The sequence below is a fragment of the Kitasatospora paranensis genome (assembly GCF_039544005.1).
In the GTDB taxonomy this organism is placed as follows: domain Bacteria; phylum Actinomycetota; class Actinomycetes; order Streptomycetales; family Streptomycetaceae; genus Kitasatospora; species Kitasatospora paranensis.
Genome location: NZ_BAABKV010000001.1, coordinates 4,314,751 through 4,370,075, shown reverse-complemented (window position 1 = coordinate 4,370,075; position 55,325 = coordinate 4,314,751). Strand labels below are relative to the sequence as shown.

Genomic DNA, 55,325 nt, shown 5'->3' with positions numbered 1-55,325 from the left:
CGTACAAGCACGTGCAGGAGGCGCCGCCGGCGCCGTCCACGATCAACCGGGCGGTCACGCCCGCGGTGGACGCCCTGGTGGAGCGCGCCCTGCGCAAGGACCCGGCGCACCGCTTCCCGACCGCGGCCGCGATGCGCGACGAGGCCGAGCGGGTCAACGCCGGTGCCCAGGCGGGCGGGGTGCCGCTCCAGGCGTCCACTCCGCTGATCATCGGCGAGGGCCCCCGGTCGGTGCACGCCGCGCCGTCGCTGACCAACTTCCCGCCCGTCTCCGGCGACATCCGCACGCCGGCCCCGCAGGTGCAGCAGCCGTACCAGCCGCAGGCGAGCACCCCGCCGCCGTACCCGCAGGTGCAGACGCCGCCGCCGTACGCCCAGCCGCAGACCCCGCAGCCGTTCCCGCAGGCGCCGCAGACCCCCAGCCGTTCCCGCAGACCCCGCAGCCGTTCCCGCAGCCACAGCCCTACGGGACGCCGCAGCCCTTCCCGCAGCAGGTGCACCCCACCGGCCCGATGCCGGCGCAGCCCGGGCCGTTCGCGCCCAAGCCGCCGTCCTCGAACGCCAGCGGCTGCTCCACGGCGCTGGTCGTGGTCGGCGTCATCTTCGGCGTGATCGTGCTCGCCGTCATCATCGTGCTGATCGCGGCGGCCAAGGGCCAGCAGAAGAGCAACGACCAGTACTCCGGCGCTCCGGCGCCCGCCTCGATCGCCTCGGTTCTCCCCGCTGTTCCGGGGTACCAGCTGGACTGAGCGACGGCCCGGCCCCGGGGTTCCCCGGTGACCGGGCCGAAGCGGTAGCGTTTCACCGGACGTAACCGACAGGGCGACTGCGCGCCGAGCGAGGGCCCGGGGCGAGGAGCGATGGCAGACACCGATCGGTCGGGCGAGGACGCGGACGGACAGGTGCCGGCCGGGTCGCCGGCCGGCGACGAGGACGGGCCGGAGTCCACCGCGGAGACCGAGCTGCTGCCCGGGCCGCCCGTCCTGCACACGCCCGGCCGCGGTACGGCGGCGCTCCTCGGCACGGTCGGCGAGGGCCGGTACCGGATCACCGGCCGGCTCGGCCGGGGCGGCATGGCCGAGGTCTTCGCCGCGCAGGACGTCCGGCTCGGGCGGACGGTGGCCGTCAAGCTGCTCCGCGCGGACCTGGCCGAGGACGACATCGCCCGGATGCGGTTCACCCGTGAGGCGCACGCCGTCGCGGGGCTGAACCATCACTCGATCGTGGCGGTGTACGACACCGGCGAGGAGCTGGTGGGCGGCGAGTCCACGCCGTACATCGTGATGGAGCTGGTCGAGGGCCGCACCGTCCGCGAGCTGCTGGTGGACGAGGAGGCGCCGCCGGTCGACCAGGCGCTGATCATCATCGCCGGCGTGCTGGAGGCGCTCGCCTACAGCCACCGCAACGGGATCGTGCACCGGGACATCAAGCCCGCCAACGTGATCATCACGACCGGTGGCGCGGTCAAGGTGATGGACTTCGGCATCGCCCGGGCGCTCACCGGCGCGGCCACCACGATGACCCAGACCGGCATGGTGATGGGCACCCCGCAGTACCTGTCGCCGGAGCAGGCGCTCGGCCGGACGGTCGACCACCGCTCGGACCTGTACGCCGCAGGCTGCATGCTCTACGAACTGCTGGCGCTGCGACCGCCGTTCACCGGTGAGACGCCGCTCTCGGTGGTCTACCAGCACGTCCAGGACATGCCGGTGCCGCCGTCCCGGGCCAATGCGCGGGTGCCGGTCGAGCTGGACGACCTGGTGATCCGCTCGCTCGCGAAGAACCCCGACGACCGGTACCAGACCGCGGACGAGTTCCGCGCCCATGTGCAGCACGCCCTGCGGCAGATGCACGGTGCCGCCGGTGCCGGCTACGCGGCCGGCGCCGCCGCGGCGGCCGCGGCCGCCGCCAGTCTGGCCGCCGCCGGGCAGGGCCCGGGCACCGGCGGCAGGCCCCCGTACGAAGGGCCGCCGAGCGGTGGCACGGCGCCCACCGAGCCGCTCGGGTCGGCCGCCGCGGACAGCGCCGACCCGACGACCGCGCTGCCGTACCAGGTGACGTCGCCGTACCGGACGCCCGCGCAGCCCTACCCGGCGGTGGCCGGGCAGGGGTACGGCGGCGGCCACGGACCGGACGACGGGGACGACGACGACCGGGGCCGCGGCCCGTGGGGCTGGGTGCTGGGCGTGCTCGCCGTCCTGGTGGCCGCCGGGGTCGGCATCGGGCTGGCGCTCAGTACGGCCGGGGGCGGCCATCACCCGAACCCGAACCTGACGCAGACCTCCGCCCCGACCGACACCGGGCAGCCCACCAGCCAGGCGACCACGCCGTCGGCGACCCACTCGACCGGCAGCGTCCGGCCGAGCGAGACCTCCTCCGGCGAGGCCTCGCCGAGCGGTAGCCCGTCGGGGTCGGCGTCGCCGTCGGCCTCGCCGACGACGTCGCCGACGACGTCCCCGTCGCCGACGGCGCCCTCGTCGCCGACGGCGTCGCCGCCCGACACCACGCCGGCCTCGCCGACCGCGCCGACATCGGCGGCGGCGACCGCCGCGCCGCCGACCTGACGGGCGGCGGCCGCCCGGTCAGTTGGCGAAGGCGTCCAGGACCTGCTCGTACTCCTGGCACCACCAGCCGAGCTGGCCGGCGGCGGCCGGCAGCAGCGGGTCCGCGCGGTGGTCGCCGCGCTGGTAGTGCCACTGGAGCATCCACAGATCGTTGAGCCGCTCCCACCAGACCCGGTGGACGGCGGCGGCCATCTCGGCGGCGCCGGCCGCGCCCCCGTCCCGGTAGGCCCGGGCGTAGGCGCGGACCCGGCTCAGGTCGAGGACGCCGGTGACCCGGTCGTGGAAGACCAGGGTGGCGGCGCGGACGGCCTCCTCGGCGGTCGGGTGCAGCCCGAGCTTGTCCCAGTCGAGGACGGCGGACACCCGGTCGCCCCGGTACAGCAGGTTGAGGCCGTGGAAGTCGCCGTGCGTCCAGCCGGTGGGCGGCGCGGCGGCCGGTGCGGGCCTGCGGTGGCCGTGGGCGGCGAGCAGGGCGAGCCGCTCCGTGAGGTGCTGCTCGGCGCGCCGGTCGAAGGCGCCGTACGGCCGGCGCCGGCCGGCCCGGGACAGCAGGTCGGCGACCAGGGCGGCGGTCTCCTCCGGGTCCGCGGCGAGCCGTCCGGCGGGCTGCCGGACGGGGGCGCAGACCTCGGTGAGCGCGCCGTGCAGCCGGCCGAGCAGCGCGCCGAGCTCGGCACACCGCTGCTGGTCCAGGTCGGTGCCGTGGCGGTGCCGGCCGTCCACCCAGGGGTAGAGCGCGAACAGCCGGCCCCCGTGTTCGACGACCGTGCGGCCGCCGCGGTCCGGCAGCGGCGGGGCGACCGGCAGGCCGCGGGCGTGCAGCGCGGTGGTCGCCCGGTGCTGGGCCTCGACCACCGCGGCGGCGGCGGTGGCCTGGTCGACGTAGCACTTGAGGAAGTAGCGGCCGGCCGTGGTGGTGACCCGGTAGCCGCGGTTGAGCAGGCCCTCCGCGACCGGGCGGACGGTCACCGTCGGCGCCGTGCGGTAGGAGCCCAGAACGGCGGCGAGCGTGCCCGGGGCGATCGGCGGGCTGAGGGTGCCGATCGGCGGCGCGGCCGGATCGGGGCGGGCGGGGGCCGCGGCGTGGCCCGGGACGGGTGCCCGGAGCGCGGTGCGGGGGACGGGAGGGGCGGCGTGGCCGAGGAGGGTGAGTGGGCCCTCCCCGCGCGGGACGGGCGGGGAGGCCGGTGCGTGCATCACGGGGCCGAGCGTAATGCCGGACCGAAAGCCTCCTTGACAGATCGTCAGATATATGCCTACTGCTGATGGTCGGCCTGATGCCGTGCCACGTACGCGGCGGCCTGCGTCCGGCGGGCCATGCCCATCTTCGCGAGCAGGCTGGAGACGTAGTTCTTCACCGTCTTCTCGGCGAGATGCAGCTCCGCCCCGATCTGCCGGTTGGTCATGCCCTCGCCGATCAGGTCGAGGATCCGCCGCTCCTGCTTCGTCAACTGGGCGAGCCGCTCGTCCTCCTTCTCGCCGCCCTCGCGCAGCCGCTCCAGGACCCGGCTGGTGGCGACCGGATCGAGCAGCGACCGCCCGGCCGCCACGTCGCGCACGGCGGAGACCAGATCCGTCCCCCGGATCGCCTTCAGGACGTAGCCGGAGGCCCCGGCCATGATCGAGTCGAACAGCGCCTCGTCGTCGGAGAACGAGGTCAGCATCAGGCAGCGGACCTCCGGGTTCCGGGAGCGGACCTCGCGGCAGACCTCCACGCCGTTGCCGTCCGGCAGTCGGACGTCGAGCACCGCCACGTCCGGCAGGACGGCCGGGATCCGGGCGAGCGCCTCGGCCGCGGTGCCGGCCTCGCCGACCACCTCGATGTCCGCCTCGGTGGCGAGCAGGTCGTGCACGCCGCGCCGCACGATCTCGTGGTCGTCCAGGAGAAAGACCCTGATATGTCCGTTTCCAGTCATGGTCGAATCCTTCCACGCCGCAGCGGCGAAATCCCGACATGCGGACACGCCTCCGGGGCCGGTGCCCAGGCCCGGCCGCAGAATCGATGCCGGTTACCCCCTTACGCGGAGAGCTCTGCCCGGATACCGTGCGCTGGTGTCCTGACGGCCACCGCAGGGAGACCCGCACCACACCGGCGGATCTCGCACGCAAACTAGTAGGACCTCCTAGCGCAAGGGCGCCGAGAGGCGCCGCTGGGTAACGTTCTCGTGAGGGACGCCGTCGGAAAAGGATCACCACCTGCCGTGCAGCCGGTGCGCACACCCAGCGCGCCTTGCCCGGCGGTGACCGGACCGGTCACCGGCGACCCCGGGCGGCCGGACAGACCGAGGAGTGAACGTGACCGTCAAAAGCACGGCGAGGGCGCGCAAGAAGGCCGCCCCCGGCGTCCCTGACAACCTCCGCGCGGGCTCCGGCAGCGCGCCGGAGCTCGTCCAGCTGCTCACGCCGGAAGGCGACCGGGTCGAGCACCCGGACTTCCCGCTGACAGCCACCCCGGAGGAGCTCCGCGGCCTCTACCGCGATCTGGTGCTGGTACGCCGGTTCGACGCCGAGGCAACCTCCCTGCAGCGCCAGGGCGAGCTGGGCCTGTGGGCCTCGCTGCTCGGCCAGGAGGCCGCCCAGGTCGGCTCGGGCCGCGCGATGCGCCCCGGCGACTACGCCTTCCCGACCTACCGCGAGCACGGCGTGGCCTGGTGCCGCGACGTGGACCCGCTGAACCTGCTCGGCATGTTCCGCGGCGTGAACCACGGCGGCTGGGACCCGAACGAGAAGAACTTCCACCTCTACACCATCGTGATCGGTGCGCAGGCCCTGCACGCCACCGGTTACGCGATGGGCATCACCAAGGACGGCGCGGACGACGCGGTGATCGCCTACTTCGGCGACGGCGCCTCCAGCCAGGGCGACGTCAACGAGGCCTTCACCTTCGCCTCGGTCTACAACTCGCCCGTGGTGTTCTTCTGCCAGAACAACCAGTGGGCGATCTCCGAGCCCACCACCACCCAGACCCGCATCCCGCTCTACCGGCGCGCCTCCGGCTTCGGCTTCCCCGGCGTGCGGGTGGACGGCAACGACGTGCTGGCCTGCCTCGCGGTGACCCGCTGGGCGCTGGACCACGCCCGCAGCGGCAACGGTCCCGTCCTCATCGAGGCGTTCACCTACCGGATGGGCGCCCACACCACCTCCGACGACCCGACCCGCTACCGGCTCACCGAGGAGACCGAGGCCTGGAAGGCCAAGGACCCGATCCTGCGCCTCAAGGCCCACCTGGACAAGGAGGGCCTGGCCGACGAGGCGTTCTTCGCCGAGGTCGAGGCCGCGAGCGAGGCGCTGGGCCTGCGGGTCCGCGAGGGCGTCCGCTCCATGCCGGACCCGGACCCGACCCTGATCTTCGACCACGTGTACGCCGAACCGCACGCGCAGGTCGCCGAGGACCGTGCCGAGTACATCGCGTACGCGGCCTCCTTCGAGGGTGGGGAGCACCACTGATGGCAGGTCAGCTCAGCATCGCCAAGGCGCTCAACGAAGCCCTGCGCAAGTCGCTGGAGAGCGACCCGAAGACCGTCCTGATGGGCGAGGACATCGGCAAGCTCGGCGGCGTCTTCAGAATCACCGACGGCCTGCAGAAGGACTTCGGCGAGGGCCGGGTCATCGACACCCCGCTTGCCGAGTCCGGCATCATGGGCACCGCGATCGGCCTCGCGCTGCGCGGCTACCGCCCGGTGGTGGAGATCCAGTTCGACGGCTTCGTCTACCCGGCCTTCGACCAGATCGTCTCCCAGCTCGCCAAGATGCACGCCCGCTCGCTGGGCCACGTCAAGATGCCGGTCACCGTGCGCATCCCGTACGCGGGCGGCATCGGCGCGGTCGAGCACCACAGCGAGTCGCACGAGGCGTACTTCGCGCACACGGCCGGCCTCAAGGTGGTCACCCCGTCCAACGCGCACGACGCGCACTGGATGCTCCGGCAGGCGATCGCCTCCGACGACCCGGTGATCTTCCTGGAGCCCAAGCGCCGCTACTGGGACAAGGGCGAGGTCGGCGACGCCGCCGACCTGCCGCTGCACTCCGCGCGGATCGTCCGGCCCGGCGCCGACGCCACGCTGATCGCCTACGGCCCGATGGTCAAGGTCTGCCAGGAGGCCGCCGCGGCGGCCGAGGAGGACGGCCGCAGCCTGGAGGTCGTCGACCTCCGCTCGCTGAGCCCGGTCGACTTCGCCGCCCTGGAGGAGTCGGTCAAGCGCACCGGCCGCGGCATCGTCGTCCACGAGGCCCCGGTCTTCCTCGGCATGGGTGCCGAGCTCGCCGCCCGGCTCACCGAGCGGTGCTTCTACCACCTGGAGGCGCCGATCCTGCGGGTCGGCGGCTACTACGCGCCGTACCCGCCGTCCCGCGTCGAGGAGGCCTTCCTGCCCGACCTCGACCGGGTGCTGGACGCCGTCGACCGCGCGCTCGCGTACTGAGAGGAGCAGCCATGACCACCGAAGTCCGCTCGCTCCGCGAGTTCCGCATGCCCGACGTCGGCGAGGGCCTCACCGAGGCCGAGATCCTCTCCTGGTACGTCAAGCCGGGCGACACCGTCACCGACGGCCAGATCGTCTGCGAGGTCGAGACCGCGAAGGCGGCCGTCGAGCTGCCGATCCCGTTCACCGGCGTCGTCGACCAGCTGTTCTTCCCCGCGGGTGCCACCGTCGACGTCGGTACCGCGATCATCGCGGTGGCCGTCGCCGGTGCCGCCCCCGCCGAGGCGCCCGCCCCGGCGGCGGCCCCGGCGGCAGCGCCCGCCCCGGCGGCCGAGGCCGAGGCCGTCCCGGAGCGCCGCGAGGTGCTGGTCGGGTACGGCCCGCGCACCGGCGGCACCCAGCGCCGCGCCCGCCGGACGACGGCCGCCCCGGCCGCCGCCCCGGCGCCGGTTTCACGTGAAACACCCGCTCCGGCTCCGGTGGCGCCCGTCGCCCCGGTCGTGCTGCCGGCCCAGGCGGGGAGCGGCCGCTGGCCAAGCCCCCGTCCGCAAGCTGGCCAAGGACCTCGGCGTGGACCTCCGCACGGTCGTCCCGTCCGGCCCCGACGGCGTCATCACCCGCGAGGACGTGCATGCGGCCGTCGCCCCGGCCGCCACGGTCGTCCAGGCGCCGGTGGCCGAGGTCCGGGCCCCCGCGCCGGTGGCCGTGGCCGCCGGCACCGGTGACGTCCGGATCCCGGTCAAGGGCGTGCGCAAGGCCACCGCGGCCGCCATGGTGTCCTCGGCGTTCACCGCGCCGCACGTCACCGAGTTCGTCCAGGTCGACGTGACCCGGACGATGAAGCTCGTGCGCCGCCTCAAGGAGACCGGCGAGCTCGGCCGCGACGTCCGGGTCAGCCCGCTGCTGCTGGTCGCCAAGGCGCTGCTCACCGCGGTGAAGCGGCACCCCGAGGTCAACGCCAGCTGGGACGAGGCCGCTCAGGAGATCGTCCTCAAGGGCCAGGTCAACCTCGGCATCGCGGCTGCCACGCCGCGCGGCCTGATCGTGCCCAACATCAAGGACGCCGGCGCCAAGACCCTGGCCCAGCTGGCCGTCTCGCTCGGCGAGCTGGTGGACACCGCCCGCGAGGGCCGGACCTCCCCGGCCGACATGCAGGGCGGCTCGGTCACCATCACCAACGTCGGCGTCTTCGGCGTCGACACCGGCACCCCGATCCTCAACCCCGGCGAGGCGGCGATCCTCGCCTTCGGCGCCGTCCGGGAGCTGCCCTGGGTGCACAAGGGCAAGGTCGTGCCGCGCCTGGTCACCACGCTCGCGCTCTCCTTCGACCACCGCCTGGTCGACGGCGAGCTCGGCTCCCGCGTCCTCGCCGACGTGGCCGCCGTCCTGGAGCGCCCCAAGCGGCTGATCACCTGGGGCTGACCCCCACCGCCGGACGCCGCCGGCCCCGCACTCCCGAGCGAGGGAGTGCGGGGCCGGCGGCGTCCGTGCTCAGCGGCGGTGCAGCCGCCGGACCGCGAACGCCGCTCCGCCGAGCAGCGGCAGCGCCGCCGTGGCGGCGAGCAGCGGACCGACCGGCGCGGGCCTGCCGGCCGGGGCCGGGCCCGCCTCGGGCGCACCGGCCGCAGGCCCTGCCGCCGGGGCCGCCGCTGCCGCCGCCGGGGCGTTCCCGGCGGTCGCGGCCAGTGCCGCCGTCGTCGGCTGCGCGACGGCGCCGGTGCTCCGGGCGATGGCGAGGTCCGCCGTGACCGTCCGGTCGCTCCCGGTCGAACCGGCGTAGACGTCCAGCGTCCGCAGCTCGGCCGGCGTGGTGGCGGCGAGCGTCAGCCGGAACAGGTAGCGCTGCGCGTGGCCGTCGGCCAGCGGTACGGCCAGCGACGACGTGTCGGCGACCAGGACGGGGTCGCAGGACCGGTGCAGCGCGAGCCGCTGCCACTGCCCGTGCCACATCACCTCGACACCGACGTCCGTCGGCTGCAGGTCGGCCAGGGTGCCGGGCTGCGCCGCTGGCGCGGAGGCGAACAGCGCGAACCGCGGTGCCAGCCGCTGGTACGGCGCACCGGTCAGGTTGCCCTCCTCGACGGCGATCTCCACGGCCGCGCCGCCGGCCGTGACCTGGGTGGGCACCGGTGCGACGAACTCCGTGTCCGGATCCGTGGCGTGCCGGGCCTCGGTGGGCAGCGCGGGTGCCGGGGCGTCGCCGCAGGCCGCCAGGGCGGGGGTGGCGGTGGTGAGGACGGGCAGGCCCACTCCGAGGGCGAGGGCGGCCGCCGCGGTCGCCGCGACCCTGCGCGGGGAGCGGGAGACGGTGGGTGCATGCATGGGCCGGACCCCCAGGATGTCGGTGGACGGGCAGACATCCGGCGGATCGGCCCCCGGCCGTTCCTGCCGGTTCCGTTCACGGTGCCCTCACCCGGATGGCCGCGCAACCCGGCGCGCGGAGCAGACCGCTCCGGATTTCCGCGGCCGCGCGCCGGCCGCCGCCGCGTCCCCCGGTACCCCCGCGGCCTCGGCGTTCACGGCGGGTGCGGGCTCGGACCGCCGTTGGCCCCCGGCCGTCGGGAGAGCACCGGGATACTGCTGCCATGTCCGATCATCAGACCGCGGTGCAGACCGAGACCGCCCCCGTCCCGACGGAGCACCGTCCCTCGTTGCGGCGGGACGTGTCGCTGCCCGCGCTGCTCGCGGGGCTGGTGTGCATCGCCGTCTCCTTCTCCGGCCCGCTGGTCGTGCTGCTCGCCGCGGCGGCGGCCGGGCATCTGGACGCGGCGCACACCGCCTCCTGGATCTGGGCGGTGTCGATCGGCAGCGGACTGACCTGCCTGCTGCTCAGCTGGCGGACCCGCACCCCGGTGATCACCGCCTGGTCGACGCCGGGGGCGGCCCTGCTGATCGGCAGCCTCGGCGCGTACCCCTACCGGGAGGCCGTCGGGGCCTTCCTGCTCAGCGCGGTCGCGGTCGCGGTGCTCGGGGCGACCGGCCTGTTCGGACGGCTGATCAGGGCGATCCCGGCGGGGATCGTGAACGCGATGCTGGCCGGCATCCTCTTCACCTTCGGTGCCGGGATCTTCGCCGACCTGCACAGCGCGCCCGTCCTGGTGCTCGGCAGCTTCGCGGTGTTCCTGTCGGCGAAGCGCTTCGTGCCGCGGTACGCCGTCCCGCTGGCCCTGGTGGCGGGTGCGCTGCTGGCCGCGGCCACCGTCGGGCTGCCGCTGCACATCGGCTCCGGCGGCCCGACCCGGCCGGTCCTCACCGTCCCGTCGTTCTCCTGGCAGGCCGTCGTCGGCCTGGCGCTGCCGCTCACCATCGTCGCGCTGGCCTCCCAGAACGCGCCCGGGCTCGGCATCATGCGCGCCTCCGGCTACGACCCGGACGACCGGCTGCTGGTCGGCGCGACCGGCGGCCTGTCGGTGCTGCTCGCGCCGTTCGGCTCGCCCGGGGTGAACCTGGCGGCGATCACCGCCGCGATCTGCACCAGCGAGGAGAGCCATCCCGACCCGCGCCGGCGGTACGTGGCCGGCATGTCCGCGGGCCTGCTGTACCTGGTGGTCGGCAGTTTCGGCGGGGTGCTGGTCAGTCTGTTCACCGGGCTGCCGCACGTGCTGATCGCGGTGATCGCCGGGGTGGCGCTGCTGGCATCCTTCCAGGGCAGCCTGGCCGGCGCGGTCGCCGACGAACGCGGCCGGGACGGCGCCGTGGTGACCTTCCTGGCCACCGCCTCCGGGATGACCCTGTTCGGCATCGGCGCGCCGTTCTGGGGGCTGCTCCTGGGCGTGGCCACCCACACCGTGCTGACCCGCCGCCGCCACTGACCCGCACCGCGCCGACCCGCCCCTGCACCCGATCGGGTCCCGCGCCCGACCGAGACCCCGCCGGTGCCGCCGCCCGGTCGCGGCCCGCCCGAACTGCCGGTGAACCGCCTGGTGCGCCGGGCCGGGCCGCGGCAGGATGGCGGACCGGTCCGGCCCGGACCGGGGCGCCCGGTGCGACCCGTGACGGGGACGGGGATTTCCGGGCGCCGTTCCGCGGAATCCGGGGGAGGCGTGCCGGAATGTCGCCGCCGCTCATTCCGCGGCGTGTCCGGGATTGCTCCGAACGGAGCAGCCGGGGCCGGTGCGGCCGTATTCGGGCGTCGGCCACGGCCGCGTCGGCCCCCTGCCGGCGGGGTGCCGGTCGGTAGGCTGAGGCGGCTCGCTCGGGGGCGCGGCGGGGAATGCGGAATTCCCTCCTCTGCTGCGCGGAATTCGACAGACGAGCGCGCGCGGCCTTCCGCTGCGCTCGTCCCGACCGGCTGGGGGCTGGGTGTTGGGCGACCTTGTGCGGGGGCCGGGGCCGGAATTCGGCCCGGCGGAGAGCGGCGGCCCCGACGGGCCCGGCGGTGAGAGGCCCGACAGCGAACGGGCCGACGGCGTCGGCGCGGCCGGGGAGGCCACCGGCCCGTACGGCGGGGACCAGGGGACCGCGGACGACGTGGACGGCCCGGCCGCCGCCGCACCGGCCCGCTCGCGGATGGCGCGCCGCCGCAGGGCGCTGCTGGCCGTCGCGGCCGCCTCCGCACTGGTCGCCTGCGGCGGGCTGGGGGCGGCGACGATGATCAAGTCGCCGGCCGAGCGCGCGGCCGGTACCGCGCCACCGCACGACACCCTGCTCACCGCACCGGCCGCACTCCGCGTGCTGACCCGCTCCACCGTGACCCGGGGCCTGGTCTACCCGCCGACCCGGTACGACGTGACCCCGGCCGCCGCCTCCGCGGACATCACCCGGCTCTACGTCTCCCGGCTGTCGGTGGCCGCCGGCGACCCGGTGGCCAACGGGCAGCAGCTGGCCGAGGTCTCCGGCCAGCCGCTGTTCGTGCTGGCCGGGGCCGTGCCCGCGTACCGCGACATCAGGCCCGGCACCAGCGGCCCGGACGTCACCCAGCTGCAGACCGCGCTCGCCGCGCTCGGCCACGACCGCGGCTCCGACGCCGAGGGCACCTACGGGCCGGGCACCGCGCGCGCCGTCACCGCGTTCTACCGCGCGCTCGGCTACCCCGCCCCGACCGCAGGTCCGACCGCCCAGCAGGCCGTCGACGCGGCCCAGCAGGCCGTGGACGCGGACCTGCAGGCCGTGGACGCGCTCCAAGCCCGGGCCGCCGCGCCCGCCGCGGCCTCTCCCACCGCCACCGCCACCGCCGGCGCCGACGGGGCGGGGACGACGGTGGACGGGGCCGGCACAGCCGGGCAGCTCGACGATGCCCGCCGGAAGCTCGCCGACGACCGGCAGGCCCTGGCCAGGGCCCAGGAGGCGAACGGCCCGGTGGTGCCCGTCGGGGAGCTGGTGTTCCTGCCCGTCCTGCCCGCCGCCGTCACCGCCGTGAACGCCTCCGTCGGCGCCCCCGTTCCGGGCCCGCTGCTCTCGCTCACCAGCGGCGCACTGGCCGTCACCGGGCAGCTGACGCCGGCGCAGGCGACCGGGATCACGCCGGGCATGGCGGTCGAGATCCTCTCCGAGGCCACCGGCGGGACGGCCAAGGGCGTCGTCCACGAGGTGGGCTCCCCGACGACGGTGCCGCCGGCGGGGCAGGTGATCGCGATCGGGGGCGGCGCCGGCAGCCCGGCCCCGGCGGGCGGTGCCGGGAACCCGGACGGCGGCGCGCCCGGCTCGGGCCCGGCGGCGGGCGGTGCGCAGCCGGGGCCCGCGTACCTGCCGCTGCGGATCGACCCGGCCGAGCCGCTGCCGGCCGGCTTCAGCGGGCAGAACGTGCGGATCACGGTGGAGCGGGAGGCGACCGCCGCGCCGGTGCTCAGCGTGCCGGTCGCCGCGGTCTACACCGAGGCGTCCGGCCGGACGGCGGTCACCCGGGTCGACGGCGCCGGCCGGCGGATCACCGTCCCGGTCACCACGGGGGTGGACGCCGACGGCTTCGTCGCGGTGACCCCGGTCGACGCGGCGAAGCTTCAGCCGGGCGACCAGGTGGTGGTCGGCCGGTGAGCGAACTGATCCGGCTGGAGGGCCTCGGGCGGAGCTTCGCCGGACCGCCGCCCGTCACCGCCCTGCACCCGACCGACCTGGCCGTGCGGCGCGGCGAGTACGTGGCCGTCACCGGCCCGTCCGGCTCGGGCAAGTCGACCCTGCTGCACCTGCTCGGGCTGCTCGACACCCCGACCTGCGGCAGCTACACCCTGGACGGCATCGACACCGGCCGGCTCTCCGACCGCGACCGGTCCACCCTGCGGGGGCGCCGGATCGGCTTCGTCTTCCAGTCCTTCCACCTGCTGCCGCACCGCACCGCCGAGGAGAACGTGCTGCTCGCCCAGGTCTACAACCGCACCCCGCGCGAACTCCGCGGCCCGGCCGCCCGCGAGGCGCTGCAGCGGGTCGGGCTGGGCCACCGGACGGACGCGCTCCCCACCACGCTGTCCGGCGGCGAGCAGCAGCGGGTGGCGATCGCCCGCGCCCTGGTGAACCGCCCCGGCCTGCTGCTGTGCGACGAGCCGACCGGCAACCTCGACTCCGCCAACGCGTCCGCCGTCCTGGGGCAGTTCGAGCGGCTGCACGCGGACGGCTTCACGCTGGTGGTGATCACCCACGACCCGGCGGTGGCCGCCCGGGCCGGCCGGGTGGTGCGGATCTCCGACGGCCGGATCTCCGGCGGCCGGACTTCCGACGGCCGGACTTCCGACGGCCGGCCGGACACGGGGCCGCTCTGATGGGCCGGGCGCCGATCGCCGGTCCGGCCTCCCGCCTGGGCCTGCGCGACCTGGTCGGCGAGGCACTGGGCGGGGTCCTGCAGCGGCCCGCCCGGTCGGTCCTCACCCTGCTCGGCACGGTGCTCGGCATCGGGGCCTTCGTGGCCGTCCTCGGCCTGACCGCGACCGCCTCGGGACAGATCGGCCGGCAGTTCGACCTGGCCAGGGCCACCACCGTCACGGTGACCGACAACCCGGTGACGGACGGGGTCCCCCGGGCACCGACCCGCCCTCCGGGCTGCCCGCCGACGCCGACGCCCGGGCCGGGCGGATCGACGGGGTCACCGCCGCCGGGGTCTGGTGGCGGGTCGACCCGGACGGGCTGCGAATCACCGCCACGCCGACCGGCGGGGCCGAGGCCGGGCGCGGTCTGGCGGTGTTCGCGGCGTCCCCGGGCGCGGTCGCCGCGATGCACCCCGTGCTGGCGGCCGGGGTCACCCTGGACGCGTTCGCGGAGCGCTCCCGGCTGCCGGTGGTGCTGCTCGGCGAGGCCGCGGCTAACCGGCTCGGCGTGCACCGGCTGGACGCCCAGCCGGCCGTGTTCATCGACGGGCTGCCCTACACCGTGCTCGGCGTCTACCGGGACGTCGAGCGGCTGCCCGACACGCTGCTCGGGATGATCGTCCCCGACACCACCGCGCTGGACCGCTTCGGCAACCCGGGCACCGGTGAGGACCGGTCCGCGCACCTGCTCGCCGCCACCCGGGCCGGCGCCGCGTCGGTGGTCGCCCGGCAGCTGGCGGTGGCGCTGCGCCCGGACGCCCCGGAGCGGCTGACCGTGACCGCGCCGCCGGACCCGCACAGTCTCCAGGACCACGTCACCTCCGACCTGACCGGGCTCTTCCTCGCCCTGGCCGCGATCTGCCTGGTCGTCGGCGCGGTCGGGATCGCCAACACCACCCTGGTCGCCGTCCTGGAGCGCACCGAGGAGATCGGGCTGCGCCGCTCCTCGGGGCCCGCACCCGCCACATCGCCGCGCAGTTCCTCACCGAGTCGACCGCACTGGGCGCGCTCGGCGGACTGATCGGCACGGCGCTCGGTGTGGCCGTCGTCGTCGCGGTCGCCGCCGCCCGGGACTGGACGGCCGTGCTCCAGCCGTGGGCCACCCTGCCGGCCCCGGCAGCGGGCGCCCTGGTCGGGCTGCTCGCCGGGGTGTACCCGGCCGTCCGGGCGGCCCGGACGGACCCGCTCACCGCGTTGCGGGGCGCCCGGTAGCGGCCCGGTGGTGCCCGGCGGCGGGCCGGGTGCGCGGCGGCCGTCGGCACACCGCAGGGGTCCGGCACAAGGCCGACACGCCGCCCGGCATTGGTCCGGTCCGGCGAATTTCGGCGCCACCGGGTCGGCCCTCCACCGGTCATGGGTACGTCTGTGCGACCCCCACCCGCGCCCCCGCCGGGTGACCGGAGCCCCGAGGACGCACCCGTATGCCTCCTGGCAACCCTGGCCGTTTCGTCCGGAGCCTGGCCGCCTTCGTGCTGCTGTCGGCCGCGATCCTGCCCGCCGCGCTGGAGGTGGCGGCCCCCTCACCGTCCGCGGTGATCGGTCCGCCGGCCGGTCCGCTCGCCGACCGCGCGGCGCCGGCCCCCGACCGGGTCGACCTCCGGGCCCCCGGCGCGGCCCCGAGCGTCGAGATACGCCGGGTCGGCGACCCGGCCAACCGGATCACCCTGGTGCTGCTCGGCGACGGCTACACCGCGGGCCAGCAGGCGTTGTTCCGGGAGCAGGCCGACCGGGCCTGGCGGGCGCTGATGGACATCGAACCGTTCCGGACGTACCAGAACTTCTTCAACATACGGCGGGTCGAGGTGGTCTCCCCGGTCTCCGGGATCGTCGAGGGCGAGGGCGGCCGGCCCACCGACACCCCGCTCGGCATGCACTTCTGGTGCGAGGGCACCGCCCGGCTGCTCTGCGCGGACGAGGCCGCCACCGCCCGGTACGCGGGCGAGGACGAGGGCCCGCAGTACCTGATAGCCCTCGCCAACTCCACCGAGTACGGCGGCGCCGGAGGGACGGGGGTGACCACGCTCTCCGGCGGCAGCCCGGACGCGGGCCGGATCATCCAGCACGAGATCGGCCACACCGTGGGGGACCTCGGCGACGAGTACGACAGCGCGCCGACCGACTCGGACTACCCCAACCTGTCCTCGATGGACGCCGACGACATGCTGCGCAGCCACGCCAAGTGGTGGCGCTGGATCGGCGCCACCTCGCCGGACGGCGGCGGCACGGTCGGCGCCTACCGCAGTGCCAACGGCCTCTACCGCCCCACCGCCGACTCGGTGATGCGCACCCTCGGCGGCTCCTACAACCTGCCCTCGCGGGAGGCGATCATCGAGCAGATCTACCGCCGGGTGCGCCCGGTGGACGCTGCGGTGCCCGCACCCGGCCCGGTGCCGGGGCACCCCCGGCTGCAGGTCAGCCCGCTGCCGCTGGAGGGGCCGCGGCAGCTGAAGGTCGACTGGACGGTCGACGGCCGCCCGGTGGTGTCGACCGCCCCGGACGGCAGCTGGCTGGACACCGCAGGCCTGGCACTGAGCCCCGGCAAGCGGGTCACCGTCACGGCCACCGTCCGGGACACCACGGACTGGGTGCGCGACGAGGCGTTCCGGGACCGCTACATGACCCGGGCGGTGAGCTGGACGGTGACCGGCTGACGGCCCGGGGCGGTGCGGCCCCCGGAGCGGTCGTCGGGCCCACGGCCAACCCCGCCGGATTGATCAGGTCATGGGATGACTAGGCTGGCGGGCATTATGAGCGTGGACCCAGCCGGCCCCACACGTCCTGCACCCACCACCCTCCGTCCGCCCCTCGAAGCCCCCGCAGCCGTCCTCCCACCGGGCGGCGCCGCCGCCTGGACGGCCTGGTCGGTCGGGGTCTCCGTCTACGTCCTCGCGGTCGTCCACCGCACCAGCCTCGGCGTGGCCGGCCTGGACGCCGCCGCCCGCTTCGGCATCGGCGCCTCCGCGCTGTCCACCTTCGCCATCCTCCAGGTGCTGGTCTACGCCGCCATGCAGATCCCGGTCGGGCTCCTGGTGGACCGGCACGGCCCGCGCCGCGTCCTGCTGCTCGGCGTGCTGCTGATGAGCGCCGGCCAGCTGGCCTTCGCCGTCTCCACCGCCTTCGGCCCGGCACTGGCGTCCCGCGCGGTGCTCGGCTGCGGCGACGCGATGACCTTCATCAGCGTGCTGCGCATCGCCGCGCACTGGTTCCCGGCCGCGAAGAACCCGCTGATCGCCCAGCTCACCGGCCTGGTCGGGGTCTGCGGCAACCTGGTCACCACCGTCGTCCTCACCCAGGCGCTGCACCGGGCGGGCTGGACGGCGACGTTCGCCACCACCGCGGCCGCCGGTGCCGCCGTGTTCGCCCTGGTCGCCGTCCTGCTCCGGGAGGGCCCGGGCGCGGTCCGGCCCCGCCCGGCACCGCGGCCGACCGCCCCGGCGCTCCCCGTCCGGGCGCAGATCCGGGCCGCCTGGGCCGAACCCGGCACCCGGCTCGGCATGTGGGTGCACTTCACCACGGCCTTCCCCGCCAGCGCCTTCGGGCTGCTCTGGGGCCTGCCCTACCTGGTCGAGGGCCAGGGCTTCGGCCGGGCCGCCGCCGGCGGCATGCTCACCCTGCTGGTGGTCAGCAACATGGTGTTCGCGCTGCTGTTCGGCCGGATCCTGTCGCGCGACACGCGCAGCCGGATGCCGATCGCGCTGACCGTCATCGGGACCACCGCGCTCTGCTGGGCCGTCGTGCTGGCCTGGCCGCACGGGCACCCGCCGCTCTGGCTGCTCCTGGTGCTCCTCACCGTCATGGGGAGCAACGGGCCGGCCTCCCTGGTCGGTCTCGACTACGCCCGCTCGTACAACCCGACCGAGCGGCTCGGCACCGCCTCCGGCATCGCCAACATGGGCGGCTTCGTCGGGGCCGTGGTCACCCTGTTCGGCATCGGCATCCTCCTCGACACCCTCGCCGGTTCCGACGGGACGCACTCCGCGCAGGCGTACCGCTGGGCCTTCTGCTGGCAGTACCTGCCGCTGGCCTTCGGCACGGCGATGATCCTCCGGCTGCGCCGCAGGGTCGCGGCCGCGGCGGCGCCCGCCCCCGCACGCTGACGCGCAACGGCGCCGCACCCCGGCCGCGGGGTGCGGCGCCGTCCCTCCGTCAGGCCTCGCCGATCTCCCGGAGCAGATCCGCGATGTCCAGCGGCGCGCCCGAGAAGCGGACCCGGCCGAGCTCGCAGGAGACCGTGCCGCCCGGGTGCCGCCGCTGCCCGGACCGCACCAGCAGCCGGATCAGCTCCACCAGCTTGAGCCGCGGGCAGCGCGGCAGGGCCACACTGCCCCGGATGCCCACCTGCTCCACACTCGGGCAGGCGAAGTACGGCCCGAACGGCGGGCCGCTGTCGTCCTGCCGGTCCGGCACCCGGAACGCCATCGCGCCGTGCCGGCAGTGCACCCCGCCGTCCGAGCGGACGAGGATGCCGAGGCCGTCCTCCCGCTTGAGGTCGGCCAGGATCTCCACCTGCTGCCCGACCGCCTCGGCGAGCGTCTCCGCCATCCGCTGCCGGTGGTGCCCGAGATCGAACTCCCCCGCCGGACGGAGGGCAGCAGCTCCCCGGTGACCCACTCCTGGAACGGCTGGGCCGACGCCTTCCGGGAGCGCATGATCAACCGGTACAGGCCGGTCTCGTTGACGACCCCGATGCGCGGATTCCCTCGCCCGTAGGGCTTCCCACCTGTGGAAACGTCATTTGCTTCAGGTGAACTGAATTTGATTCCGTGGTGGTGCACGGTGCGGCTGTTGCCTGCCCCGGCCACCCGGGACGCCTCGGTCACGTTGCCGCGCCCCAGAATCCCGCACACGTCGGCCGTGACGAACCACGGTTCGCCGTCGATGATCACGACCCTGATCGGCTGCCCGGTGACCGGGAAGCTCGATGCCACCAGCACCATGTCGGCCTCGTCGTCCATACCGCCCCTTCTTCACGCCCGGTGATGGGCTGCCCGGAACAACGAGGCCGAACGGGTGATGGAACGGTGGGGTGACGTCGTACGGGAGCACGAGGCGCGTCGACCCGCGCGCGGGCGGCGGCCCGCCTCCGGTCCGCTGTAACGCCGTGGCGGCGTGTCACCGGGCCGGCGTGTCGGCGGCGGCCCGGTGACGGGTCAGGGCATCAGGGGGTGAGGGCGAAGTGGGCGAGGACCCGGGCGGCGAGCTCGGTGTCGCCGTCGACCCGGATGCTGCGGGCGGCGGTCTCCGGGTGGATGCGGCCGCACGCGAGGCGGTGGTAGGTCTCCCAGTCGAGGTGGAACTGGACGTCCGGGGCGAGGCCCACCGAGCCGTCCACCGAGCCGCGGCCGGTCTCGTCCACCCGCACGGTGCGCAGGAACTCGACCGGGCCCGTGACGTCGAAGACCACGGTCGAGCCGGCCGGGGCGCCGGCCAGCTTGGCGACCACCTTGGGCAGCCCCTGCACGAGGTAGTCCCGGGTGACCAGGGCGGCGGGGAGTCCGGGTTGCCGGGCACGTGCAGGGCGCGGCGGAGGTCCTGCTCGTGCACCCAGACGTCGAAGGCCCGGTTGCGGAGCAGCTCGGCGTACGGCATGTCGTGGGAGAGCGGGCCGGCCGGCCAGCGGACGAGGTCCGCGGGCTCCTGCTTGGCGTTGCGCAGGGCGCGCGAGCGCCGGATGACGGTGTACTCCAGCTCGCTGGTGATCTCGACCGGGGTGTGGCAGCGGCGCTTGTCGACCGGGAGCTCCACGTAGCGGGCGAACTCGCTGGTGATGTGGCGCAGGTCGCGGGGGAGCGAGTGGATCGGCCGCGGGTCGCCGAGCAGCTCGGACTCGACGGCGATGATGTGCGAGACGACATCCCGCACCGACCAGCCCGGGCACTCGGTGGGCCGGTTCCAGGAGTCGGTGGGCAGCGGAGCGAGCAGCTCGCATATCGACTCGATGGACTGCGTCCACGCGTCGCTGTACGCCTGCACGGTCTGGTTGTCCGTCACGGGTATCTCCGGCCCTCCGTCAGCTCCTGACATGCGCCGCCCGCCACCGCCGGGACCTGGGGGCGCGAGTGCTACCCGCACGTTACGCTGTCGGGTCACAGCAGGGCAGCGCTTTCAGGTGATGATCGTAGGACTCTTGCCGTGGACGGTGGTACTGTGCGCGCTTCATTGATCCAACTCGCGGTCTCGGACAGCGAGCCTCCGGCCGAGCGGCGGGCCCGCGCGGCGGCGCTCGTCCGGGCGCAGGACGCCGCCGACCTGGTCGTGCTGCCCGAGCTCTGGCCGGTCGGGGGCTTCGCCTACGAGGCGTGGTCCACCGGGGCGGAGCCGTTGGACGGGCCGACCGCGGAGGCGATGTCGGCCGCCGCCCGCGCCGCCGGGGTCTGGCTGCACGCCGGATCGATCGTCGAACGCGACCCCGACGGCCCGATCTACAACACCTCGCTGCTCTTCGCACCGGACGGCGAACTGACCCACACCTACCGCAAGATCCACCGCTTTGGCTTCGACAGCGGCGAGGCGGTCGCCATGGGCGCGGGCCAGGAGATCGTCACCGCGGACACCGCGGTCGGCCGGCTCGGCCTCGCCACCTGCTACGACCTGCGTTTCCCGGAGCTGTTCCGGGCGCTGCTGGACGACGGCGCCGAGCTGCTGGTCGTCCCCGCCGCCTGGCCGGAGCGCCGCCGCGAGCACTGGACGCTGCTGGCCCGCGCCCGCGCGGTGGAGGAGCAGGCGTTCGTGCTGGCCTGCAACACGGCGGGCACCCACAGCGGTGTGCCGCAGGCCGGACACAGCCTGGTGGTCGACCCCTGGGGCCGGGTGCTGGCCGAGGCGGGACCGGACGAGGAAGTGGTCTCGGTGGACTTCGACCCGGCCGAGGTGGGCAAGGCCCGCGCCGACTTCCCGGTGCACCGCGACCGGCTGCTCGGCATCCCGGCGCCCGTCCAGCGCTGACCGTCGGCCCGCCCGCCGGTCCGCCCGTGTCTCGCCACGCCCCGGCCGCTGCTCGCCGCCGGGGCGTCCGGTATGGGTGTCGATGAGGGACTTGTGCGGCCGGGGGGCGATTTGAGAAGATGAGCCGCCATCGCCTTCCGCGGTGGGTCACGGCGACCGCACGAGGAGGGTGGGCCGGCATGCAGAGCACCGGTGGCGACCGCCCCCAGATCCGGCGCAACAGCCTGCGCGAACAGATCGCCGACGCGCTCCGCGAGGAGATGATGGCGGGCCGCTTGGCGGCCGGCCGGAACTTCACCGTCAAGGAGGTCGCCGAGCTCTACGGCGTATCGGCGACCCCGGCCCGCGAGGCGATGGTCGACCTGGCCGCGCAGGGGCTGCTGCGCGCCGAGCACCACCGCGGCTTCACGGTGCCAGCCTTCACCTGGCGGGACTTCCTGGAGATCTTCGAGGCGCGGACGCTGCTGACCGACAGCGCGCTGCGCCAGCTGACGCCCGGCTCCGGCCGCCCGGAGCGGCCGGCCGCCCGCGACTGGTCCCGGCTGCCCTCGCTGCGCCGCCGGGCCGATGCCGCCGCCCGGGCTTCCCGCTCCGGCCAGCTGGACGTGCTGGTCGGGTGCGACCTGCGCTTCTGGCAGGAGGCCGCGGCCATGCTCGGCAATGCCCGGATCGCCGAGTACCTGGGTTGGCTCCGGGTGCAGTCCTGGATGTTCGCCGCACCGTTCCTGCGCGGGGCCAGCGACCTGCGCGGTGTCTGCTGGGACCGGCACGGTGAGCTCGTGGACCGGATCGAGGCCCGCGACGTGGCGGGTGTGCACCAGGTCGTCAACGACTACAACCTGTTCACCGTCGAGCTGTTGGCCCGGCTGGCCGGTGAGGAGCTGGCTGCGGTGCCGGTGCTCGCACTGCTGCGCAGACCGGTGCCGGGCACCCCGGCTGCCGGCGCGACGCCGGTCGCGGGGGTCGTCGCGGCCGACGACCCGGGCCGCGGCCGGGTGCCGCTGCCGCGGTCCGTCCCGCCGGGCCGGTTCGGCCGGCCGGTGCGCCCGGCGGCCCCCGATGCCGGGACAACCGGCCTCTGAGCCCGGACGTCCGCCCTGGTGCGCCCGGTAGGGTGGCCGTCGTTCCCCGTCCAACCGCCGGCCGCCGTGCGGCTGCCGACCACCGGAGAGGATGAGCCGGCCCATGGCCTGCGACCTCTGGCTCGTCCCGCTCGTGGACGTCCTCACCCACAGCCCGGACAACCCGTTCCGGGACGACCTCGCCCGCTACAACGCGGTGCTGGCCGGGCACGGACTGCCCGCGGTGCCGGTGCACGGCTACGTGCCGGGCCTGACCGGGGACGTCGAGCCGATAGCGGCGTTCGACTACGACTCGCTCCACTTCCTGCGCCGGGCCTACCTGTTGGGCATCACCGGCTTCCAGATCACCCCGGTGGACGCGCTCGGAGGGGACTACGAGCAGCTGCTGGAGATGTTCGAGTCCACCGCCGAACTGTCCCACCTCGTCTGGCACTTCGACCATGCCGGTGCCTACGTGCCGGTCGACTTCCAGGCCCCGCTGGTGGACGACGGACTGCTGGCGGCCGGTGGACCGCTCGGTTCGTCCTTCGGTCTGCTGCGCGAACTCCAGGCAGTGTCACCCGTGTTGGGGATCGATCTGCTGGATCCGCCGGCCCCGACCCGGCCCCTGTCGCCGACCGGCCTGGAGCAGCCGTTCGCGCCGCCGCTGGACGACGTCCACCCGTACGCCCGGGAGCGGCACGCCTGGGCCGGGCTGTACGCCGCGGCGACCCGCAGCGTCACCCAGGGATCGATGATCGTCTTCGCCTGAGCCCGGCGGTACCCGAGCCCGGCGGTACCCGAGCCCGGCGGTACCCGAGCCCGGCAACGCCCGAGGGGCGGGCCGTCCGGCCCGCCCCTCGGCTGCTCGCTGCTGTCGTCGTGCGGTGCGCTCAGCGCAGCGGGCCCTCCGGCGGGCGCTGGCGCGGCATGGTGGGCCGGGCGCCCGGCGGGGGCAGCACCCGCACCTGGGCGCCGATGCCGCCCTCGCTGCGGCCGCCCCAGACGCCGGGCGCCTGGGTGGGCAGCTGGGTCATGGTCGCGCGGAACTCCAGCATCCACTCCGAGGTCTCGGTGCGGACCATGTCGGAGACGTCCTCGCAGAACCGCCGCAGCACCCCGAGGCAGCGCTCCGCGGCCTCCCCCGCCGTGCCCTCGGTGGGGCCGAGCACCTCGCGGACGCACTCCGAGGCCCAGTCGAACTGGAACGCCTCCAGCCGGCGCTGGAGGGCCTGGGCGGTGGAGACGTCCCGCATCCAGCCCGAGGTCAGTCCGAAGGCGCGGTCGGTGAGCAGGCAGGAGGCGGACAGGGCCAGGCCGACGTAGCCCCAGCCGGCCGCGTTCTGGACGACCCCGGTCAGCGACAGCAGCGGCGCGCCGACGCCGCCGACCGCCATGACCGCCGCCGAGAACCGCAGCAGCCGGGCCCAGCGGCGCTTCCACACGCGGTCCCTGCGGTACCAGTCGATCGCCTCGACGGCGCGCTCCTCGGACCAGCGGTACAGCTCCTCCAGCCGCTCCGCGGGCTCGCCCCAGTCGCCCAGCGGGAACTGACGGGCACTCAGATCGGCCCGCCGGCGGGTGGGGGTGCGCCCGGTGGAGGCGACGGAGGGCTGGTCCTCCTCGCCGACGTCCTTGCCCCAGGGACTCTCCTCGGGTTGCATTTCCGGCTGGCTCACCTGTGGGGCTCCCTGTGGCGGGGTGACAGTGCGGTCCTGGATGGACGCCTGGCTGACGGCTCGTCTGGCAGATCTGCCGTCGGACGTGGCTCCGTGAGGGGGTGTGAGCCGCCCATGGTGCCGTGCCCCGGCGGGATGCCGGTTTTCGTCCATCGACATTTCTTACCCCCAAATGGCTTACCGTGGGGGCGCTTCCGCAGTGATCGTTATCCGAATTCGGGTCCGGAAGCCGAGGTGGGAGAGTTTCGGCGGGCGGCGAGATTTCACCCGTCCGAGCGAGCGCCGGCGGGGCCGCGCACGTGACCGGGCCCGTGGGGAGGGCGGCGTCGGGTTCCCGGACTGGAGGATCCTCCATATCGGATGGGCCGAAAAGCGGCAGCATTGGGAGGTTCCGCCATGGCCGCGGAGTGGTCCGAACAGGCCACCGACTACCCTTGCCAACCGTGAAGGTCCTCGTAATCGGCGGCGGCGCCCGCGAACACGCCCTGTGCCGCTCCCTGTCCCTCGATCCCGCCGTCACCGCGCTGCACTGCGCCCCCGGCAACGCCGGGATCGCGCAGGTGGCCGCGGTGCACCCGGTCGACCAGCTGGACGGCACCGCCGTCACCGCGCTGGCCCGTGAGCTGGCCGCCGACCTGGTGGTGGTCGGCCCCGAGGCGCCGCTGGTGGCCGGTGTCGCCGACCCGCTGCGCGCGGCCGGCTTCGCGGTCTTCGGCCCGTCCGCCGAGGCCGCCCAGCTCGAGGGCTCCAAGGCCTTCGCCAAGGACGTGATGGCCGGCGCCGGCGTGCCGACCGCCCGGTCGTACGTCTGCACCACCGTGGAGGAGGCCGCCGCGGCGCTCGACGCCTTCGGCGCCCCCTACGTGGTCAAGGACGACGGCCTGGCCGCCGGCAAGGGCGTGGTGGTCACCTCCGACCGCGACGCCGCGCTGGCGCACGCCGCGTCCTGCGACCGCGTGGTCATCGAGGAGTTCCTCGACGGCCCCGAGGTGTCGCTGTTCGCGATCACCGACGGCACCACCGTGCTGCCGCTCGTCCCGGCGCAGGACTTCAAGCGCGCGCTGGACGGCGACGAGGGCCCCAACACCGGCGGCATGGGCGCCTACTCCCCGCTGCCCTGGGCCCCCGAGGGCCTGGTCGGCGAGGTGCTGGAGACCGTCCTGCAGCCGACCGTGGACGAGCTGCGCCGCCGCGGCACGCCCTTCTCCGGGCTGCTCTACGCGGGCCTCGCGCTCACCTCGCGCGGTACCCGCGTGATCGAGTTCAACGCCCGCTTCGGCGACCCGGAGACCCAGGTCGTGCTGGCCCGGCTGCGCACCCCGCTGGCCGGCGTGCTGAAGGCCGCCGCCGACGGCACGCTCGACGGGCTGGAGCCGCTGCGCTGGGACGACGGCGCCGCGGTCACCGTGGTGATCGCCTCGGAGGGCTACCCGGCCGCGCCGCGCACCGGCGACGTGATCGAGGGGCTGGCGGACGTCGCCGACGAGCACACCTGGGTGCTGCACGCGGGCACCCGGGCCGGCGGGGCCGGCGAGGTGCTCAGCGCCGGCGGCCGGGTGCTGTCGGTCACCGCGGCCGGCGCCGACCTGGCCGAGGCCCGTGAGCGGGCCTACCGGGGCATCGCGAAGATCGCGCTGAAGGGCTCGCACCACCGCACCGACATCGCGCTGAAGGCCGCCCGCTAGGGCGCCGGAACACCGCGGCGACGGGGGCGCTGCGCCCGGGGAACACCCCCATGGGCGCAGCGCCCTCACCCGTTTCCGGAGGCCTCCGGAAAACCCCGGGACGGTGTCCCGGGCCGGGATTCCAGCCCTTCGGGTGACTCATCGGGCATCCGGCTGACGCGACACCGGATCCGGTCGTAGGGTGCGCTGGATCGCCGCAGCCCGGGCGGTGCCGTCGCGGCCGCCGTCGGGTGGTGCGACCCTCCAGGGGGATGCTGGGGGCGTCCGGTTCGTGTGCGCTGTCACCAGGAAGGGTGGAAAGCGGCCCGTTCCGGAACACCCATCCGCACGAGGGCGTCAAAACTGTCAGAAGTGCCAAGCAGGATGCACAACCGGGGCCGGCTGCCGCCGCCTCCCGGTCGGATACTGATCATTTCGAGTCGGCTCGGACGCCCCGGCCGTTGATCCCATCGATCTCCGGTCGCGTCGACGTCCGAGCGCTCCGAAGGGGTGCCGCGCCGATGGCCGCTGTCGACGCCGCACGCGCGCATGCTCAGGCCCTGCTGCGGATCCGCGGCTGGGCGCTGGCTGCCGCGGTGCTGCCCGCCGCCCTGACCGTCGTGCTGTTCGCGGGCCGGATCACCGGCCGGATCGGCGCACCCGGCTCGCCGGACGCCGCGGGCTGGGACGCCGTCCGCTGGGCGGTGGCCGCCGTCGCCGTCCTGGTGCTGGCCCTCGGCCTGGCCGTCCGGCGCTCGCACCGCACCGCCGTGCCACCGGAGGTCCCGGCCGTCCCGGTGTCCCGCGCCGAGGCCCCCGAGCTCTACCGGCTGCTCGGCGAGCTGGCCGAGCGCCTGGAGGTGCCGGCCCCGTCCGGGCTCGCGCTGATCCCGGACTGCGACAGCTGGCTGGAGGAGTCGCACGCCCCGCGCCACCGGGGTGCGGCGCATCCCGCGCCGGTGCTGGTGGTCGGTTCGCCGTTCCTGTGGTGGATGCGCGCCGGTGAGCTGCGCGCCCTGCTGGCCCCCGTGGTGGCCGGTACGGCCGCCGCCGCCGACCCGGACATCGCCGCCGCCCGCCGCTTCGTCCGCAGCCTGGACGCGGCCCTCGGCACGCGTCGGCGCGGCCCGGCGGCCCTGGTCGACCGGGTCAACCGCACCCTGCTCGGGGCCTGCCGGGAGCACTCCGCCGAGCTGGAGCGGTCGGCCGCCGCGTGGGCCTCCGAGCAGGCCAGGGCGGTCGACTACGGGCTGCGGATCGCCGCCCAGGAGCAGGTCGGCCTGGCCTACGCCGGGTGGGACCGCCTGCTCACCCGGGTCGCCCTGCCGGCCTGGCGGCTCGGCCGGCACCCGGAGCACCTGAACGCGGGCGTGGTCGCCGCGCTCACCGAGCTGGCCCGCCGAGACCGCCTCGCCGACGGCTACGAGACCCGGTTGGGCGACCGCCCCGCCTGCGACCTGCTGGAGGAGCCCGGCCGGATCGACGCCGAGGTGTCCCTGCTCGCGGCCGGGCTGCTGCACGAGACCCCGTCCGGGGGCTGGCACCGGCTGGAGTGGACGGACTACCCGCTGGACGTCGCGGACCGCGGCTGGCGGGAGAAGGCCGCGGCCCTGGCCGCCGTCCTGGAGGGTCCGCGGTCCGCCGGGGAGCCCCCGCTGGCCCGGCTGCTGGCCCGGCTCGCCGCCGGTGACGCCGAGCCGCTGGCCGCCGCGCTCACCGCCCACCTGGTGCGGACGGCCCGGGCGGTGACCCCGCTGCCGCCCGCCCGCACCGGCCGCGACCTGCTCGCCGAGTACGTCACGGCGATGGTCTGCGCCGCCGCGGTGGACGCGGGCGCTGCCGTCCCCGGGCTCGACTGGCTGGACGGGCCGGTCCTGCTGATGGGCGGGTCGCGCAGGGCGGATCTCACCGCGGTGGTGGCCCAGGCGGTCGAGCTGGGCAAGGAGGCACCGCTGCGCGGCTGGCTGGAGACGGCGGGTGTCCGGCTCGCGCGCCCCGTGCGCAGTTGGTGACGAAACCTACCGAATCGGGCGCTGCGGGTACGAGTTGCTACCTTGGGGTGACGCAGCGCCAGCAACGTGTGGTGTGCTGGACGGCACGCACATCCGCCTGGCAATTGCCACCCGCGGACGGGCGGGCCGAGTCCGACGCCGGCGACCGTGGGAGGGGCGCGTGGGGACGGGAGTCAACCGCCGCTGGGAGTCCGGCACGCTGGCGCACAGCGTGTCCGACCCCTTCGGCCAGGGGCCGCTGCCATGGTTGCGCAGCCCCGACCAGTACGTCGCGGACGGCGGCGTGCCCTGGTACGTCAGCGTGGACGCGCCCGGCCAGCAGCCGCTGACCGCGCCGCCCCCGGCGCCCCCGGTCGGCACGCCCGCCAACTCCGACGACGTCGTCCAGCAGATCAAGGGCTTCGCCTCGGCGGGCGTGCACCGGCCCGGCGGCGCGGTCGACTTCCGGGTCACGGTCAATCCGCCGCGCGAGTTCGGCGTGGACGTCTACCGGATCGGTCACTACGGCGGCGACGGCGCCCGGCAGATGACCTCCAGCCCGCTGATCGGCGGGATCTCCCAGCCGGCGCCGCTGGTGGTCGGCCGGACGGTCTCCTGCCACCACTGGTGGCAGTCCTGGCGGCTCCAGATCCCCTCCCACTGGCGTCCCGGCGCGTACGTGGCCGTGCTCACCACGGCCGACAACCGCCACCGCAGCCACGTGCCGTTCACCGTGCGCGACGCCGCGTCGGCCCGGCCGCCGGAGCTGCTGCTGGTGCTGCCCGACGTCACCTGGCAGGCCTACAACCTCTTCCCGGAGGACGGCCGCACCGGCGCCAGCCTCTACCACGCCTGGGACGACCTGGGCGGCCTGGTCGGCGAGTCGGAGGCGGCCGTCACGGTGTCCTTCGACCGGCCGCACGCCGGTGCCGGCCTTCCGCTGCACGTCGGCCACGCCTACGACTTCGTCCGCTGGGCCGAGCGCTACGGCTACGACCTCGCCTACACCACCGCCACCGACCTGCACGCCGGGCTGGTCGACCCGACCCGGTACCGCGCGATGGTCTTCCCCGGGCACGACGAGTACTGGTCGGAGCCGATGCGGCGGGCCGTCGAGCAGGCCCGGGACGCCGGCACCTCGCTGGTTTTCCTCTCCGCCAACACCCTCTACTGGCGGGTCGAGCTGTCCGCGGGGCCGTCCGGTGAGCCGCACCGGCTGCTCAACTGCCGCAAGCGCCAGCGCGTGCAGCCTGGCGGCCCGGCCGCCGGGCTGCACGGCAGCGCGAGCGCGCTCTGGCGGGACGCGGGCGAGCCCGAGCAGCTGCTGCTCGGCGTCCAGTACGCCGGCAGCGTGCCCGTCGCGGCGCCGATGATCGCCCGCAACACCGGCCACTGGCTCTGGGCGGGGACGGGCCTGCACGAGGGCGACGAGGTGCCCGGGCTGGTCGCCGGCGAGGCCGACCACTACAACCCGCGGGTCCCGCTGCCCCGGCACGCCGAGCGGATCCTGCTCGCCCACTCGCCGTACCGGGACTCCGCCGGGCGCCGGCGCCACCAGCAGACCTCCCTCTACCGGGCACTCAGCGGTGCCTACGTCTTCGCGGCCGGGACGTTCGCCTGGTCGCCCGCGCTCGACCGGCCCGGCCACACCGATGCCCGGATCCAGCGGGCCACCGCCAATCTGCTCGACCACCTCTGCAAGGAGGCCTGACGGCGCTCGTGAAAGACTCGTGCCCACAGCCCCCTTCCTGAGGACGAGACGACGTTGAGCGGATTTGTCACCAAGCCCGAGCCCGTCCAGGTGCCCGGCCTGGTCCACCTGCACACCGGCAAGGTGCGCGACCTCTACCGCGCCGACAACGGCGATCTGGTGATGGTGGCCAGCGACCGCACCTCCGCATTCGACTGGGTGCTGCCCAATGAGATCCCCGACAAGGGCCGGATCCTCACCCAGCTGTCGCTGTGGTGGTTCGAGCGGATCGCCGACCTGGTGCCCAACCACGTCGTCTCCACCGAGCTCCCCGCCGGCGCGCCCGCCGACTGGCAGGGCCGCACGCTGGTCTGCCGCAGCCTGGACATGGTGCCGGTCGAGTGCGTGGCCCGCGGCTACCTGGCCGGCTCCGGGCTGGAGGAGTACCGGGTGAGCCGCACCGTCTGCGGCATCGCCCTGCCGGAGGGCCTGGAGGACGGCTCCGAGCTGCCCGCGCCGGTCTACACCCCGGCCCTCAAGGCCGAGGTCGGCGAGCACGACGAGAACGTGCCCTACGAGGAGACCGCCCGCCGGCTCGGTCCGGAGCTGGCCGCCACCCTGCGGCAGACCACGCTCGCGGTGTACTCCCGGGCCCGGGACATCGCCCGCGACCGGGGGATCATCCTGGCCGACACCAAGTTCGAGTTCGGCCTGCTGGACGGCGAGCTGGTGATCGGCGACGAGGTCCTCACCCCGGACTCCTCGCGCTTCTGGCCGGCCGACCAGTGGCAGCCGGGCCACGCCCAGCCGTCGTTCGACAAGCAGTTCATCCGCGACTGGCTGGCCTCGCCGGCCTCCGGCTGGGACCGCAAGGGCGAGGAGCCGCCGCCGGCGCTCCCCGCCGACATCGTCGAGCGCAGCCGGGCCAAGTACGTCGAGGCCTACGAGCGGCTGACCGGCACCGACTGGGCCTGAGCCGCCTGCGGGAGGGGCCGCCGTCAGATCCAGCCGTGCTCGCGGGCGATCCGGACGGCGGCGTGGCGGTTCTCGGCACCCAGCTTGCCGGCCGCCGAGGAGAGGTAGTTGCGGACGGTGCCGGGGGAGAGCGCGGCCCGCTGGGCGATCTCGGCGACGGACGTCCCATGCGCCGCGAGTTCCAGCACGTCCGTCTCGCGCGGGGTGAGCGGGCTGTCGCCGGCGCTGATCGCGTCGGCGGCCAGCTCCGGGTCGACGTACCGGCCCCCGGCGTGCACGGTGCGGATGATCCCGGCCAGGTCGGCGGCGGAGACCGTCTTCGGCAGGAAGCCCCGTACGCCCACCTCCAGGGCGCGCTTGAGGTAGCCGGGCCGGCCGTGGCCGGTGACGATCATCGTCCGGCAGTCCGGCAGGGCGCGGCGCAGCTCGGCGGCGACCTCCAGCCCGTCCAGGCCCGGCATCTGGAGGTCGAGCACGGCGATGTCCGGCCGGTGGGCGCGGGCCATCGCCAGCGCCTCGGGACCGGAGGCGGCCTCCGCGACGACCTGCAGGTCGTCCTCCAGCCCGAGCAGGGTGGCGAGCGCCCCGCGGATCAGGTGCTCGTCGTCGGCGAGCAGGACGCGGACGGGTGCGGTCACGGGGCGGCCACCTCCAGGGCGGGCGGGTCGAGCGGGAACGAGGCGGTGAGGCGGAACCGGCCGTCGGCGGCCTCGGGCGGCAGCAGGTGCCCGCCGTGCGCGGCGAGCCGCTCCCGCAGGCCGAGCAGCCCGGTGCCGGGGAGCGCGCCGGCCGGCCGGGGGCCCACGCCGTCGTTCTCCACCTCCAGCCGGGCGGTCCCGGCATCGAGGCACAGGCGGATGGTGCACCGCTGCGCCTCGCTGTGCCGCAGCACGTTGGTGGCGGCCTCCCGGACGACCCAGCCGAGGACGGACTGGGCGAGTGGCGGCAGCCCGGCGGCGTCCGGCCCGAGCTCGACGGTGCAGGCGACCCCGGCGGCCCGGAGCACCGACCCCGCGCCGGCCGCCTCGGCGGCCAGGTCGGCCGTCCGGTAGCCGCGCACCACGTCGCGGACCTCGCGCTGCGACTCCTGCGCGATCCGCTGCACCTCCACCATCTGGTCGGCGGCCTCGGCGCGGTCGCGCCGGGCCAGCCGGACGGCGAGTTCGCTCTTGAGCGCGATCGTGGTGAGGTTCCGGCCGAGCACGTCGTGCAGGTCGCGGGAGAAGCGCAGGCGTTCCTCGGCGACGGCCAGCCGGGACTGCGCCTCGCGGGCGGCGTCGAGCTCCCAGACCACCGCGATGATCCAGGCGGTGGACCGCCAGGTGGCGCCGATCACCGTCATGGAGGCGGCCGTCCCGACCAGGAGACCCGCGGCGGTGTCGGCGGGGATCCCGCCGGTCCGGGCGGCGGGGAAGCCGATCAGCAGTGCCAGCGCGCCGAGCGGGGCGGCGGCCCGGACGGGCAGGGCGACGGCCAGCGGGCCGAACCAGAACACCACCAGCCAGGCGGCCGCGGCGAGCGCGCCCGGCACGGGCCCGCCGCCGTCGGGCGCGCAGGCCAGCGTCGTCCAGTAGGTGCCGAGCATCACCGCCGACGAGGCGAGCAGCCAGCCGGTGGGCCGCGGGCGGCGGCCCAGGTAGGAGGCGAGGGAGACCCGGCAGGCGATCACGTACAGGACGCTCGACACCAGGGCGGCGGCGACGGTCGCTATCCGGGCGGTGGGGGACAGCGCCCGACCGGCGGCCCCGCTGAGGGACCCGATCACCAGGAGCGGCTGGAACACCCCGGCCAGGTACGCCGACCAGCGCAGGAACAGTTCGGTGCGCTGCGGCTTGCTCAGCGCCCGCAGGCGCCGCACCCGCCCGGCCGCGTCCACGTCGTCCCCTCTCGACGGAAGCATGAGCCCCGATCCTTTCACCCGTTCCCGGCCGGCCGTCAGCGCCGGGGCTCCCAGCGGAACCAGCGGCGGGCGGCCCACACCGCGGCGGCCAGCCAGAGGGCGCCCAGGGCCAGGTGCGGGAGCGCCTGCGGCCAGGTGCCGAGGAAGCCGGTAGCCGGCTGCGAGCCGTCGGTGCCGAACCAGCCGAGGCGCAGCAGCTGGAACGCCGGGGTGGTGGGCAGCGCCCGGCAGACGGTGGCCATGCCGTGCGACATGGTCTCCAGCGGGATGAGCAGGCCGGAGCCGAGCTGGGCGACGATCAGCAGCGGCATGGTGGTGAGGCCGGCGGTCTCCACCGACTTGGTGAAGGCGCTGGTGGCCGCCGCGAGGGTGCTCAGCAGGCCGATGCCCAGGGCCAGGCCGGCGAGCATCAGCAGCGGGTTGACCGGTGCGGGCAGGCCGAGCCGGACGGCGCCGGCGACGGCGATCAGCGCGCACTCCAGCACGCCGAGCACGACGGCGGGCAGCGCCGTCCCGACGAGGATCTCCAGGTCGGTGGCCTCGCCGGTGCGCAGCCGCTTGAGCACCAGCTCGCCGCGCCGGGCGACGTACGCGGCGGTGAGGTTGTAGTAGACGACGAACATCAGAACGAGGCCGACCACGCCGTTGACCAGGGCGGCGTGCAGGTCGAGGTCGGGCTTCCCCTCGGCCTGCTGGCCGAGGATCCCCTTGAGGCTCACCATCAGCACCACCGGCATGGCGAGGGCCATGAAGAGCGCGGTGCGGTTGCGCAGCAGCAGCACGGCCTCCGTCCGGCCGAGGGCGAGCAGGCGGCCCGCGGTGGTGGTGCGGGTGGCGGTGGTGGCGACGGGCGCGGGCAGGGCGGTGGCGGTCATCGGGTGCTGCCGATCGTCTCGGGAGTGGCGGCCGCGGCCTCGGCGGCGATGGCGAGGAAGGCCTCCTCCAGGGAGGCGCTGCGGGCGTCGAGCGCGTCGAGCCGGACGTCGTGGCGGGCGGCCCAGCCGAGCAGCTCGGTCAGGGTGTCCTGAAGGGCATCGGTACGGACGGTGATCCGGCGGCCGTCCGCGGTGACCTCGGCGGCGGGCAGCGGCGGCAGTGCGAGCGTCCGGTACGGGCCGCTCCGCTCGGGCAGTTCGAAGGTGATCCTGGCCGGGCGGTGGGCGATGACCTCGGCGACGGTGCCGGTGGCGACGATCCGGCCGGCGTGCATGATGGCGAGCCGGTCGGCGAGCTCCTCGGCCTCCTCCAGGTAGTGCGTGGTCAGCACCACGGTGGTGCCCTCGTCCCGCAGGGCGCACACCAGGCGCCAGACGGCGGCGCGGGCCTCGGGGTCGAGACCGGTGCTGGGCTCGTCGAGGAAGAGCACCTCCGGGCGGCCGAGCAGGGCGATCGCCAGATCGAGGCGGCGGCGTTCACCGCCGGAGAGCTGCTTGACGCGGACGGCGCGCCGCCCGCGCAGCCCGACCAGGTCGAGCGCCTCGTCGACGGAGCGGGCGCCGCTGGTGAGGCCCGCCCAGCCGCGGCCGGTCTCGGCGACGGTGAGGTCGCCGGGGAAGCCGCCCTCCTGCAGCATGATCCCGATCCGGGGCCGGACGGCGGCCCGGTCGCGGTAGGGGTCGTGGCCGAGCACCCGGACGCTGCCCCCGGTCGGGACGGCCAGGCCCTCGATCAGTTCCATGGTGGAGGTCTTGCCGGCCCCGTTGGTGCCGAGCAGGGCGAAGACCTCGCCCCGGCGGACGGCGAGGTCGAGCCCGCGGACGGCGTCGAAGCCGGTGTCGCCGGCCGGTCCGTAGCGGCGGTGGAGCCCGGCGGCCTCGACGACGGGCTCCGGGTGGCTGGTGGCGGTCATGGATTCATCGTTCCGGCGGGCGGCGGCCGCGGGCAGTGCGCGCCGTCATCGGACACCGGTGCGGATGCACGGGTCGGCGGTGACGAATGTCATGGCTGCGACCCCGGGAACGACGAAGGGCCCCCTCGTGAGAGGGGGCCCTTCGACCTGTGGAGCGGACGACGAGATTCGAACTCGCGACCCTCACCTTGGCAAGGTGATGCTCTACCAACTGAGCCACGTCCGCATGCTTCTTGAGTTGTACTGCCGTGTTGCTGGAACACTGCGAGCGGACGACGAGATTCGAACTCGCGACCCTCACCTTGGCAAGGTGATGCTCTACCAACTGAGCCACGTCCGCATGGTGCCTGGGCACCTGCCGCCTCTCCCGGTTCCGTTTCCGGCTCCGGTTGCGGCGACGAGAAATACTCTACCCCATCGATCGGAGTGGTCGCCCCACCCTTTCCCCGGAGGGGTACCGGGGCGGGGCGGAGGTGCCTCAGTTGGCCTCGGCGAACTGCTCGTAGACGTGCTTGGGGATGCGGCCGCGGGCGGGCAGCTCCATGCCGTGCGACTGCGCCCAGGCCCGTACGGCGGCCGGGTCGGGGGTGAGGGCGGTGCGGCGGAAGGACTTGCCGGTGCGGCTCTGCCGGCGGCCGGCCGCGACGAACGGGGCGAGCGCCTCGCGGAGCTTCTCCGCGTTCTCCACGGACAGGTCGATCTCGTACGACTTCCCGTCGACTCCGAAGTGGACGGTTTCCGCGGCGGCGCCGCCGTCCAGGTCGTCGGAGAGCGTGACGACTACACGCTGAGCCATGGGTGTCAATCCTCTCGGGCAATTCGGCCGCCGGGTGCTGGATGCCCGGTGGCCCGTCCGCCGGTGGCGCGAGGTTGCGCGACGGCAGGCGGACATGCCGTGCCGAAAGGCAGCGGTCGCTGCCACCGGTCGCCCTATTCTGCACCCAAAGCCGCCGGAAATCGAAGGGCCTGGCATTCCTTTTTTCCGGAAATTCACGAGACTTCACCAGGTGTGGATAGCGCCCGATGCGATGTGGTCGATCTGTCCGGTGTGCCGGTATTCGGACGTTCTCGTCGCGGGCCCCGGCGGCGGATTGATTGGGCCGGAAAGACCGCCCCGGAGGGCTTCGCGGATGCCGGAGGCCTTGCGGCGTAAGGGGCGTTTGTCTACGCGCGTCGCGGTCGGCGGCCCGCCGAGGGCTCCGAAATCCCGGGTAGTCTGAAGGTCCCCCCGCCTTCACGCAATCACCACCGGGAGTGCCAGTGGCACGCGTCGTAGTCGACGTCATGCTCAAGCCGGAGATCCTCGACCCCCAGGGACAGGCGGTGCAGCGTGCACTGCCCCGTCTGGGCTTCGCCGGGATCGCCGACGTCCGTCAGGGCAAGCGTTTCGAGCTGGAGCTGGAGGGGCCGGTCGACGACGCCGCGCTGGCCCGCATCCGCGAGGCCGCCGAGACGTTCCTCGCCAACACCGTGATCGAGGACTTCGTCGTCCGGGTCGAGGAGGAGGCGAAGTGACCACCCGCGTCGGCGTCGTCACTTTCCCCGGTTCCCTCGACGACCGCGACGCCCAGCGCGCGGTCCGTCTCGCCGGCGCCGAGCCGGTCGCCCTCTGGCACCGCGACAAGGACCTCCACCAGGTCGACGCCGTCGTGCTGCCGGGCGGATTCTCGTACGGCGACTATCTGCGCTGCGGAGCCATCTCCCGCTTCTCGCCGGTCATGGACACCATCATCGAGCAGGCCCGGCTGGGAATGCCCGTCCTCGGTATCTGCAACGGCTTCCAGGTGCTCTGCGAATCGCACCTGCTGCCCGGTGCGCTCACCCGCAACGACTCGCTGCACTTCATCTGCCGCGACCAGAAGCTGCGCATCGAGAACGCCGCTACTGCCTGGACCCGGGATTACACGGTGGGTCAGGAAATCGTCGTCCCGCTGAAGAACGGCGAAGGCCGCTTCGTCGCCGACGCGCACGTCCTGGACGCACTCGAGGCGGAGGGCCGCGTGGTCGCCCGCTACCTGGATGTGAACCCCAACGGTTCGTACCGCGACATCGCCGGCATCACCAACGCCGCCGGCAACGTCGTCGGCCTGATGCCGCACCCGGAGCACGCCGTGGAGCCGCTCACCGGTCCGACCACCGAGGGCCTGGGCTTCTTCACTTCCGTCCTGAAGCAGCTGGTGAACGCCTGATGAGCCTCGACACCGTCAAGAACGCCGAGCAGACCCCGGAAGCCGGTCAGCCCTGGGCCGAACTCGGCCTCAAGCAGGACGAGTACGCCCGGATCCGCGAGATCCTCGGCCGCCGTCCGACCGGCGCCGAGCTCGCGATGTACTCCGTCATGTGGTCCGAGCACTGCTCGTACAAGAGCTCCAAGGTCCACCTGAAGCAGTTCGGCGAGAAGGCCCCGCAGAACGACGCCATGCTCGTCGGCATCGGCGAGAACGCCGGCGTCGTCGACGTCGGCCAGGGCTACGCCGTCACCTTCAAGGTGGAGTCGCACAACCACCCGTCGTACATCGAGCCCTACCAGGGCGCGGCCACCGGCATCGGCGGCATCGTCCGCGACATCCTGGCGATGGGCGCCCGCCCGGTCGCCGTGATGGACCCGCTGCGCTTCGGTGCGGCCGACCACCCGGACACCCGGCGCGTGCTGCCCGGGATCGTCGCGGGCATCGGCGGCTACGGCAACTGCCTGGGCCTGCCGAACATCGGCGGCGAGGTCGTCTTCGACCCCTGCTACCAGGGCAACCCGCTGGTCAACGCGCTCTGCGTCGGCGTCATGAAGCACGAGGACATCCACCTCGCCAAGGCCTCCGGCCCCGGCAACAAGGTCATCCTCTACGGCGCCCGCACCGGTGGCGACGGCATCGGCGGCGTCTCCGTGCTCGCGTCGGAGACCTTCGACGCGACCGGCCCCGCCAAGCGCCCCGCCGTCCAGGTCGGCGACCCCTTCCAGGAGAAGCTGCTCATCGAGTGCACCCTGGAGATCTTCAAGGAGGACCTGGTCGCGGGCATCCAGGACCTCGGCGGCGCCGGCCTGTCCTGCGCCACCTCGGAGCTGGCCTCGGCCGGCACCGGCGGCATGCGGATCGAGCTCGACACCGTGCCGCTGCGCGACAACACGCTCTCGCCCGAGGAGATCCTCATGAGCGAGTCGCAGGAGCGCATGTGCGCGATCGTCGAGCCGGGCAAGGTCGACCGCTTCCTGGAGATCTGCGAGAAGTGGGACGTCATCGCCACCGTCATCGGTGAGGTGACCGACGGCGAGCGCCTGGAGATCTTCTGGCACGGTGAGCTGGTCGTCGACGTGCCGCCGCGCACCGTCGCCCACGAGGGCCCGACGTACAACCGTCCGTACGCCCGGCCGAGCTGGCAGGACGCGCTGCAGGCCGACGCCCCCACCGCCGAGCGGCTCGCCCGCCCGGCCACCGGTGCCGAGCTCAAGGAGACGGTGCTCAAGGTCGCCGGCTCGCCGAACCAGGCCTCCAAGGCGTGGATCACGGACCAGTACGACCGCTACGTGCTCGGCAACACCGTGCTCTCGGTGCCCGAGGACTCCGGCATGATCCGGATCGACGAGGAGACCAACCTCGGCGTCTCGGTCGCCACCGACGGCAACGGCCGCTACGCCAAGCTGGACCCGTACACCGGTGCCCAGCTGGCGCTGGCCGAGGCGTACCGCAATGTCGCGGCCGGCGGTGCCAAGCCGCTCGCCGTCTCCGACTGCCTCAACTTCGGCTCCCCCGAGGATCCGGACGTGATGTGGCAGTTCGCCGAGGCCACCCGCGGTCTTGCCGACGCCTGCCTGGTGCTCGGCACCCCGGTCACTGGCGGCAACGTCTCGCTCTACAACCAGACCGGCGACGTCGCCATCCACCCGACCCCGGTGGTCGCGGTGCTCGGCGTCATCGACGACGTCACCCGCCGCACCCCGATCGGCTTCGGCGAGCAGGGCCAGCTGCTGTACCTGCTCGGCGACACCGAGGACGAACTCGGCGGCTCCGCCTGGGCCCAGGTGGCCCACGGTCACCTCGGCGGCCTGCCGCCCAAGGTCGACCTGGAGCGCGAGCGGCTGCTCGGCGAGATCCTGATCGCCGCCTCCCGCGACGGCATGATCGACGCCGCGCACGACCTCTCCGACGGCGGTCTCGCCCAGGCCCTGGTGGAGAGCTGCCTCAAGGGCGGCAACGGCGCCCGCCTGGTCGTGCCGGAGGGCCAGGACGCCTTCGTGTTCCTGTTCTCCGAGTCGGCCGGCCGCGCGGTCGTTGCCGTGCCGCGCAGCGAGGAGGTCCGCTTCAACGACATGTGCGGTGCGCGCGGCCTCCCGGTCGCCCGGATCGGTGTCGTGGACGGCGACGAGCTCGACGTCCAGGGCCACTTCACCGTCTCGCTGGCGGAGCTGAGGGACGCCCACACCGGCGTCATCGAGGCGTTGCTCGCCTGATCCGCACGGATCTCCGTCCGAGGGGCGGCCGGTGCCTCGGCGCCGGCCGCCCCTCGGCGTACGCTGCCGGGTATGCCGCCCAAGAGCCGTTCCCGCGCCCGCACCTACGACCCGGCCAAGGTCCGCGCCGCGCTGGCCGAGCAGACCGCGGCGCTCCGGGAGGCGGTGGGCGGCCTCACCGCCGAGCAGCTCGCCCGGCCGACCCGGCTGGGCGACTGGACGGTGCGGGAGCTGGTCGCGCACCTTGCCCTGCAGGTCGGCTGGACGCCCCGGCACTTCGCCGAACCCCTCATCGGCAAGCCCGAGCTGAGCCTGAACGCCTGGGTCGCGGGGGTCGGCGGGCTCGCCCCGCTGCTGGATGCGGGCACCCGGCAGCACGCCGCGCTCGCCTTCGACGGGGCCCCCGCACAGGTGGCCACCGCCTTCGCGGCGGAGGCCGATGCCCTGCTCGCCCTGCTGGCGGCGCCGGAGGCCGCCGAGCCCGGGCGGCGGTTCGAGATCCGGCTCGGCTCGATGGCCTTCACCGACTTCCTGGTGACCCGGCTGGTGGAGACGGTGGTGCACGCCGACGACCTGGCGGCCGCGCTCGGCACGGCGGACTTCCCCCACGACCGGCAGGCGGTGGCGGCGGTGACCCGGCTCCTGGCGGACGCCTTCGCCGACCGGTTCCCGGGCGGTGCCGTCGAACTGCGGGTCCCGCCGTACGCGGTGGTGCAGGCGGTCGAGGGGCCGCGGCACACCCGGGGCACCCCGCCGAACGTGGTCGAGACCGACCCGCGAACGTGGATCTCGCTGGCCACCGGCCGGACGCCGTGGGCCGAGGCGGTGGAGGCCGCCGTGGTGGCCGCGAGCGGGGAGCGCAGCGATCTGGGCGCGCTGCTGCCGCTGCTGGGCTGATCGTGCGCGATACGCTCCGGGTATGCCGCTTCCCGAGGAAATCGCCTACCGCAACGACCCGTTGACCGTCCGCGCGGCGCTGGCCGGACAGGTCGAGGCACTGCGTTCGACCGTGCACGCCCTGACTGCCGCGGAGTTGGACCTGCCGACCCGGCTGGACGGCTGGACGGTCCGTGAGTTGGTCGCCCATCTGGGCATCGTGCTGGACTGGGTGCCGCGCTACCTGGACGCGCCCGTGCCGGAGGGCGAGCCGCTCGCCCTGGTGGCGTGGGTCGGCATCACCAGGACGGCCGCGGCGACCATCAAGGCGGGCGTCCAGGAGTACGCCGCGGACGCGTTCGCCGGTCCTCCCGCGGCGGTGGCCGAGGAGTTCGACGTGGCCGCGGACGCGCTGCTGCGGGTGCTGGCCGGGCCCGCGGCCGCGGAGCCCGGCCGCCGGATCGCGATGCGGTTCGGCCCGATGCTGCTCGACGACTACCTGGTGACCCGGCTGGTGGAGACGGTGGTGCACGCCGACGATCTGGCGGCCGCACTCGGCACTGCGGACTTCCCGCACGACGGGCGCGCGGTGGACGCCGTGGCCCGGCTGCTGCACGCCGCGGCGGCCGAGCAGCGGCCGGCGGACGCGGCAGCCGGCGCGGACGCCGCGGACGGCGCCGTCCAAGCGGACACGCTCACCTGGATCCGGCTCGCCACCGGGCGGTTGGCCTGGGCGGACGCGAGCGGCCTGCCCGGGTGGGCGGAGTCCCGGATGGGGGAGTGGCTGCCGGTGATGGGCTGACGCCCGGTCGGGGCCCGGCCGGGGGTGGTGTGTCCGGCGGGTGACGGGCGGTAAGTAAGCTCATAAGCCTGTCGTCGGCAACGAGGGGACCTGGTCATGAGGGACGACGCGCACCGTATTCCGCCGCTCCGGGCGGGCCGCCGGCCTGCCGGGCGCGCCCTGCTCGGGTGGCTGGCGGACGAGCGCGCACCGCGTCTGTGCCGGGTCGCCGGCTCGCCCGGATCGGGCAAGAGCCACCTGCTGCGCTGGCTCGCCGAGGCCGGCTCCGACCCGGCGGCGCCGGACGGCCGCCGGGTGCGCGCGGTGCTGGACGGCGAGCGGCTCACCTTCGACGCCGCCCTCTGGCTGCTCGGGCGGCAGCTCGGCCACCTCGTCCGTACCCCGGACGACCTGCTCGCGGCGCTGGCCGACGACGGCGGCCGCACCGTGGTCTGCGTGCCGGATCTCGGACGGGCCGTCCACCCCTCCCAGCTGGTCGGGCAACTCCTGCGACCCATGGTCGAGCTGGAGAACGTCCGGATGGTGGTCGAGGCGCCGGACGGCGGCGCCGCGGCGGCCGCCTTCGGCGACGCGGTGGCCGGGCCGGCCGTGCTCGACCTCGACCTGCCGCAGTGGACGGACCGCGAGCGGTACGCCGACTGGGCCGCCGGGCTGGGCGCCGACCCGTCCGGGTACCCCAGCCCGGGCGCGGCGACCGGGCCCGCCGAGAGGCCCGGGCACGCCTCCGGCCGCGAGCTGATCGGCCGGGTGCCCAGACACCCGGACGGCACCCCGGACCTGCCGGGGGCAGGCCCGGCGCTGCTGGGCGCGCTGTGGACGGCCGCAGCCCGCGAGGAGTCGGTGGACAGCCTCCTCAGCGATCCCCACCTGCTGGTGTACGCGGACCCGGTGGCCGTCACCGCCGCCCTGGACGGGCTGGAGGGCGCGCTGCCGCGGGCCTGGGCCACCGCGGGGCCGGCCCTGGTCGGCGAGGACGATCCGGGGGTGCGGGCCGCCGCGCTCCGCACCCGGCTGCTCGGCATGGACGCGGACGCGGTCGAACGCCTCGCCGCCGTGCCCGGCCCGTGGCAGCCGGTCTGGGCGATGTGGCCGGACTCGTCGTTCGGGTGGCCCGGCCCGGTCTCCGGCCTCGCCGTCGGGGCGGCCCGCTACGCGGGACAGCTGCTGCTGGCCGACCCCTCCGGTGTGATCCGCACCGTCGACGCGGCGAGCGGCCGCCCGCTCGCCCGGGTGGCCCGGGACGAGCCCGGTCCGCTGCGCGGCATGGCGGTCGGCTCGGACGGCTCGGTGCTGCTGCTGGACTCCCGCGGCGGCACCTCGGTGGTGCCGGACCACGAAGGGGCACCCGCGGCCGCCGCGCTGGGGCAGGCGCTGGATGCCCTGGCGGAGGCCTGCCAGGGCGAACTGAGCGTGCTGACGGTGTACGGCCCCGGGATTCCGGCGGTGGCCGACGACAGCGGCACCGTGTGCTGGCTGCGGGCCGACGGCGTGGTGGTGGAGAAGCTGCACGAGGGCCCGGTGACCGCCCTGGCCGGCACCTCCGAGCTGCTGGTCAGCGGGGGCTTCGACGGGACGGTCCGGCTGTGGACGGCGGCCGGCTCCGGGGCCTCGGCCGCGCCCTTCGACGCCCGCCCGGCGGCGGTCGGCGCGCTGGCGGCCGCCGACACGGTGGACGGCCCGGTGGTCGCGGTGGGCTGGGCGGACGGCCTGGTGCGGATCCGTCCGGCGTCCGGTGGGGACGTCCGGGAGGTCCGGTTCGGCTCCGCGGTCTGGGCGCTGGCGCTGACCGACGGCCTGCTGGTGGCGGGCACGGCGGAGGGTGTCGCGGCGGTCCGGTACTGAACCGGTGCGCCGCGACCGCCGCCTCGCTGCCTCAGGGGACGCTCGGACCGCTGATGTAGACGCCGTCTGCGGTGTACGGCCAGGCGTTGGGCAGGCAGCCGTTCAGGCCGTAGATTTGCTGCATCATGGCGGGGGCGAGCTTGCCCTTGCCCGGGCAGCCCTCGTGGCCGTGGCCGATCCGGTGCCCGACCTCGTGGTTGACGATCAGCGCGCGGTAGTCGTCCAGCGAGCCCGAGAACTGCGGTGAACCGGTCAGCCAGCGCTTGGAGTTGACCATCACCTGCTTGCCGACGTCGCAGTTGACCTCGCCCTTGGTGTCGAGGCCGCCGGCGCCGCATATCCGGTCCACGGTGGCGGGCGAGGCGATCCTGACGGTGAAGTCGTAGGTGCCGTCGGAGACCAGCCGGAAGCCGTCCTTGCCGTCCGTCGTCCAGCTCCGCTTGTCACCGAGGATCGCCTGCACCTGGGCGGCGGCGGCCTGCGGGTCGATCCCGATGCCGTCCTCGACCTCGACCTTGTACCGCCGGATGTCGCCGCGGCCGACCGCGGAGCCGTTCGAGCCGGCGGCGGTGAAGGTGCCCTTGCCCTTCTCCTTGACCTCGGTCGGGCTCGGACTGGGGCTCGGGGAGGGGCTGGCGGACGGACTGGGGGCCGCGGGGGCCGGATCCGGGCTGCGGGTGGTGCCCAGCGGGGGATCGGCCGGGCCTGCGTGACCGGGCCGCTGCCGCTCCCGTCGCCGCCGCCGTTCAGCAGGACGAAGGCCGTGCCGCCGAGGACGGCGAGCGTGCAGACCAGGCCGGTGCCCAGGACCAGGCGGCGACGCGCCCGCCGGCGGCGCCTGCGGGCGGCGGTGCGGCGGCTGCTCGGCGCGGTTGCTCTCCGGGTGCCGTTGGCTGCTGGCACGGACTCGCTCTCTTGTCGGCGACAGGACGTGACGGTAAGTCGGACAATCCGATCCGTCCCCACCGCCGATCCACCCTCGCACGAGGGCGGCCCGGGTGTCCACATACCGGGTATGCATGGAGGGTCGGGAACCGGTGGGCCGGTGGTGCGGCCCGGCGTCCACCTGGTAGGCATGGCGGGTGCGTTTCGACATGGTGCCCCAGCCGCCCGCGGTCGGGGCCAGGCCCCGCGACGGCCGCGGCTACCCCGTCCCGGCGATCACCCCCTGGGAGGGCGGCGAACCGCAGTTCGCCCTCACCGATCACGCCCGCAGTGCCGACTGCGCCCGGCGCCGGCTCTGCTCGGTCTGCGGGACGCCGATGCCGGCCGGGCCGGTCTGGCGGGTGATCGGACCGGCCGAGACCGCGGCCGTCGCCGAGGCCCTCGCCGCCGGCCGCCCGTACCGCAACCTGGCGCCGACCCCGGAGGGCCCGGGCCACCGCGCCTGCATGCTCTACGCGTCGATGGTCTGCCCCTACCTGGCCCGGCCGAACGCCCGGCGCGGGCTGTCCGCCGCGGCCCCGGACGAGGCGACCGCGCACGTGCTGCGGGGCGCCGTCCGGGGCGGCACGGGGGCGGTGGTGGGCTTCGCCGAGTACGAGCACGCGGTCACCGCGACCCAGGTGCTGTTCCGCTTCCTCGACCTCGTCGAATTCCGGCCGCACGAGTCGGCCGACGTGCACCTCGACGAGCTCCGGGCCGAGATCGACCGGACCGCGGGCGGTCAGCCACCCGGCCGGTAGGCGGGCAGACCGGGGTAGGTGGAGACCAGGACGGGGGCCTTCGAGCCGTCGGCCGGCAGCGTGGCGATGCCCTCGGGCGTCCGGACGGCCAGCGTCCTCCCGTCCGGGGACCAGGCCGGCTCGGTGTAGTCCGTCGCGGCCTGCGGGGTGAGGTCCTTCGGCGTGCTGCCGTCCAGCTGCGCCACGAACACGTGGTCGTGGCCGGCGACCGAGCGCACGAAGACCACCTCCTCGGAGTTCGGCGAGAGCGCGGGCTGCGAGCCCTCGGTGACCTTGCCGCCCTGCTGGCGCAGGTAGTCGTCGCGGATGTAGACCGATCCGCTCGGGGTGTGTGCGTACACGGCGGTGCCGTGGTCGCCGCCGGTGTTCGGCCAGGTGTTGCCGCTCTGCGGCACCGCCGCGACGTTGTCGCCGGCTTCGGCGTTGAGGCCCAGGACGGCGGGGGTGCCGTTCACCGCGGTGGCCGCGACGCTCTTCAGCTTTGTCTCGCCGGCCTGGGCGACCGCGAAGAACAGGTTGTTGCGCGGCTCGACGTGGTTGACGTTGTCCGTGGTGGTGACCTGCCAGGCCGGGTGCGACCAGGTCTGGCCGCCGGGGTTGTGCGCGACGGTGACCTTGCCGCTGCCGTCCGCGTTCGAGACCACCAGGCTGCCGGTGCCGTCGATGAACGCCGCCTTGCGCCCGTTCGGCGACCAGGCGAGGTCCCGGACGACCGTGCCGAAGTCCACCACCGTCCCGTTCATCACCACCTTGCTCGTCCCGGTGCTGATGGTCAGTCGGCTGCCCGCGGTGCCGTTGAGGGTGCGGGACGGCGCGGGGGCGGACGACGGCTTCCCGGTGGGTGTCGCGGTCGGCTGCGCCGAGGAGCCCGGGGCGGCCGCGTCGGCGCTGCCGTCCGGGTTGCAGGCGGTGAGCAGCAGCATCCCGCCGGTGGTCAGTGCGGCGACGAGTGCGGCGGCGGTTGCGGTCGAACGGCGATTGCGCGCAGGCATGGTGACAGTCCCCCCGGGAGCGGTGCGACGGCTGGTGCGCGGTGGCGGACGCCGTCCGGCGGTCTCCGGGCACCGTGCGCCCCTGAGGAGAGTCTGCCCGGCCCGCGTCCGCGTCCCGTGCGGCGGACGTCACTGTCGTGCAACACCCGTGCGGTCAGGGGGCAGTGCTCCCCGCGGGCGGTCGCGCCGCGGGGAGCACCGGGGGTCGGGCGAGGTCAGCCGAGCATGCCGGCCGCGGTGGGGGAGCTGTCGCGCAGGAACTGAGAGCAGCGCTCGGCCTCGTCCTTCTCGTCGATGGCCGCGGCGGCCCGGCCCAGCGCGTGCAGGGCCCGCAGGAAGCCCCGGTTCGGCTCGTGCTCCCACGGCACGGGGCCGTGGCCCTTCCAGCCGGCCCGGCGCAGCGAGTCCAGCCCGCGGTGGTAGCCGGTACGGGCGTAGGCGTAGGACTCCACGACCCGACCGGCGGCGAAGGCGTCGTCGGCGAGCTGCGCCCAGGCGAGCGAGGAGGTCGGGAACTTCGCCGCGACCTCGGAGGGCGAGGCGCCCTGGGCCAGCGCCTCCAGCGGACCGGGCTCGGCCGGCAGGTGGGTCGGCGGGGGGCCGCCGAGCAGGTTCTCGTGAATGCTCATGCCTTCCAGTCAACCACTGCCCGGCGGCGCACCCGCGGACCGCCCGGGGGAAGGCGGGGGCGGGTGCACCGCCGGGGGACCGGAGGGGCGGCTCAGGAGACGCGGGCCAGCGTGGCGTTGTGCAGCTGGCCGGCGCGGCCGCCGGTGGCGGTGGCGAAGGTGAAGTACACCTTCACCGTGTTGGTGGTGAAGTTCAGGACGTGGCTGACGGTGACGCCGTTGGGCTCCACCCAGGAGGTGAAGTACAGGTTCCAGCCGACCTGGGCGGTGGCCAGTGTGGCATCGAAGCTCTCGCCCACCCCGCTGCCCTGGACGGTCTCGGAGTGCAGCGTGGTGCCGTCCGCCGAGTAGGTGTTGCGGTACACGTTCCCGTTGTCGACGGTGATCAGGTAGGTCTTGCCCGCGAACGGGGGCAGGCTGGTGTAGCCGGACGTGGCGGTGGCGGCCGTGGTGCCGTCGTCCGCGGAGGCCTGGCCGGCGACCAGGGTGGCGCCGGTGGCGGAGATCGCGAGAGCGGCGGCGAGGGCGACGAGACGGCGCTTCATGGGGAGTTCCCTTCCGGGGCGGGGCTGTGATGGGGCGGTACCCGGCTGAAGCTAGTGAGCGGCGCTCCGGGGGTGTTGCGTCTTCGCGCACCGGCGGTCGCCGTTCCGCGCACGGTGCGGAGCGTCGCAGGCAGTCGGCGGACGGCGCCTGCCGGTGGCCGTCAGGAGGATCGGATCTGCCGATGGCTATTGATACCTTCTCGAAGGTTTGTTTCCATCGGTCGGGTGTCCCGTCATATGCCCGCGCAGCCGACGGCCCACCGTGCAGCAGAAGCCCGACCTTCCCCAGCGCCCGCCGGGCCCCGGCCCGGCGCCCCAACCGACGGATCCGAACGGGCCGACTCCAGCCCACTGGAACGGAGTTTGAGATGATCAAGCTGCAAGACGCCCTGCGGCACGCCGCCGAACGACCCGACCATGTCGCGCTCGTGGACGGCGGCCGCCGGATCACCTGGTCCGAACTGGCCGACGAGATAGCCAAGGTCGCCGGCGGGCTGGCCACCGTACTGCCGCCCGGGCGCCCGGCCAGGGCCGCCTTCCTCTGCTGCAACGGCTGGGAACTGGTCGTCACCACGGCCGCCTTCGAGACCCTGGGCGTCCCGGTCACCGGCCTCGACTTCGAGGCCTCGCCCGATGCCACCGAGACCGCCCTGGAGCAACTCCAACCCACCGTGGTGGTCAGCAGCAAGCTGCACCGGCCGCTGCTGATCGCCTCCGGGTGGGCCGACCGCGAGGGCGTCCTCCAGGTCCATCTGCACGGCGTCGGCGAGGAGCTGGCCGCACCCGAGCCGATCGTGCCGGAGCCCGCGGCCGGCGAGCCGGTGGCCTATTCCACCCTGGCCGCCGCGCAGACCGCCGCCACCTCGCCCGTGGTCCAGCCCTACGAGTCGTTCGCGGTCGGCTACGACGCGGCCGGCGCGCCGCGCCTGATCGTCCGCCGCCGTGCCACGGAGGCCCGCAGACTGGCCGAGCTCGTCGACGAGTTCGCCTTCGACGAGGACGACGTCTACCTGGTCACCGTGCCGATGTACCACGCCTCCAGCCCCGGCTGGGCACGGGTCTTCTTCGCGCTCGGCGGCACGGTGGTGCTCGGCCCGTACCACGACCTCGCCGAGATGTGCCGGCTGGTCACGGACGAGGGCGTCACCGCCACCCTGATGGTCCCGCCGGTGCTCTCCCGGCTGCTCGCCCACCCGGCCTCCGCCGACCTGCGCGCCACCTCCCGGCTGCGGTTCCTGCTCACCGGCGGCCAGCACCTCAACCGCTGGATCGTGAACGAGGCGTGGGACCGGTTCGGCCCGGTGGTGCACCACTACTACGGCTCCACCGAGACCGGGCTGGTCACCGTGCTCGGCCCGGACGAGCTCGCCGTCTCGCCCTGCCGCTCGGGCCGCGCCATGCCCGGCATCGGGATCGCCGTCCTCGACGGCGAGCACCGCCCGCTGCCACCGGGTGTGCGCGGCCGCGTCGCGGTCGCGAGCTACCAGTTGATGGACGCCTACGGCGACGCGCCCGCGCCCTCCGTCCTGGTCGACCTCGGCGACGGCCAGGGGCCCCGGCCGTTCCTGCTCACCGGGGACGACGGGGTGATCGACTACGAGGGCCGGCTCGAACTCACCGGCCGCACCGCGGGGGCCGTCCGGGCCGGTCTGGCGGACGATCGCGAGCGCGCCTTCTTCGGCCTGGAGTCCGAGCTGCTGGACCAGCCCGGCGTGCGCGACCTGGCCGTCCTGCGGGTCCGGGTGCCCGACCACGGCGACGTCCTGGCGGTGCCGTTCGTCCCCGTCGCGCGGGATCTGGAGAGCGCCGCCTACCGGGCCGTCAGCGCCGTCTGCGCCCGCCGGGTGCCGTGGATCTCCGCCCACGTCATCCCGGTCGACGCCGTCCCGTACAGCCCGACCGGAACGATCCGCGGCCGCGAACTGCTCACCGAGATCATGCCGCTGGTCAACCTGTACATCCACCTCGACAAGCAGTCAGCAACGGAGATCCCCGCATGAGCGCGTCCGTTCCCCCGTACGGCCCCGAGGACGACCTGCCCGAGCTCGACCTCGACGCCCGGCTGCACACGCTGGAGCGGGCGCTCAGCGAGCTGCCCGCCGCCCGCCAGACCGCCGTCCTGATCGCCGAGGTGCCGGACTACGGCGAGCTGCTGGTGGTCGCCTTCGTCCCCGCCGACCAGGAGCGCGAGCAGAGCACCCAACGGGCCGCCCGGGCGGCCTGCGCCCGGCTGGTGCCAGCCCTGCCCGCACTGGTCGTGCCGGTCGACGACATCCCGTACACCCTCGACGGCGAGCTGCGCGGGCAGGCGCTCTTCGACGAGATGCTGCCGCAGCTCGCCCGGGACCTCCTGCTGCCCAAGGAGATGTCCGCGTGACGGGCGCGCCGGCGTGAACGGCCGGGCCCGACCGGCCACCGCCCTGCTCGCCGCGGTCGCGGTCCTCTTCGTGCTGAGCGGTCTCGGCGGGTGGAGCGGGCTGCTCGCGACCGGCCTGCGGCAGGGTTGCCGGGCCGTGGCCGGCGCGGCCCGCTGAGGCCGCGCGGCCGCCGGGCGGGCGCCCCGGTGCGGACGGACGGCGGTCCGTCCGCACCGGGGCGCCGCCGTGTGTCCGGGCGGCGCCCCGCCCGACGGGGCGGCCGGGGGTCAGCAGGCCGGTGCGGTCGGATGCGTCCGGGCGTACTCGGCGGCGGCTGCCTCCCAGTCGAGCGCGCCGTGCGCGCCGAGGGTGTGCACGTCCCGCCAGGCCCGCTGCAGCACCGAGTCCTCCTGCTGGGCGGCCACCCCGGCCGTCCGGAACAGCCGCTCCACCGCGGCGACGGCGGACTCCACCGCCAGCGCGACGTCGCGCAGGTTGCGCGCCACGACCTGCTCGTCGACCGGCCCCTCGTCGGCCCGGGCGGCCGCCTGCTCCAGCAGCGTCCCGGCGATGTCGATCTCGGCCGAGGCCCGTGCCAGCACCTCGCCCCGCGCGGGCTGAGCGGCCGGGCCCGCCCGCCCGGCTGGCCGCCGGCCGGCGGCCCGACCCACGCCCGCAGCGCCGAACGGGCCGCGCCGACGGCCGGCGCGGCGAAGGCCAGCCCCGCGACCAGCCGGGGCGGCACCCGGTGGCAGCGCGCCCGTCCCGGCTCGGCCGACTGCCGGACGATGTCCATGAACCGCACGCACCGGTGCGCGGGCACGGCCACCGGAACGGGCAGTGCCACGTCGTGACTGCCGGTGCCCCGCAGGCCGTTGCTGCGCCAGGTCTCGTGCACGGTGAGGGCCCGCCGCTCCACGGCCACCACGGTGAAGTCGCCCGGCAGCGCGTCCGGATGGGGCACGGCCAGCAGGACCCAGTCGGCGTTTGCGACGCCGCTGACGGACCGCCAGCGGCCCTGCACGGCAACGCCGTCGGAGGTCCGGGTCAGCGACCCGGCGGGCGGCACCAGGGCGGCCGCGATCGGGACGTCGGGACAGTCACGCCAGATCTCCTCCTGGCCGCGCTCGGGCAGGAAGGCGGCGAGCCGCCCGTGGGCGGCCTGGAGGCCGGCCCACCAGGCCGCCGAGGTGCATCCCTCGGCGAGCCGTGCGGAGGCCGCCACCAGGTCGCCGAAGGTGCCCTCGGCACCGCCGAACCGGGCCGGGACGAAGTGCCGGGCGAAGCCGGCGCGGGTGGTGGCGAGCGCGGCCTCGGCGGCCAGCCCGTACTGCTGCTCGCCGATCGCCGCGAGGTCCGCGGCGGTGCCGAGCACCCGCGTGGTGGCGGCGGTCAGCCCGGCGGCGCCCGCGGCGGTGGGCCGGGGCCCTCCGTCGGGCGTGCGGGCGGCTGCGGCGGCCGGCGCGGGCGCAGTGGGCCGGTCGGGCGCAGTGGGCCGGGTGTGCTGGTCCTGCTGCTCTGGCGCACGGTGTGCGGTGGTCACGGAATCCCCCAGGATGGACGGCGGTGTCCCAGGGCCGGATCGGCCTCGGGGCTGTGCTGTTCCGGGCCGGTGGACCGGCGGGGCGACGGCCTCGTCCGGGCTGCCGGCGGCGAGGTCCGGCCGGCGGGGCGGGCCGCGGGTCCGCGTGCGCACGGCGCGCCCGGCCCGGGGCTGGTGCGATGTCGAACGACCGCACGGTTCCGGAACATACCTTCGTGACGTTATGATTTCCGGAAACCTCACGTACGACCTGGGCCCGGGGCCCCTCTGGAGGGTTGAGCGATGGCGACCACACCGACACCGGAGGGCACGAGCTTCAGGCGGACGGCGGCCGAGCGGCCCGGGCCCCCAAGCAGGCGAGGGCCGTCCGCACCCGGGCGACGGTGCTGGAGGCAGCGGCCGAGCTGTTCGCGCGCAAGGGCTTCCAGTCTGTCACCATCCAGGAGATCGCCGAACTCGCCGGGGCCACCAAGGGAGCGGTGTACTTCCACTTCCCCAACAAGGAGGCGATGGCGGTCGAGCTGGTGGAGACCTTCTACCTGGCCGCCACCCGGAACGCCTCGGCCGTGATAGACCCCCAGCTCCCGCCGCTCCAGGCGGTCAGGGAGCTCACCCGCGGAACCGCCCGGCGCCTGCGCGACGACGCCGTGGCCCGCGCCGCGGTGCGGCTGCAGGCCGAGCAGGCCGTCATCGACACCGAGCTGCCGCTGCCGTTCATCGACTACGTCGCCTACGTCACCCTGCTGCTGACCCGTGCCGCGGACGCCGGCCAGCTGCCGCCCGGCAGCGAGCCGACCACCATGGCGCGGGTCCTGGTCGCCGCCTTCTTCGGGGTCCAGCATGTCTCGTGGGTCCTTCACGACCGAATGGACGTCGTCGAGCGGGTCGACGAGCTACTGGATCTGCTGCTCCCGGCCTGATCGGCAGGCAGCGCCCCGACCACGGCGGGGCGTGGCACCCGGCCGCCGCACCCTCCGCACCGCCGCTCCGCGAGGCCTCCTGGCGAGACCTCGATCCGGGTGGCGGTGCGTGTTTTCCGTGTGCATGCCGCGTGTGGAGCGCCACAACTCCCTGACGGAGCCTCACCTTACCGACCACATAAGGCTTGGCAACATACCTTCTCGTAGGTATATTTTTTCTAGTCCGAGCCTGGACTTTGGCTAGAGCCAGATTGTTCACAGCCCTGTGGGGGAGGCTTGCCATGGACACACTCGCACCGGCCCGCCAGATTGCAGCTGACACCGTCCCGGCGCCGCGCGCAGCGGCCCAACTCGACTACCACCGGACCGTATCGCGGAAGTTGGTGCACAAGTCGGCGGTCTCCGAGGTTTTCCTCACGGACTCCGAACGCGTCTCCAGCGACCGCTTCCTGATCGCCGCCCAGTGGCCCCGCGACCACGCGGTGTTCCAGTCCGGCCCAGGTGGCCTGACCGACGCCATGGTGATCGTGGAAACCGCACGTCAGGCCTCCATTCTCGTGTTCCACGAGTACTACGGGGTGCCGCTGGACGTGCCGTTCCTGGTGCGCTCGATGGAGTTCCGCATCACCGATCTCGACCCGCTCGGCGGCTGCGCCGCCGGCCCGCAGGAGGTGACCCTCGGAACGGACATCGAACTTCCGTCGGGGGTAAGGGGGTTGCGCATGCCGGTCCTTACCAGGACGGTGGTCTACGCGGATGGAGCCCGGCCCTGTGCCACGGTCTCGATGCACGGGGAGATCCTTGACCGAAGGATTTACCAGCGGCTCGGCCGCAGCCGAGGCAGATCGGCCCCGCCGGACCACTGTCCGCCGCCGATCGCCGTCCGTCCCGCCGCCGTCGGCCGGCGCCGGGCGGCCGACATCGTTCTCGCCGCCGGCCGGCCCGAGGGCACGGCCGCTGGCGGCTTCGCATCGACCAGAGCCATCCCACCTTCTTCGACCACGGCTCCGACCACGTGCAGGCCGTGCTGATGCTGGAGGCGCTCAAGCAGTGCGGCCTGCTGGCCGTCGCCGACCGGGCACCGCTGGCCGGCGGAGTGCTCTCCGCCATGCGGGTGGGCTTCCACGCGTACGGCGAGTTCGGCTCCGACATCGAGCTCGACGCCCGGGAGGCCGAGCCGCCGCGGGCGGGCGCGGACCGTGCGGTCGCGGGCCTCGGCGCGGAGCGGCTCGTCAACGCCCAGGCCGTCCAGGACGGCCAGGTGATCACGGACGCGGACCTCGTCTTCCGCGCCGACTGGCGAAAGGCTCCCGAGGAGAGCTGATGGAACTCCAACACCTGCGGTCGTTCCTCGAGGTGTCGAGCGAGCTGAGCTTCACCCGAGCGGCGAAGAAGCTGAACTACGCGCAGTCCAGCGTGACGGCGCAGATCCAGCACCTGGAGGCATCGCTCGGCGCGGTGCTGTTCGACCGCAGGGGCCGGCGGATCTCCCTGACCGAGAGCGGGCAGCGGCTGCGGCCGGTGGCCGAGCGGATCGTCGCGCTCGCCGACCTGGCCCAGCGCGAGGTGGCGGGTGCGGCCGACCGGCTGGCCGGCCGCCGGCCCGAGCGCGGTCCGCTGGGCCGCCCCGACGCCGGGCCGGATCTCCCCGGTCGTCCGGGCGTCCGGACGGCGCTGGCACTGCCCGCCCAGCGGGGCCCGGTACGGCTCCCGCCGGCGGGCCGCCCCGCGCCGTCCGCCGCTCAGGGCTCCCAGCAGGCGCCGAGGGCGGGCAGCAGCACGTCCCAGGCGGACCGCACCCGGGTGATCAGGTCCAACTCCTCGCGCACCGAACCGAGGTAGTGCGCACCGAAGATCACCGTGGTCATCAACTGGGCCACCGGAGCCGCCGGATAGTCGGCGTCCAGCTCACCCGACTGCTGCGCCTGGACCACCAGGCGCAGCAGTGTGCGTTCCACGTCCGACACGAAGGCCGGCGTGCGCCGGACGGCCTGGGCCTCCTCCAGCAGCAGGCGCAGGGCGGCGTTGACCCGGATGTCCCGGTGCAGCCGGGCGACCAGTGCGCAGGTGACGTCCTTGAGGGTCTGGACGGGCGAGACGGGGTGGTCGCCGACCCCGTCCTCGATCAGTTTCCACGCGTCGTCGAGGTGTTGGATGAGCGCGGCGGCCAGCTCCTCCTTCGAGGAGAAGTGCCCGTAGAGCGCGCCCTTGGTCACGCCGGTGCTCGACGCGACGTGTCCCAGGTTGGTGTTGGCGTAGCCGTGCACGGCGAACTCCCGTGCAGCAGCGTCGAGTACAGCCTCGTAGGTGCGCCTTGCGCGCTCCTGTTGAGCCATCGGCTTCCTCCCGTTCAGGCCGGTCCCCGGGAATTCACGTACCGTACCGTACGGTTCGCGGGCCAACCCCTGCGGCCCGGTCCAGGTCGTGGGACGGCCCCGAGCGGACGGGCGAGCGGACACGCGAGCGGCCCCCGTCCGGTTCCTGCGTCCGGGGGCCGCTCCCCTGTCCTCGTCGCACGGGCGTGCGGGTGCGGGGTCAGGCGTGGGCGGCCGGTCCGGCGGTCCCGGCCTCGTGGCGCTTGCGGAGTTCGGCGCGTCGCAGCTTGCCGATGCCGGTCTTGGGTACGTCCGCGCGGTCCAGGGTCACCACGGCGCCGAGCCGGACGCCGTACCGGTCCGCGACCAGGTCGCGGATCCGGTGGTCGGCCTCGGCCGGCGTGACGTCGCCGCGCGGGTGGTAGAAGACCACCAGCTCCTCGCGGCCCCCGGCCGGCTCGGTGCACGGCGAGACCACGGTGAACGACGGCTCGACGAAGGGGAGTTCCTCGACCAGGGCCTCGATCTCGTGGCCGTGGTACTCGGCGCCGTTGAGCTGGATCAGGTCGTCCACCCGGCCGGTCACGGTCAGGATGCCGTCCTCGATGACGGCGAGGTCGCCGGAGCGGAACCAGCCGTCCGCGGTGAAGGACTTGGCGTTCTGCTCCGGGTTCTCGTAGTAGCCGGAGAACACCGGGTCGCCGGTGACCTGGAGCCGGCCGACGGTGCCGACGGGCAGCGGGCCGTCGTGCTCGTCGACGATCCGCAGCCGGACGCCCGGGTGCGGACGGCCGACCGGGACGAAGCGCTCGTCGCCCATGGTGTCCGGGTCGAAGACGAAGTCGACGACTCCGGCCGAGGTCTCCGACATGCCCCAGCCGGGGTGCATGGCGGCCCGGGGGAGGCCGAAGGGGGCCAGCAGGTCCAGGAAGCGGCGGATCACCCGGGCCTTGACCGACTCGCCGCCGTTCATGATGTAGCGCAGGCTGCGCAGGTCCCAGTCCCGGCCGGCGATCTCCGCGGCCCGGTCGTTGACCAGGCCGAACGCGAAGTTCGGCGCCCAGGTGGTGTCGCAGCGGTGCCGGGAGATCTGGTCGAACCAGCGGGTCGGGTCGGCGAGGATCCACGGCGTCCGGGCGTGCACCTGGGTGCACCCGAGCAGCACGTCGCGGGCGTGGAACATGACCAGGCCGCCGATGTGGTCGAGCGGCATCCAGTTGAACGAGCGGCTGGTGACGTCGAGCTTGCGGACGGCCGCGGTGGCGGCCGAGCGGGCCAGGATGTTGCGGTGGGTGAGCGCGACGGCCTTCGGCACGCCGGTGCTGCCGGAGGTCAGCAGCAGCACCGCGAGGTCGTCCGGGTCGGCCCGGTGCAGGTCCTCGGCCGGGGCGTGGCCGCGCAGGTCGCCGGTGCGGCCGAGCCAGCGGCCGCTGTCGGTCATGGCGGCGGCGGGCCCGGGGCCGTCGTCGCCGACGACCACCCACGGCTGCCGGTAGCCGGCCCAGATCCACTCCAACTGGCGGGCGGCGGCCTCCGGTTCCTCGGCGGAGCCGGGCGGCACCGGGATCGGCACCAGGCCGCCGAGCACCGCGGCCCAGAAGGCGGCCAGCAGGTCGGGTTCGTGGCGGACCTGGAGCAGCACCCGCTCGCCCGGGCGGGCCCCGCCGGCGCGCAGCCCGGCGAGGATCCGGCGGGCGCCGTCGAGGAGTTCGGGGTAGCCGAAGGCGAGGTCGGAGCCGTCCTGGCGGATGATGTGGATCTGTCCGGCGTCGCTGCGGGCGGCGGCACGCACCAGGGCCTGGCCGAGGTCGGCGACCAGCAGTGCCGGGGCCGGGCCGCCGTCCAGGACGGCGTCCTGCGGCAGCTCGGTGGCGGGGGCGGGGATGGCGGGCGCGGTCATGCGGCGGCCTCCTGGGCATCGGCGGCGGCGCGGGCGACGAAGAGGAGCGGGCCCCGGCCGATCCGCGGCCCGGGCTCCTTGCGGAAGCCGCCGTACTCGGCGACGACCTCGAATCCGGCGTCGACCAGCAGGTCGCGCACCTCGGGTGCGGTGAAGACGGTCTGGTCGAAGAAGTTGGCGTACATGGAGACCCGGCCCTCGCCGTCGCGGGCGATGATGGTCTCCTCGTTGCGCCACACCGCGCGGTGGGCGTGCACGGACTGCCGGGCCAGGCGGGTGACCAGCAGGTCGTCGCCCTGGTGGTGGGCGATGATGTTCGGCTGGTAGCCGTCGACGAAGTTGAGCAGGTGGCCGATGTCGATGACGACATGGCCGCCCGGTGCGAGCCAGCCGAGGACGGTGGTGAGCAGCTGCCGCAGCTCGGCCCGGCTCAGCTGGTTCAGCGTGCTGAAGAGGCTGTACACCAGGTCGAACCGGTCGTCGGTGGTGAACTCCTCGGCCCGGGTGTGCACGTACGCGGTCGCGGCGGAGCCCGGGTCGGCGGCCGTGATCGCGTAGGCGGTGAAGGCCTCGCTCTGGTCGAGGCCGGTGCCGGGGTGGCCGAGCGCGGCGAGGGCGCGCAGGTTGCTGCCGGTGCCGCTGCCGATGTCGAGCACCCGTCCGCCCGGGGGCAGGTACGAGGCGAGGAACTCGGTCTCGGCGGCGAGGTCGCGGAAATCCTTGCGGATCACCTCGTAGTACTCGCCGGGGTATTCGAAGCTGGACACGGATGGCCTTTCGGTCGGGACCGGTGGCGCCGGTCGCCCGGGGGACCGGGTGGCGGGTCGGGTCGGGTCGGGGCACGGCTGGTGGAGCTGATCGGCGGCGGCGCGGATCGGCGGGGTGGTGCCGATGGGTCACGCGGCGCGGATCGGCGGGGTGGTGCCGATGGGTCACGCGGCGCGGATCGGACGGGTGGTGCCGATGGGTCAGGCGGCGCTGGGCAGGGGTTGGTGGTCCCGCC

Annotated in this window: 52 protein-coding genes, 2 tRNA genes and 3 pseudogenes (2 of these 57 only partly in view); 34 read left to right on the top strand and 23 right to left on the bottom strand. The window is 74.7% G+C overall.

The window, feature by feature from the left end; genetic code table 11:
• The 3 genes from ABEB13_RS21060 to ABEB13_RS21050 form a co-directional block, all read left to right on the top strand.
• Positions 1 to 611, top strand: the 3' portion of a protein-coding gene (locus ABEB13_RS21060) for a protein kinase domain-containing protein (protein ID WP_425559899.1). Its footprint begins 709 nt before the window's first position; 611 of the gene's 1,320 nt are visible here — the last part of the coding sequence; its start codon lies off the left edge, out of view; the stop codon is at positions 609 to 611.
• Positions 587 to 748: a hypothetical protein gene (locus ABEB13_RS21055; RefSeq protein ID WP_345706739.1), complete on the top strand. Its 162-nt coding sequence runs from the start codon at positions 587 to 589 to the stop codon at positions 746 to 748. The genes ABEB13_RS21060 and ABEB13_RS21055 overlap by 25 nt, the downstream gene beginning before the upstream one ends.
• A 111-nt stretch (positions 749 to 859) precedes the next feature.
• Positions 860 to 2,563, top strand: coding sequence for a protein kinase domain-containing protein (locus tag ABEB13_RS21050; protein WP_380232953.1), 1,704 nt, complete (start codon positions 860 to 862; stop codon positions 2,561 to 2,563).
• A gap of 18 nt (positions 2,564 to 2,581) precedes the next feature.
• On the opposite strand, the gene ABEB13_RS21045 is transcribed toward ABEB13_RS21050, so the two are convergent.
• A complete protein-coding gene (locus ABEB13_RS21045) occupies positions 2,582 to 3,760 on the bottom strand; it encodes a phosphotransferase enzyme family protein (RefSeq protein ID WP_345709758.1) in 1,179 nt (392 codons plus the stop codon).
• Between the two features lie 59 nt (positions 3,761 to 3,819).
• Positions 3,820 to 4,479, bottom strand: coding sequence for a response regulator (locus tag ABEB13_RS21040; RefSeq protein WP_345706738.1), 660 nt, complete (start codon positions 4,477 to 4,479; stop codon positions 3,820 to 3,822).
• 379 nt (positions 4,480 to 4,858) lie between these two features.
• Between ABEB13_RS21040 and pdhA the strand changes: the two genes are divergently transcribed.
• The 3 genes and pseudogenes from pdhA to ABEB13_RS40655 all read left to right on the top strand — a co-directional run bounded on the left by pdhA (position 4,859) and on the right by ABEB13_RS40655 (position 8,406).
• Positions 4,859 to 6,010 carry a pyruvate dehydrogenase (acetyl-transferring) E1 component subunit alpha gene (pdhA, locus tag ABEB13_RS21035; RefSeq protein ID WP_380232955.1) on the top strand — a complete coding sequence of 384 codons (1,152 nt, stop codon included), beginning with the start codon at positions 4,859 to 4,861 and terminating at the stop codon, positions 6,008 to 6,010.
• Positions 6,010 to 6,984, top strand: coding sequence for an alpha-ketoacid dehydrogenase subunit beta (locus ABEB13_RS21030; protein WP_380232957.1), 975 nt, complete (start codon positions 6,010 to 6,012; stop codon positions 6,982 to 6,984). The genes pdhA and ABEB13_RS21030 overlap by 1 nt, the downstream gene beginning before the upstream one ends.
• An 11-nt stretch (positions 6,985 to 6,995) precedes the next feature.
• Positions 6,996 to 8,406 (top strand): annotated as a pseudogene (locus ABEB13_RS40655) (dihydrolipoamide acetyltransferase family protein).
• Between the two features lie 69 nt (positions 8,407 to 8,475).
• On the opposite strand, the gene ABEB13_RS21015 reads toward ABEB13_RS40655, so the two are convergent.
• Positions 8,476 to 9,306 (bottom strand): hypothetical protein, encoded by an 831-nt coding sequence (locus tag ABEB13_RS21015; RefSeq protein ID WP_345706736.1) that lies wholly within the window; start codon positions 9,304 to 9,306, stop codon positions 8,476 to 8,478.
• Between the two features lie 263 nt (positions 9,307 to 9,569).
• Here ABEB13_RS21015 and ABEB13_RS21010 point away from each other — a divergent pair, with 263 nt between their 5' ends.
• From ABEB13_RS21010 to ABEB13_RS20980, 7 genes are all read left to right on the top strand, one after another.
• The gene (locus ABEB13_RS21010) at positions 9,570 to 10,796 is read left to right on the top strand and encodes a benzoate/H(+) symporter BenE family transporter (RefSeq protein ID WP_345706735.1); all 1,227 of its coding nucleotides are present in this window, start codon (positions 9,570 to 9,572) and stop codon (positions 10,794 to 10,796) included.
• A gap of 490 nt (positions 10,797 to 11,286) precedes the next feature.
• Positions 11,287 to 12,957 carry a peptidoglycan-binding protein gene (locus ABEB13_RS21005; RefSeq protein WP_345706734.1) on the top strand — a complete coding sequence of 557 codons (1,671 nt, stop codon included), beginning with the start codon at positions 11,287 to 11,289 and terminating at the stop codon, positions 12,955 to 12,957.
• Complete coding sequence (locus tag ABEB13_RS21000) at positions 12,954 to 13,676, top strand: ABC transporter ATP-binding protein (protein ID WP_345706733.1); 723 nt, start codon at positions 12,954 to 12,956, stop codon at positions 13,674 to 13,676. The genes ABEB13_RS21005 and ABEB13_RS21000 overlap by 4 nt, the downstream gene beginning before the upstream one ends.
• Positions 13,677 to 13,953: 277 nt before the next feature.
• Positions 13,954 to 14,739 (top strand): ABC transporter permease, encoded by a 786-nt coding sequence (locus tag ABEB13_RS20995; protein WP_345709755.1) that lies wholly within the window; start codon positions 13,954 to 13,956, stop codon positions 14,737 to 14,739.
• Positions 14,685 to 14,930, top strand: coding sequence for an ABC transporter permease (locus ABEB13_RS20990; protein ID WP_345709754.1), 246 nt, complete (start codon positions 14,685 to 14,687; stop codon positions 14,928 to 14,930). Before ABEB13_RS20995 ends, ABEB13_RS20990 begins: the two co-directional genes overlap by 55 nt.
• Before the next feature lie 209 nt (positions 14,931 to 15,139).
• Complete coding sequence (locus ABEB13_RS20985) at positions 15,140 to 16,369, top strand: M64 family metallopeptidase (protein WP_345706732.1); 1,230 nt, start codon at positions 15,140 to 15,142, stop codon at positions 16,367 to 16,369.
• A 96-nt stretch (positions 16,370 to 16,465) separates the two neighbouring features.
• Entirely contained in the window at positions 16,466 to 17,815 is a 1,350-nt protein-coding gene (locus ABEB13_RS20980) for an MFS transporter (RefSeq protein WP_345706731.1), read from the top strand.
• A 49-nt stretch (positions 17,816 to 17,864) separates the two neighbouring features.
• On the opposite strand, the gene ABEB13_RS20975 is transcribed toward ABEB13_RS20980, so the two are convergent.
• From ABEB13_RS20975 to ABEB13_RS20970, 3 genes and pseudogenes are all read right to left on the bottom strand, one after another.
• Positions 17,865 to 18,260, bottom strand: coding sequence for a hypothetical protein (locus ABEB13_RS20975; protein WP_345706730.1), 396 nt, complete (start codon positions 18,258 to 18,260; stop codon positions 17,865 to 17,867).
• A 56-nt stretch (positions 18,261 to 18,316) separates the two neighbouring features.
• Positions 18,317 to 18,655: pseudogene (locus ABEB13_RS40650) on the bottom strand (BRO-N domain-containing protein); the annotation flags it as partial.
• Positions 18,656 to 18,876: 221 nt separating this feature from the next.
• Positions 18,877 to 19,709 (bottom strand): annotated as a pseudogene (locus ABEB13_RS20970) (maleylpyruvate isomerase family mycothiol-dependent enzyme).
• A gap of 156 nt (positions 19,710 to 19,865) precedes the next feature.
• Between ABEB13_RS20970 and ABEB13_RS20965 the strand changes: the two are divergent.
• From ABEB13_RS20965 to ABEB13_RS20955, 3 genes are all read left to right on the top strand, one after another.
• On the top strand, positions 19,866 to 20,663 hold the full coding sequence (locus ABEB13_RS20965; protein WP_345709753.1) for a carbon-nitrogen family hydrolase: 798 nt from the start codon (positions 19,866 to 19,868) through the stop codon (positions 20,661 to 20,663).
• A gap of 179 nt (positions 20,664 to 20,842) precedes the next feature.
• Complete coding sequence (locus ABEB13_RS20960; RefSeq protein ID WP_345706729.1) at positions 20,843 to 21,745, top strand: GntR family transcriptional regulator; 903 nt, start codon at positions 20,843 to 20,845, stop codon at positions 21,743 to 21,745.
• A 103-nt stretch (positions 21,746 to 21,848) separates the two neighbouring features.
• The gene (locus ABEB13_RS20955) at positions 21,849 to 22,496 is read left to right on the top strand and encodes a hypothetical protein (RefSeq protein WP_345706728.1); all 648 of its coding nucleotides are present in this window, start codon (positions 21,849 to 21,851) and stop codon (positions 22,494 to 22,496) included.
• Between the two features lie 121 nt (positions 22,497 to 22,617).
• Here the strand turns inward: ABEB13_RS20955 and ABEB13_RS20950 are convergent, their stop codons facing one another.
• Complete coding sequence (locus ABEB13_RS20950) at positions 22,618 to 23,403, bottom strand: SLATT domain-containing protein (protein WP_380231281.1); 786 nt, start codon at positions 23,401 to 23,403, stop codon at positions 22,618 to 22,620.
• 443 nt (positions 23,404 to 23,846) lie between these two features.
• On the opposite strand from ABEB13_RS20950, the gene purD reads away from it, so the two are divergent.
• From purD to ABEB13_RS20930, 4 genes are all read left to right on the top strand, one after another.
• Entirely contained in the window at positions 23,847 to 25,088 is a 1,242-nt protein-coding gene (gene purD, locus ABEB13_RS20945) for a phosphoribosylamine--glycine ligase (protein ID WP_345706727.1), read from the top strand.
• A gap of 500 nt (positions 25,089 to 25,588) precedes the next feature.
• Complete coding sequence (locus tag ABEB13_RS20940) at positions 25,589 to 27,079, top strand: hypothetical protein (RefSeq protein WP_345706726.1); 1,491 nt, start codon at positions 25,589 to 25,591, stop codon at positions 27,077 to 27,079.
• Positions 27,080 to 27,239: 160 nt separating this feature from the next.
• On the top strand, positions 27,240 to 28,769 hold the full coding sequence (locus ABEB13_RS20935) for a N,N-dimethylformamidase beta subunit family domain-containing protein (protein WP_345706725.1): 1,530 nt from the start codon (positions 27,240 to 27,242) through the stop codon (positions 28,767 to 28,769).
• Between the two features lie 54 nt (positions 28,770 to 28,823).
• Positions 28,824 to 29,723, top strand: coding sequence for a phosphoribosylaminoimidazolesuccinocarboxamide synthase (locus ABEB13_RS20930; RefSeq protein WP_345706724.1), 900 nt, complete (start codon positions 28,824 to 28,826; stop codon positions 29,721 to 29,723).
• A 23-nt stretch (positions 29,724 to 29,746) separates the two neighbouring features.
• Here the strand turns inward: ABEB13_RS20930 and ABEB13_RS20925 are convergent, their stop codons facing one another.
• The 7 genes from ABEB13_RS20925 to ABEB13_RS20895 form a co-directional block, all read right to left on the bottom strand.
• Positions 29,747 to 30,361 carry a response regulator gene (locus ABEB13_RS20925; protein ID WP_345706723.1) on the bottom strand — a complete coding sequence of 205 codons (615 nt, stop codon included), beginning with the start codon at positions 30,359 to 30,361 and terminating at the stop codon, positions 29,747 to 29,749.
• Complete coding sequence (locus tag ABEB13_RS20920; RefSeq protein ID WP_345706722.1) at positions 30,358 to 31,623, bottom strand: sensor histidine kinase; 1,266 nt, start codon at positions 31,621 to 31,623, stop codon at positions 30,358 to 30,360. Before ABEB13_RS20920 ends, ABEB13_RS20925 begins: the two co-directional genes overlap by 4 nt.
• A 35-nt stretch (positions 31,624 to 31,658) precedes the next feature.
• On the bottom strand, positions 31,659 to 32,498 hold the full coding sequence (locus ABEB13_RS20915; RefSeq protein ID WP_345706721.1) for an ABC transporter permease: 840 nt from the start codon (positions 32,496 to 32,498) through the stop codon (positions 31,659 to 31,661).
• Entirely contained in the window at positions 32,495 to 33,472 is a 978-nt protein-coding gene (locus tag ABEB13_RS20910; protein WP_345706720.1) for an ABC transporter ATP-binding protein, read from the bottom strand. The genes ABEB13_RS20915 and ABEB13_RS20910 overlap by 4 nt, the downstream gene beginning before the upstream one ends.
• 150 nt (positions 33,473 to 33,622) lie before the next feature.
• Positions 33,623 to 33,698: transfer RNA gene (locus ABEB13_RS20905), tRNA-Gly, on the bottom strand.
• 41 nt (positions 33,699 to 33,739) lie between these two features.
• A tRNA-Gly gene (locus tag ABEB13_RS20900) sits at positions 33,740 to 33,812 on the bottom strand.
• Between the two features lie 138 nt (positions 33,813 to 33,950).
• The gene (locus ABEB13_RS20895) at positions 33,951 to 34,268 is read right to left on the bottom strand and encodes a histone-like nucleoid-structuring protein Lsr2 (RefSeq protein WP_100889306.1); all 318 of its coding nucleotides are present in this window, start codon (positions 34,266 to 34,268) and stop codon (positions 33,951 to 33,953) included.
• A gap of 464 nt (positions 34,269 to 34,732) precedes the next feature.
• Here ABEB13_RS20895 and purS point away from each other — a divergent pair, with 464 nt between their 5' ends.
• The 6 genes from purS (at position 34,733) to ABEB13_RS20865 (ending at position 41,436) form a co-directional block, all read left to right on the top strand.
• On the top strand, positions 34,733 to 34,987 hold the full coding sequence (gene purS, locus ABEB13_RS20890; protein ID WP_100889307.1) for a phosphoribosylformylglycinamidine synthase subunit PurS: 255 nt from the start codon (positions 34,733 to 34,735) through the stop codon (positions 34,985 to 34,987).
• Positions 34,984 to 35,661 carry a phosphoribosylformylglycinamidine synthase subunit PurQ gene (gene purQ, locus ABEB13_RS20885; protein ID WP_100889308.1) on the top strand — a complete coding sequence of 226 codons (678 nt, stop codon included), beginning with the start codon at positions 34,984 to 34,986 and terminating at the stop codon, positions 35,659 to 35,661. The genes purS and purQ overlap by 4 nt, the downstream gene beginning before the upstream one ends.
• A complete protein-coding gene (gene purL, locus ABEB13_RS20880) occupies positions 35,661 to 37,916 on the top strand; it encodes a phosphoribosylformylglycinamidine synthase subunit PurL (protein ID WP_345706719.1) in 2,256 nt (751 codons plus the stop codon). The genes purQ and purL overlap by 1 nt, the downstream gene beginning before the upstream one ends.
• Positions 37,917 to 37,988: 72 nt before the next feature.
• A complete protein-coding gene (locus ABEB13_RS20875) occupies positions 37,989 to 38,813 on the top strand; it encodes a maleylpyruvate isomerase family mycothiol-dependent enzyme (protein ID WP_345706718.1) in 825 nt (274 codons plus the stop codon).
• 22 nt (positions 38,814 to 38,835) lie between these two features.
• The gene (locus tag ABEB13_RS20870; RefSeq protein ID WP_345706717.1) at positions 38,836 to 39,594 is read left to right on the top strand and encodes a maleylpyruvate isomerase family mycothiol-dependent enzyme; all 759 of its coding nucleotides are present in this window, start codon (positions 38,836 to 38,838) and stop codon (positions 39,592 to 39,594) included.
• Between the two features lie 96 nt (positions 39,595 to 39,690).
• On the top strand, positions 39,691 to 41,436 hold the full coding sequence (locus tag ABEB13_RS20865; protein WP_345706716.1) for a WD40 repeat domain-containing protein: 1,746 nt from the start codon (positions 39,691 to 39,693) through the stop codon (positions 41,434 to 41,436).
• 31 nt (positions 41,437 to 41,467) lie between these two features.
• On the opposite strand, the gene ABEB13_RS20860 is transcribed toward ABEB13_RS20865, so the two are convergent.
• Positions 41,468 to 42,457 (bottom strand): DUF3152 domain-containing protein, encoded by a 990-nt coding sequence (locus ABEB13_RS20860; RefSeq protein WP_425559967.1) that lies wholly within the window; start codon positions 42,455 to 42,457, stop codon positions 41,468 to 41,470.
• A 61-nt stretch (positions 42,458 to 42,518) separates the two neighbouring features.
• Here ABEB13_RS20860 and ABEB13_RS20855 point away from each other — a divergent pair, with 61 nt between their 5' ends.
• The gene (locus ABEB13_RS20855; RefSeq protein ID WP_345706715.1) at positions 42,519 to 43,121 is read left to right on the top strand and encodes a hypothetical protein; all 603 of its coding nucleotides are present in this window, start codon (positions 42,519 to 42,521) and stop codon (positions 43,119 to 43,121) included.
• On the opposite strand, the gene ABEB13_RS20850 is transcribed toward ABEB13_RS20855, so the two are convergent.
• From ABEB13_RS20850 to ABEB13_RS20840, 3 genes are all read right to left on the bottom strand, one after another.
• On the bottom strand, positions 43,103 to 44,113 hold the full coding sequence (locus ABEB13_RS20850) for a TolB family protein (protein ID WP_345706714.1): 1,011 nt from the start codon (positions 44,111 to 44,113) through the stop codon (positions 43,103 to 43,105). The two genes, ABEB13_RS20855 and ABEB13_RS20850, sit on opposite strands and share 19 nt — an antisense overlap.
• Before the next feature lie 215 nt (positions 44,114 to 44,328).
• Complete coding sequence (locus ABEB13_RS20845) at positions 44,329 to 44,742, bottom strand: DUF3151 domain-containing protein (RefSeq protein ID WP_345706713.1); 414 nt, start codon at positions 44,740 to 44,742, stop codon at positions 44,329 to 44,331.
• A gap of 92 nt (positions 44,743 to 44,834) precedes the next feature.
• The gene (locus ABEB13_RS20840; protein ID WP_345706712.1) at positions 44,835 to 45,287 is read right to left on the bottom strand and encodes a MoaF-related domain-containing protein; all 453 of its coding nucleotides are present in this window, start codon (positions 45,285 to 45,287) and stop codon (positions 44,835 to 44,837) included.
• Between the two features lie 368 nt (positions 45,288 to 45,655).
• Between ABEB13_RS20840 and ABEB13_RS20835 the strand changes: the two genes are divergently transcribed.
• Genes ABEB13_RS20835 through ABEB13_RS20825 form a run of 3 tightly spaced genes read left to right on the top strand, consistent with a single transcriptional unit; the run spans position 45,656 to position 47,821 of the window.
• Positions 45,656 to 47,287, top strand: a complete 1,632-nt coding sequence (locus tag ABEB13_RS20835) for a class I adenylate-forming enzyme family protein (protein ID WP_345706711.1) — start codon at positions 45,656 to 45,658, stop codon at positions 47,285 to 47,287.
• A complete protein-coding gene (locus ABEB13_RS20830) occupies positions 47,284 to 47,664 on the top strand; it encodes a hypothetical protein (RefSeq protein WP_345706710.1) in 381 nt (126 codons plus the stop codon). The genes ABEB13_RS20835 and ABEB13_RS20830 overlap by 4 nt, the downstream gene beginning before the upstream one ends.
• A 13-nt stretch (positions 47,665 to 47,677) precedes the next feature.
• On the top strand, positions 47,678 to 47,821 hold the full coding sequence (locus ABEB13_RS20825; RefSeq protein WP_345706709.1) for a hypothetical protein: 144 nt from the start codon (positions 47,678 to 47,680) through the stop codon (positions 47,819 to 47,821).
• A 110-nt stretch (positions 47,822 to 47,931) separates the two neighbouring features.
• On the opposite strand, the gene ABEB13_RS20820 is transcribed toward ABEB13_RS20825, so the two are convergent.
• Positions 47,932 to 48,315 (bottom strand): acyl-CoA dehydrogenase family protein, encoded by a 384-nt coding sequence (locus ABEB13_RS20820; protein WP_345706708.1) that lies wholly within the window; start codon positions 48,313 to 48,315, stop codon positions 47,932 to 47,934.
• Between the two features lie 1,147 nt (positions 48,316 to 49,462).
• Here ABEB13_RS20820 and ABEB13_RS20815 point away from each other — a divergent pair.
• From ABEB13_RS20815 to ABEB13_RS20800, 4 genes are all read left to right on the top strand, one after another.
• The gene (locus tag ABEB13_RS20815) at positions 49,463 to 50,107 is read left to right on the top strand and encodes a ScbR family autoregulator-binding transcription factor (protein ID WP_345706707.1); all 645 of its coding nucleotides are present in this window, start codon (positions 49,463 to 49,465) and stop codon (positions 50,105 to 50,107) included.
• A 281-nt stretch (positions 50,108 to 50,388) separates the two neighbouring features.
• Positions 50,389 to 51,138, top strand: coding sequence for an AfsA-related hotdog domain-containing protein (locus ABEB13_RS20810; RefSeq protein ID WP_345706706.1), 750 nt, complete (start codon positions 50,389 to 50,391; stop codon positions 51,136 to 51,138).
• Positions 51,078 to 51,431, top strand: coding sequence for an AfsA-related hotdog domain-containing protein (locus ABEB13_RS20805; RefSeq protein ID WP_345709750.1), 354 nt, complete (start codon positions 51,078 to 51,080; stop codon positions 51,429 to 51,431). The genes ABEB13_RS20810 and ABEB13_RS20805 overlap by 61 nt, the downstream gene beginning before the upstream one ends.
• Positions 51,431 to 51,949, top strand: coding sequence for a LysR family transcriptional regulator (locus ABEB13_RS20800; protein ID WP_345706705.1), 519 nt, complete (start codon positions 51,431 to 51,433; stop codon positions 51,947 to 51,949). The genes ABEB13_RS20805 and ABEB13_RS20800 overlap by 1 nt, the downstream gene beginning before the upstream one ends.
• On the opposite strand, the gene ABEB13_RS20795 is transcribed toward ABEB13_RS20800, so the two are convergent.
• From ABEB13_RS20795 to ABEB13_RS20780, 4 genes are all read right to left on the bottom strand, one after another.
• A complete protein-coding gene (locus tag ABEB13_RS20795) occupies positions 51,850 to 52,443 on the bottom strand; it encodes a TetR family transcriptional regulator (protein WP_345706704.1) in 594 nt (197 codons plus the stop codon). The two genes, ABEB13_RS20800 and ABEB13_RS20795, sit on opposite strands and share 100 nt — an antisense overlap.
• A 199-nt stretch (positions 52,444 to 52,642) precedes the next feature.
• The gene (locus ABEB13_RS20790) at positions 52,643 to 54,322 is read right to left on the bottom strand and encodes an AMP-binding protein (RefSeq protein WP_345706703.1); all 1,680 of its coding nucleotides are present in this window, start codon (positions 54,320 to 54,322) and stop codon (positions 52,643 to 52,645) included.
• Entirely contained in the window at positions 54,319 to 55,089 is a 771-nt protein-coding gene (locus ABEB13_RS20785) for a class I SAM-dependent methyltransferase (RefSeq protein ID WP_345706702.1), read from the bottom strand. The genes ABEB13_RS20790 and ABEB13_RS20785 overlap by 4 nt, the downstream gene beginning before the upstream one ends.
• A 201-nt stretch (positions 55,090 to 55,290) precedes the next feature.
• Positions 55,291 to 55,325, bottom strand: partial view of a helix-turn-helix domain-containing protein gene (locus ABEB13_RS20780; RefSeq protein WP_345706701.1) — the 3' portion only. Its footprint extends 685 nt past the window's final position; only the last 35 of its 720 coding nucleotides appear in the window; its start codon lies beyond the right edge, outside the window; its stop codon occupies positions 55,291 to 55,293.

Excerpts from the sequence above, each read along its gene's own strand:
- ABEB13_RS21050 (WP_380232953.1), top strand. The coding sequence starts at position 860 with ATGGCAGACACCGATCGGTCGGGCGAGGACGCGGACGGACAGGTGCCG.
- ABEB13_RS21045 (WP_345709758.1), bottom strand. The coding sequence starts at position 3,760 with ATGCACGCACCGGCCTCCCCGCCCGTCCCGCGCGGGGAGGGCCCACTC.
- ABEB13_RS21040 (WP_345706738.1), bottom strand. The coding sequence starts at position 4,479 with ATGACTGGAAACGGACATATCAGGGTCTTTCTCCTGGACGACCACGAG.
- ABEB13_RS21030 (WP_380232957.1), top strand. The coding sequence starts at position 6,010 with ATGGCAGGTCAGCTCAGCATCGCCAAGGCGCTCAACGAAGCCCTGCGC.
- ABEB13_RS21015 (WP_345706736.1), bottom strand. The coding sequence starts at position 9,306 with ATGCATGCACCCACCGTCTCCCGCTCCCCGCGCAGGGTCGCGGCGACC.
- ABEB13_RS21010 (WP_345706735.1), top strand. The coding sequence starts at position 9,570 with ATGTCCGATCATCAGACCGCGGTGCAGACCGAGACCGCCCCCGTCCCG.
- ABEB13_RS20985 (WP_345706732.1), top strand. The coding sequence starts at position 15,140 with ATGCCTCCTGGCAACCCTGGCCGTTTCGTCCGGAGCCTGGCCGCCTTC.
- ABEB13_RS20980 (WP_345706731.1), top strand. The coding sequence starts at position 16,466 with ATGAGCGTGGACCCAGCCGGCCCCACACGTCCTGCACCCACCACCCTC.
- ABEB13_RS20975 (WP_345706730.1), bottom strand. The coding sequence starts at position 18,260 with ATGGCGGAGACGCTCGCCGAGGCGGTCGGGCAGCAGGTGGAGATCCTG.
- ABEB13_RS20960 (WP_345706729.1), top strand. The coding sequence starts at position 20,843 with ATGCAGAGCACCGGTGGCGACCGCCCCCAGATCCGGCGCAACAGCCTG.
- ABEB13_RS20955 (WP_345706728.1), top strand. The coding sequence starts at position 21,849 with ATGGCCTGCGACCTCTGGCTCGTCCCGCTCGTGGACGTCCTCACCCAC.
- ABEB13_RS20940 (WP_345706726.1), top strand. The coding sequence starts at position 25,589 with ATGGCCGCTGTCGACGCCGCACGCGCGCATGCTCAGGCCCTGCTGCGG.
- ABEB13_RS20920 (WP_345706722.1), bottom strand. The coding sequence starts at position 31,623 with ATGCTTCCGTCGAGAGGGGACGACGTGGACGCGGCCGGGCGGGTGCGG.
- ABEB13_RS20915 (WP_345706721.1), bottom strand. The coding sequence starts at position 32,498 with ATGACCGCCACCGCCCTGCCCGCGCCCGTCGCCACCACCGCCACCCGC.
- ABEB13_RS20910 (WP_345706720.1), bottom strand. The coding sequence starts at position 33,472 with ATGACCGCCACCAGCCACCCGGAGCCCGTCGTCGAGGCCGCCGGGCTC.
- ABEB13_RS20895 (WP_100889306.1), bottom strand. The coding sequence starts at position 34,268 with ATGGCTCAGCGTGTAGTCGTCACGCTCTCCGACGACCTGGACGGCGGC.
- purL (WP_345706719.1), top strand. The coding sequence starts at position 35,661 with ATGAGCCTCGACACCGTCAAGAACGCCGAGCAGACCCCGGAAGCCGGT.
- ABEB13_RS20875 (WP_345706718.1), top strand. The coding sequence starts at position 37,989 with ATGCCGCCCAAGAGCCGTTCCCGCGCCCGCACCTACGACCCGGCCAAG.
- ABEB13_RS20870 (WP_345706717.1), top strand. The coding sequence starts at position 38,836 with ATGCCGCTTCCCGAGGAAATCGCCTACCGCAACGACCCGTTGACCGTC.
- ABEB13_RS20865 (WP_345706716.1), top strand. The coding sequence starts at position 39,691 with ATGAGGGACGACGCGCACCGTATTCCGCCGCTCCGGGCGGGCCGCCGG.
- ABEB13_RS20860 (WP_425559967.1), bottom strand. The coding sequence starts at position 42,457 with ATGCATACCCGGTATGTGGACACCCGGGCCGCCCTCGTGCGAGGGTGG.
- ABEB13_RS20850 (WP_345706714.1), bottom strand. The coding sequence starts at position 44,113 with ATGCCTGCGCGCAATCGCCGTTCGACCGCAACCGCCGCCGCACTCGTC.
- ABEB13_RS20845 (WP_345706713.1), bottom strand. The coding sequence starts at position 44,742 with ATGAGCATTCACGAGAACCTGCTCGGCGGCCCCCCGCCGACCCACCTG.
- ABEB13_RS20840 (WP_345706712.1), bottom strand. The coding sequence starts at position 45,287 with ATGAAGCGCCGTCTCGTCGCCCTCGCCGCCGCTCTCGCGATCTCCGCC.
- ABEB13_RS20835 (WP_345706711.1), top strand. The coding sequence starts at position 45,656 with ATGATCAAGCTGCAAGACGCCCTGCGGCACGCCGCCGAACGACCCGAC.
- ABEB13_RS20830 (WP_345706710.1), top strand. The coding sequence starts at position 47,284 with ATGAGCGCGTCCGTTCCCCCGTACGGCCCCGAGGACGACCTGCCCGAG.
- ABEB13_RS20810 (WP_345706706.1), top strand. The coding sequence starts at position 50,389 with ATGGACACACTCGCACCGGCCCGCCAGATTGCAGCTGACACCGTCCCG.
- ABEB13_RS20800 (WP_345706705.1), top strand. The coding sequence starts at position 51,431 with ATGGAACTCCAACACCTGCGGTCGTTCCTCGAGGTGTCGAGCGAGCTG.
- ABEB13_RS20795 (WP_345706704.1), bottom strand. The coding sequence starts at position 52,443 with ATGGCTCAACAGGAGCGCGCAAGGCGCACCTACGAGGCTGTACTCGAC.
- ABEB13_RS20790 (WP_345706703.1), bottom strand. The coding sequence starts at position 54,322 with ATGACCGCGCCCGCCATCCCCGCCCCCGCCACCGAGCTGCCGCAGGAC.